The sequence below is a fragment of the Vibrio sp. Vb1574 genome (assembly GCF_033338675.1).
The window spans coordinates 1-55,725 of sequence record NZ_JAWOTC010000030.1; the positions used below are offsets into that span (position 1 = coordinate 1).

The following is a 55,725-nucleotide window of genomic DNA, read 5'->3' on the forward strand; positions in this document are numbered from 1 at the left end:
AATCATCATCGATTCTCAAAACGATTATAGTCAAGTAATCCAAATTCGATCGGTTGTTTTGTACGGTACCAATTGTGTAAACGATCGCTAAATGACCAGAATTTTTCTGAGCTTCTACGAATCGCAAAATTATCCAATAACTTAACGTAATCGGACTCGTTTTGGATGGCACTAAATTGATCGACAAAATCTTTTACTTGGTTTTCGTTGATCGAGAAAAATGCCGCAGGATAGCTTCCCACAACGCCGCGTACAATGGTCATGTCATCGTTAGCAAAGTCACGGTTACTTTCTTCATCAAACAAGCTAGAGATGTTTGTGTGTGCATTGTTGTGAAGTAAGGTGAACAGTTCATCTTCCCCTGATTGACTTCTCACCATAAGCATAGTGATTTGCGGAACGGTTTTTAGGCCTTCACCACGAACGTGGTCAATACGTTTTAGTTGCTTTTCACTACTCGCAGAAAGAGCCGTGTCTTGAATTTCGTAGCGAGGCAGAAGCACATCTGAAACATGTTCGCTCAACAACTCCACCAACTCCGTTTTTGGATCGTCACTCTTATACTGAACGCTGGTTGGTTGGTTAAACGGCTTCACATTTCGTTGTAAAAAGTCACTCAACTGCGGGCTTTGATCTTTATACCAGCTAGATTGAAGTTCATGGCGCATATCGGCGGGTAACAACGAGATAAAGTTACTTTCGCCTTCTAGACGCAAGAAGTCCATAAACATTCGTGTCATGAGCTGATGGCCGAAGTTACCGTAAACGTCAAACCCAGCAACAAGCAAATAGTGGATACGCTCTAGTAGCGCGTAGTCAAGAATCCACACTGTTTTAGGCTGCTCACCAACTAACCCTTGAACAACAGAAGCACTATCAAAATGGCGGAATATCGTTAATGCCGCATTATGGTTGGTGCCATTACCATCCCAAATTACATCGGTGGATAGGTTTTCACCTTCTTTAAACCAGTTATTAGTGAACTCAGATTTAGCCTCTAGGTAGCGAGCTTGTTGACGCGCGTACTTGACCCAGTTGGTAACAGGTAGCGTGTTACTTTCTTGCTCTGCCGGTAGTTTTAGATTATCAGCCTGAGATCGGTAAAACTCATTTACTTCTGGGATGTCTGCTTTATCTGGATCAAGGAAAAACACCCAAAAGCGATCATTGATAACATTCAATGCCAGTTGGCCACGACAAACTGGGCCTTTGATGTATGCCATTATTGTATTTTGTGCATTATCTAGCATGAACTTAAAGCGCGACTTCACTGGAAGGTCGATGAATGATGTCATCGGGTTTGCAGCAACTTCTGGTTCATAACTCGGTAGCTGACTAACCATGTAATCAGCATCAATAAACCAAGTTTTCCAGTTCTCTATGCGTTGCTTGTTTAACGCGAATGGCATGTGAGTTTTATCTACTATGGTCCCTTGCTCTGGAATAATTCGATAAAACACACGTTCAACCCCTGGATCATCGTACGGGCGACGCGTTGAAATACGTTTGACGGGCTGTCCTGGTGGTGTAGCAGAGCGGACGAGCGTGAAGAATCGGGGATCTTCATCGAGTTCCGAAAAGTAGAGATGAGATAAAAACAAATGCTCATATATATACCTAGCCATCAGCTGATTTTTCAAATCAGAGTGGTTAAGTAATGCTTCGTACTTATCTATTTGCGCTTGCTCTTTCTCACTAACAGGTCGGTGAACGTTCATTATTGCGCCGTTTTCCAACCAAGTCATGAGTGTGTGGTATTCACTGTTTGATAGGTTTGGCATACCAAAAGGCATTCCCCAGGTCGGGTTATCCTTTTCGTATTGCTCGTATTCTTCAATCGTTGGACAGGTTTGCTCTCGGTCTATCGAAAAGTCAAAGCCTTCTAACTGGACTTGGTCAGGCAATGGGTGGCGCTCTTTTTGTTGTAGCAAACGTGCGATAAGGCCTGCATCAATGTTGGCTGCCATGCTTTGATCACGTTCGTTGAGAACCGGATGAAAACCCGCATCGCGCCACTCTTGGGTTGTTTCTGCATCTTCGAATAAGCGTGTTGGTGCTGCGGCTGTGAGTCTTGTTCCTTCATATACCAGTGCTTTACTCGCACCACGGTCAATGCCCTCAACAGAAGAGAGCTTAAGTTGACATGGTGCATCGTAGCACGCGTGGCAGACGACACAGCGGTTATCCATAATGGGTTTAACTTCGCTTTGGAAGAAGTTTGCTTGAGGGGTTTCCACGTCAACTGTGCGTTCACGCACGAGCTGTGGACCAAACAGTTGGTCATAGTTAAGACCAGCATAGGTTGCACAGCCGGCAAACAAAGTAGCAATGCAAAGTGTAAAAATTAAGCGCAAATTCATTGAGTTATTTTACGTGATTCGAATTTGCATTAATTAAAGCAAAATAAGCGGTCAATTACCAAAAGTTGGGCCAATTAGCGTTAATTTTTCTGTTGATTGTCTGAGCGCTTGAAAATGTAACCCTGGCGGTGGACTGTCTGAATTCTGTCTGTTGGAACGCCTTCGTGAACTAGACGCTTTCTTATTCTGCTCATGTGCATATCGAGTGCTCGATCATGTTCAGTAAATTCACGTTTTAGTACTGTTTCGTAAAGAAAATGCTTACTAAGTACTTGATCTTGATGGTGAGTGAGAGTTTGCAGCAGCTTAAATTGAATGCTTGTTAACTGAACAGATTTCTTGTTTGGCAAGTAATTGAGTACCACAGAGTGAGTGCGCTTATCTAGTAATAGCTCCTCATCATTATGGTGAACGCCGTTGTGTTGGCATTGGTAAGTTTTTCCATTTGAAACCTTGGAGTCAAGCACGCGGGCACCTTAATTATTAATGGTAGTAAAACGTATTATCATTAATATTTATATAAAAGCAATCAGGTACTTTATGGGCACTGTGATATGCGTAGACAATCTTAATATTTGAGATTAACAGTAGTGATGAATGGTGCGATGGCGCTCTGAACTAAAGTGCTATTGGAGTGCGTATTAGCTACAAATAACGGTGTAATGTTAGGCGAAGATAGAAAGAATTCTCATTTAGTAAATTCGCTTATCCGCTATTTGTGAACTATACATTCTGTTGCAGGAAGCACTTTTCTAATACACACAGAGGTTTATATGACAGCGAAATATGGCGTTAAACGCCGATTAGCGATTCTTGCCGCCGCTTTAATCGGTGCGACAAGTAGCAGTATCGCAGCAGAGAAACCAAATATTCTCGTCATTTGGGGTGATGATATTGGCCAGTCCAATCTCAGTGCTTACACGTTTGGCTTGATGGGGTACAAAACACCAAATATAGACAGTATCGCCAAAGAAGGCATGATGTTCACTGACTATTACGGTGAGCAATCTTGTACAGCGGGCCGTTCTACTTTCATTACGGGCCAAACCGTTCTTAGAACAGGTTTGAGTAAAGTGGGGCTTCCAGGTGCTGATCTTGGCTTGAAGGAAGAGGACGCAACCATTGCCGAAATGCTGAAGCCGATGGGCTATATGACAGGGCAATTTGGTAAAAACCACTTAGGTGATAAAGATGAGCACCTTCCTACTAATCACGGCTTCGATGAATTTTTTGGCAACCTTTATCACTTGAACGCCGAGGAGGAGCCAGAAAACGTCGATTATCCTAAAGATCCTGAGTTTCGTAAAAAGTTCGGTCCGCGCGGCGTTATCCGTTCGTACGCTGATGGCAAAATTGAAGATACAGGACCTCTAACTCGCAAGCGCATGGAAACCGTGGATGAAGAGACGTTAGATGCGGCACTCGACTTTATGGATCGTGCAGTCAAGGCTGAAAAACCTTTCTTTGTCTGGTGGAACGCAACTCGTATGCACTTCCGTACTCATGTGAAAGAAGAGAACTCTGGAAAAACAGGCATCAGCGAGTATGCAGATGGTATGGTCGAGCATGATAATCATGTAGGTCAGCTGCTGAAAAAAGTGGATGATTTGGGTATTAAAGACAACACAATCGTCTTTTACTCCACCGATAATGGCCCACACATGAACTCGTGGCCAGATGCAGGTACAACGCCATTCCGTGGAGAGAAAAATACCAACTGGGAAGGTGCGTACCGAGTTCCTGCGATGGTACGTTGGCCGGGTAAAATTAAAGCTGGCTCTGTTTCGAATGATATCATGCATCACATGGACTGGATGCCAACGTTCGTTGCTGCCGCGGGTGATGACAATATCAAAGAGAAATTGCTCAAAGGTTACAGTGCGAATGGTAAGAAATTCAAAGTTCACCTAGACGGCTATAACTTCCTACCATATTTGACCGGTAAAGAGGATAAGGCCCCACGTGAAGAAATTTTTTACTTCTCAGATGATGGAGACTTAACTGCACTTCGTTATAACAAATGGAAGCTAGTCTTTATGGAGCAACGAGCAAAAGGCACGTTGCGTATTTGGGCTGAACCATTCACCACACTTCGTGTTCCTAAGATCTTCAACTTGCGTATGGATCCTTACGAAGTGGCTGATATCACTTCTAACACTTACTACGATTGGATGCTAGACCGTGCTTACATGCTTGTTCCTGCGCAAGCTTACGTAGGCAGATTCCTTGAAACGTTTAAAGAGTTCCCACCAAGGCAAAAAGCAGCAAGCTTCTCGCTCGATCAAGTGATGGAGAAACTAAAAGAGAACCCAAATAAGTAAGAAAAGCTAAGTGAAGTTCCACATCTAGAAAGAGGCTCATTAACGTGAGCCTCTTTTTTTATCTGTAAAATTCTATCTATTCAGGTTTGTAGAAAGCTTGATGACGAAAACGCCTAACGCTTCAATTGACAAGATTTATAAACAAATTGGTTCGTAGTGGGCTGCCGTTAAGTTGGCTTTGATTTTTTCACGTAGAGCGATGTGGGCTGGGTTGTTTACCTCTCGCTTATGGTAAACGAACTTGTAAGGGATAGAGCGTATCGAAATGGGGCAGGGCAAAATTTGAAGTTTGAGCGCTTTGCTCCACTTGTTTGCAAAAGATTGAGACACGATCCCTAAACTGTCTCTTTGGGCGACATACAGCGCCATGCCCGCTAGCGAAGATGTGATCAAGTCGACTTTTCTTTCTTGAATTGTTTCCTTTGCTAGTTGCTCGAACCCCGACATGTTGTTCCATTTTCCTGAAAATAAACAGTGAGTTTCCTCATAAAATTGCTCTTTTGTGAGCGTGCCGTGTACACGGGGATGGTTCTCACGACAGATAACCACGGCTTCCTCCTCATAGGCATCTTCAATAATAAACGCTGCATCTTTCGTGATCACCGTATCGATTACTAGATCGACTTTTTGTTGTCTTAACAGCTCAAATAATAGGAATTTTTCGGGTGGTGATTCATAAAAAATAGTGTTCTTTATCGGGTCCATAATGTGCAACAAAATTTCCGAACAACACACTTCAAAATGATTTTTATCAGATATCGCATTGTCAATAATATTAACCGCTTGCTGGAATTGCGGCAGTAATTGATAAGCGGTGGAGGTTAGTGCGATCCCTCGTCCTTTTTTAACGAATAATTGCTTATCTACGACTTGCTCTAAACGCTTTATTGCAGCGCTCACAGCAGGTTGTGTAAGCCCTAATTGTTCCGCGGCTTTTGTATAAGATTGAAACTCCGCAACAACAAGAAAAGTTTGGATCAAATTTAAGTCCATAACGCCACTCATAAATTTAATTTATAGGTTAACTAATTTTGACTGCATTTATCGCCTGAAATTAGTGCTTTATCTTATATCAACAATGGTATTGAAAAGCGAATACCATTTTTACGCACTAGCGAACTCTTGGAGATAATATGAAAAATGCGACCAAAACGAGCAGTAAAAAACTCGTACTTAACGCATGTACGTTAGCTTTGGGCGCTGCATCTGCAGTTGCACATGCAGCGGACAAACCCAACATTCTTGTCATCTTTGGTGATGATGTTGGTTACTGGAACCTTAGTACCTATAACCAAGGCATGATGGCGTACAACACGCCAAACATCGATAGCATTGCTAAAGAAGGTGCGAAGTTCACTAACTTCTACGCACAGCAAAGCTCGACAGCAGGCCGTTCTGCATTCATCACTGGTCAAATGCCAAAACGTACAGGTCTATCAAAAGTGGGCTTACCAGGCGCTCCGGAAGGTATCTCGGAAAAAGATCCGACGATTGCAACCGTGCTTAAACAAATGGGTTACGCAACCGGACAATTTGGTAAGAACCATTTAGGTGACCGAGACGAGCATCTTCCTACCAACCACGGTTTTGATGAATTCTTCGGCAACCTATACCACTTGAACGCAGAAGAAGAGCCAGAGAACGTGGATTACCCTAAAGATTCGGAGTTCAAGAAGAAATTTGGCCCTCGTGGCGTTATCCATTCTTACGCTGACGGCAAAATCGAAGATACCGGTCCACTAACGCGTAAGCGTATGGAAAATGTTGATGGTGAGTTTCTTGATGCCGCAGAGAGCTTCATAGAAAAGCAAGTAAAAGCGGACAAGCCGTTCTTTACTTGGTTTAACACCACTCGCATGCACAACTTCACACATGTTCCTGAAGAATACCAAGGTAAAACAGGTGCCGGTTTCTACGCGGATGGTGTTAAGCAGCACGATGACCAAATCGGTCAGCTACTTAACAAGATCAAAGAGTTAGGTGTGGATGACAATACAATCATTGTTTACACCACTGACAACGGCCCTATGGTTGATTTGTGGCCGGATGCTGGGATGACACCGTTCCGCTCAGAGAAAAACACTGGCTGGGAAGGGAGTTTCCGTGTGCCAATGTTGATTAAATGGCCTGGAAAAATTGAGGCAGGTAAAACATTCAACGGCATGATGTCATTAGAGGACTTTTTCCCGACACTAGTTGCTGCGGCAGGTGATACCAAAGTTAAAGACGAACTGCTAAAAGGCAAAAAAGTTGGCGATATGGACTACAAAGTTCACCTAGACGGTTACAACCAACTGCCATATTTAACGGGTAAGTCAGACAAATCCGCACGAAATGAGTTCGTTTACTGGAGCGACGACGGCGATCTTGTGGCATTGCGCCAAGGAAAGTACAAGTTCCACTTTATGATTCAAGAGAATGAAACGGGTATGGATGTATGGCGTAAGCCGTTCACTAAACTTCGTGTGCCACTGATCTTTGACTTGAGCATTGATCCATTTGAACGAGGCGATCAAGGCATGGGTTATTCTCGTTGGATGTACGAGCGTTCATTCTTAATGATGCCAGCAATGGATACAGTGAAAGAGGTGATGGGTACATTCAAAGAATTCCCGCCTCGTATGGAAGCAGGTTCGTTCGTACCTAAGTCTTCTAAGTAAATTAAGATTATATAGCGCTTTTTGGAGCGCTATATACCCAAATAGCTTCACTTTTGCTGTACAGCGCTCACGAGGTTATTTGGGTATATGTAATAGTGAGAAACGTATGAGTAAGATTTCCCCTCGCCATTCTACTACTATGCCTATTGTTCCTCTTAAAACGGCGTCTAAAGCGCCTGTTCTGGGCGCGTATGACCGTCGATTCCATGTGATGGCAAAGCCAGGCGGAGCAAAGTGCAACATCGATTGCCAGTACTGCTTTTATCTGCATAAAGAAAATCTACTGCACCAAGAAAAGCAGCCAAAAATGGACGACGCAACACTGGAAGCGTTCGTGAAAAGCTATATCGAAAGTCAGGATGGCGAAGAAATTGTATTCTCATGGCAGGGCGGGGAGCCGACGCTGCTTGGGTTGGACTATTTCCGCAATGTCGTAGCTTTGCAAAAGAAATATCAGCCGAAAGGCGTTCGCATTGAAAACGACCTTCAGACCAACGGCATTTTGCTAAACGATGAGTGGTGTGCGTTTTTAAAAGAGCACAACTTCCTAGTTGGCTTGTCGATTGATGGACCACGAGAGCTGCACGACAAATATCGCAAAACCCGCAGCGGTAAGCCAACGTTTGATCTCGTGATGAAAGCGGTAGATAAGCTCAAAGCGCATGGCGTGAAATTCAACGCGTTGGTCACGGTGAATCGCCACAATGCGAAATACCCGCTCGAAGTATATCGATTTTTAACCCAAGAATTGGGTGTGACTTATATTCAGTTTGCGCCGGTGGTAGAAGCCAACAACTTCCAAACAACCGCGCCGCAGTTTTGGAACGAACAGATGATCCCAACCAAAGGCAGTGATCTGGCTAAACCGGGGCATCCAATGTCGATTGTAACGGATTGGTCAGTCGATCCTGAAGACTGGGGACGCTTTTTAATGGCGACCTTTGAAGAGTGGGTGAATAACGATCTTGGCCGTGTGCTGGTTAATCTGTTTGAAACCGCGGTGGCGCAAGTAATGGGGAAACCGTCTCAGCTTTGCGTGACGGCGGAGTTTTGTGGCAAAGGGTTGGCGATTGAGCACAATGGCGACGTGTTCAGTTGCGACCACTATGTGTATCCAGAATACAAACTCGCCAACATTCATGAACACTCACTGAATGAAATGGCCTTCTCTACAAGACAATATACTTTTGGCATGGCAAAACGCGATTCATTGCCGACGTATTGTAAGCAATGCCCTTACTTGCCTTATTGTTGGGGTGAGTGCCCAAAAAACCGTTTGATCAAAACGCCGAATGGTGAGAGTGGTCTAAACTATTTGTGTTCGGGAATCAAAATGTTCTTTGATTATGCGTTACCGATGTTGGTTGGTCTTGCACAACTTCTCCAATCTCAAGAACCGCAAAGATAACATAGTGAATATAACCTTAAGTTATTTCATTTGTTCTTATACTTAACTATCGAAAAGACGGCTTAAACCATTGAAAAGGTATCCTATGAACCACGCACAACAAGCGATAAAAGAACTCATCGAACAAACAGAAAAAAGCGTCATTGGACAAAGCCACGTGGTTCGAGCTTTAGTCATCGGGTTATTAACAAATGGGCATATTCTGCTAGAAGGTTTACCGGGAACGGCAAAAACACGTTCCGTAAAATCGTTGGCGAACTTGTTAAACACCAGTTTTGGTCGAATCCAGTTTACGCCGGATCTTTTACCATCTGACGTGACGGGTACTGAGGTTTATCAAGAGCTGGATGGTAAGCCGCAACTCCACTTTCAACCTGGTCCCATTTTTAACAGCATTGTACTTGCTGATGAGGTCAACCGTGCACCTGCCAAAGTACAAGCGGCACTGCTTGAAGCCATGGCCGAAGGCACAATCACAGTAGGCGATAAAACTCACGTATTGCCAGACTTATTTATGGTGCTTGCAACGCAAAACCCAGTAGAGCAAGAGGGCACGTACCCACTGCCAGAAGCGCAAATGGACCGCTTTATCATGAAGGTTACCGTCGATTATCCAGAAGATGACGCAGAACGTGACATCATTCGTTTGGTGCGCAGTGAAGAATTGGGTGCGGAAACCAGCAGCGAAATTATTACGCCAAAACACATCGAGCCAGACGTGGTGCTAGAAGCGCGTCGTCAGTTACCAAACATCGTGGTATCAGACCTAGTGGAAAACTACATCGTTGCGTTAGTGATGGCGACTCGTAAGCCAGAGCGTTATGCCGATTCAAACTTAGCAAAATGGATTGAGATTGGCTCTAGTCCTCGTGCTTCCATCGCACTCGACAAATGCGCTCGTGCGTATGCGTGGATGCAAGGACGTGACCACGTTACTCCTGACGATGTGCGTGCCATGGTTCCGTCTGTATTGGGCCACCGTTTTTCTTTGACCTACGATGCACTGGCAGATGGGGTCGATCATCAACGAGTCGTACAAGAGCTGCTAGATTGTGTAGAAATTGGGTAAGTGGGAGGCATTATGGCTAAGCCAACTCTTGCGCCAAAATCACAGGGGATGGATCCCCGTTTGTACTGCGATTATGCTCGTTTAGTACGTCTGCAAGCACAAGCAGAATCATTCAGTTTACTTCCTCATCTAAAAGCGGGTAGCGTACTCTCTGGCCGACACAATTCGTTGTTTCGCGGTCGTGGATTGAACTTCGAAGAGCTGCGCCATTACCAATTGGGTGACGATATTCGTAACCTTGATTGGAAAGTTACGATGCGTACGGGTAAGCCGCACGTGCGCAGCTATACAGAAGAAAAAGATCGCAACGTAATCGTGTGTGTCGACCAGAGAAGCACAATGTTTTTTGCTTCGACGCAAGTAATGAAATCAGTTGTCGCGGCAGAGATCGCAGCGATGTGTGGGTGGCGAGTATTAAAAGATGGCGACCGAGTCGGTTTTGTCATCGCATCCCCGCAGGCGTTGTTTCACAGCAAGGCACAGCGTTCGCAAAACGATCTTCTGGCGCAACTTAAACGTCTCGCTAAAGCCAATCAATCGCTCAATGTGGACTCCTGCAATTCCGAAAAAGTAACGTTCAGTAAATGGATTGAGCTTATTAAACGCATGAAGCTCAAGCAATCCACTTTGATTTTTATCAGCGACTGGAGCGACTGCGAGGAGCACCACCTTGATCACCTTAAACAGCTACAACAGCACAACGATGTTCTTGCAGTGATGGTCAGTGACCCATTAGAACAAGCGCTACCAGACGATTTGGCAAAATCGAAATGGGTGGTTGGTGACGGGCAGTATCAACTCAATTTAGACAGCAAAGCAAAGGTAGAAGCTGCGAGCGCAAAGCTTGAGGCTCGAACTAGCTTACAGCGTCAATCACTCTCTCAACTTATGGCGATGAAACACCTTCCGCACATCGAACTCGATACGACAGGTGAGCACATTAAACAATTCCAAAAACTGGTAGGAGGGCGTTAAATGAGTGATCTTCCTACACCTCCAAGTACCTACATACTCAGAGAGCTGCATGATGTGGCCGTACCATCTAGCGTGAGTTGGTACCCGCAAACTATTGGCTGGAAAATTTTAGCGGCGGTTGCGTTCATTGCATTGGTATATTTCGCATATCGCTTGGCTCGGCAATGGTGGCATAATCGTTACCGAAAAGAAGCTCTACTGGCGATTTCGCAAATCAACCCGAGCGACAAAGACATGCCAAAAGTATTGTTCTCTGTGCTTAAAATAGTGCTGATTCATATTGATAGCCGCAACGCGAAATTGTTTGATACCGCCTTTCTGCGCAAGCTCGATGCGCTGTATCCGCAAACCAGAGACTCTCAAGCAAACTCGCAAATGGTTTTTAACGATGAGCTTTCAAAGTGCTGGCTACAAAGTATTGTTGACCCAAGCGTTACGCTAACCAACGAAGAGCGAGTAACGCTTATTGCTCGTGCGAAAAACTGGGTGAGTGAGCACCGTTGTGATGCTCAAAAAAGCGCGGCAAATAAATCACCACGATTGAAACGCAAAGCACATCAGGGAGGTCAACATGAATGATCTTCTTGCATCGATAACTGGTTTGTCTGGTTTTGAATTTGCTCACCCAATGTGGTTTCTGGTTTTGCCCTTGCCGTTGGTGGTGTACTACTTGGTGCCTGCATATCGCACTAAGCAAATGGCGATCAAAGTGCCGTTTTTTAGTCAGCTGGTGGAAGCGATTGGCGAGACGCCATCAGAAGGTGCAAGCCAGTTGATCCCGAGTTGGTGGCAACGAGCAACGTTAATTCTCTCATGGCTTTTGGTGGTGTGTGCGATGGCAAAACCCACCGTATTAGGCGAGCCTCAAGTTCGCGAGAGTTTAGGGCGCGATGTGATGGTGGTGGTGGATCTTTCGGGCTCCATGGCCGAGCCAGATTTCACCTCTCGTACAGGCGAAAAAATTTCTCGTCTTGATGCGGCAAAAGAAGTGCTGTCGGAGTTTGTTCAGTCTCGTAAAGGTGACCGATTAGGCTTGGTACTTTTTGGTGATGCCGCTTTTGTGCAAACGCCATTTACCGCAGACCAAAAAGTGTGGCTCGAACTGCTTAACCAAACCGATGTGGCGATGGCAGGGCAGAGTACCCATCTTGGTGATGCGATTGGCCTATCGATTAAAGTTTTTGAGCAAAGCGATAAGTCGCGTGGTGCTTTAGAACAAGACCAAAACCGTGAAAAAGTCGCGATTGTATTAACCGATGGTAACGACACGGGCAGTTTTGTTGAACCGATTGATGCGGCGAAAGTTGCGAAAGCCAAAGGCGTGAGAGTATACGTCATTGCGATGGGCGATCCGGAAACGATAGGTGAAACCGCGTTGGATATGGACACGATTCATCGCATTGCGAAAGAATCCGGCGGTGAAGCGTTTGAAGCACTCAACCGTGATGAACTATCGGCTGCCTACGACGAAATTGGCAAACTGGAACCTCAACTTTACGAAAGCACCACATACCGCCCAAAACAAAGCCTTCATCATTACTTGATGGCGTTAGTGGTCATCATGCATTTGCTCGCGTTCAGCGTCGCAACACTTAAAAGAAGGGCTGTTACACGATCATCATTAGGAGAGAGCGATGTTTGATTCTCTTAGTTGGACGCAATTCTTTACGCAGTTTCATTTTATTCGACCACTGTGGTTACTGGCTTTGGTCCCCATGTTTTTCTTGGTGTGGTTACGCTGGCGAGAAGAAAGCAAGCCAAGCTGGAAGGATATTCTGCCCGAACATTTACGCAATGCTTTGACGATAGGTGATCGAGGTTGGCGTAAGCAACTGCCGCTTAAGCTCTTGATGCTGATTGTGTTCATCGCCATTGTGATTTGTGCAGGCCCAACGTGGCAACGTGAATCTTCCCCCTTTGGCGAAGATAAGACCTCTCTGCTGGTGGTGCTTGATAACAGCGAATCGATGCTGCAAAAAGATCTCCCACCAAGCCGCCTTGAGCGTTCCAAACAGAAAATACGCGATTTGCTAGCCGTGCGAAAAGGCGGAAAAACGGGGTTAGTCGTGTTTGCGGGCAGTGCTCATGTCGCGATGCCTATAACTCAAGACAGCAAAGTATTTGACCCGTTTTTGGCGGCCATTACGCCAGAAATTATGCCCGTGCAAGGTAAGCTTGCCGAAAAAGCCTTGCCGTTAATTGACCAACAATTGCAAGGTCAACCCGGCTCCACCGTTCTGTTGGTGAGCGACGGCGTGAACCCGGCCACGATTGAGCAATACCAAGCGTATTTCTCGGGCAAACCTTATCAACTGTTAATTCTTGCGGCAGGGAACGCTGACATTGTGAGTAACAACCCAATGGATTTGGATTCTCTACAAAAACTGGCCAGCCAGACCAACGGTCGATTGGTGGAAGTGACCGTCGATAACAGTGATATCGAGCAACTGAACCGATACGTTGAGCGCAATATGCAGCTTAATGGCGAATCTTCAATGCCTTGGAAAGACATGGGATATCAACTTCTGTTCCCAATCGCGCTGATCATGATGCTGTGGTTTAGAAAAGGGTGGTTAGTGCAGTGGTGCGTGATTGTAATGGTGAGCGGCACGTTATTGATGCCAACCATTGCAATGGCGGAGAACATTTCTGTTAAAGCCGAGCAGCCACAAGTTGTGCAAAAAGTGACGACCTTCGACAAGGTGGCGCAATGGTGGTGGGATTTGTGGCTGACGCCAGACCAACAAGGACAGCGTTTGTTCAACCAACAAGCGTATTTAGAAGCTGCAAAACACTTTGTCGATCCATTACGCAAAGGCACGGCGTACTACTACGCTAGCGAGTTTGAGCTCGCGCACAGCGCGTTTTTGGAGATGCAAAACGACCCGTCCGAAGAGGTTCGAGATTACGGTCTTTATAATGCGGCGAGTGCATTGGCGCGTCAGCGTGAATATTTGGCTGCACGTGACTTGTTAAAATCCCTAGCCAACAAGCCAACGTTGAGCGAGAGGCTAAGACCGGATGTTGAGCATAACTTGAAAGTGATTGGTGGTATTGTAGAGGACATCAACCGGATGAGTGAGAGTCAGGCAGGAACGGAGCAAGAAGCATCAACCGAGCTAGGCGATAACCCTCAAACCGCAGAAGGGGCGGATGAAAAAACGTCAGCGGAGTTGATGATTAAAGAGACGTTAAGTGCAGACGACATCTTAGGTAGCCAAGAATTAGCCGACAAATGGTTAAAGCGAGTCGAAGCGGATCCTAAATACTTCTTAAATGCGAAGTTTCAGATTCAATTGCGTTCAATAGAAACCGGAGAATCAACCTCTACTGCGAACGAAAATACAGAGGAGGCGGTGCAATGATGAAAAGCCACCGTTTTACGCACTTTGCTTTACCCTTGTGGTTAGTTATCTGTTTCGGTTTCCTCCTGAGCAGTAGTGTGTTGGCTCAAGATATTCGTGACGTTCAACGAAAGCATGGAGTTGAGTTACAAGCGTGGGTTGGTAAACAACCAACGGCTGGAGAGAAGCGTAAAACACCAAGTTTTAGCGTCAATGAGCAAGTTATTTTAACCATCGAAGTGGCAACGCCGCGTTGGTTTACGGGTGGTACGAGAATTGGCAATATTGAAATACCCAATGTTATCGCCAAACAGCGTAATCAACTAGCAACCAACTTTACTGAGCAAAAAGAGGGGCAAACTTGGTCGCGTCAACGCTGGGAAGTGACTTTGTATCCTCAAGCTTCTGGTGATTTTGTGGTTCCACCTGTCGCAGTGGGCGTTCAGGTGTCTGCGCCGGACGGCGAGAAGGTATCAGGCACACTTTACACGCAGCCGATTAAGTTCAAAACCGTCTTGCCATCGGGCCTGCTGAGTGGTGAGACACCTTGGTTTGCTGCAACAGATGTAGAGGTAAAGCAAGAGTGGGATACCTCCACTGAGTCACTCAAAGTTGGGGATGCAATCACGCGTAAAATCACCATTTCGGCTCAAGATTCACTATCTGTGTTGCTACCAGACTTGTTGAAAGGAGAATCAACAACCCTTTACCAAGCGTATCCTCAACCTCACCGCCTGACAGATACGCAAACACGTGGTGATTACCAGTCAACACGCACAGAAGAGAGCGTGTACGTGATTCAACAAGGTGGAGAGTTAACCCTGCCAGATTATGAGTTCCGTTGGTGGAACAGTAAGACTCAGCAAGTGGAAACGGTGATGTTAGAGGGCAAAACTTTTGCCGCGAAGCACACGCTGAAGTCCTTCATCAGAACGTACTTTGCATGGATTGTTTCCACGCTTGTGTTGCTGGGTTTTGTGATTATTTCATTGGTAGCCATTAAACGTTACTACCGCAACAGACCGACACCAGCATGGTTGACGTTCCACCGTTTGTTAAAGGCTAAACGTTGGTCTGAAGCAAGGACCATATTGTACAAACAATTGCGTTTAAATACGGCAGAGCTGGAAATGAACAAAGCCGATACGAGTGAATCGTGGCAAAAAAGTGCGTCGCGAATGCAAAGTGGTGAAAATAGCGCTTATTTAATGAAGTCGATGTGGCGCAAAATCCAGACCAAACAAAAACGCTTTAAATTCCGTATTCCGCGAGCGTTACCAGAACTGGACAAAGTCATTGGAAGAGATGGCAATGAATAAAACGGGGCGCTAATATAGCGCCTCGTTTTTATTAGAGAATAGAGTTCAAATGAGCCAAGAGTTTATGCGCCGCGCATTGGAAGTGTCCAAAAATGCGCTTCCTAAATGTCAACCCAACCCGCCGGTTGGCTGCGTGTTAGTGAGAGACAATCAAATCGTTTCTGAAGGTCATACTCAAGCGATTGGTGGCAATCACGCGGAAGTGGAAGCGCTGAATGCGTATCAAGGCTCGTTAGAATCGGTGACGGCATACGTTACGCTGGAACCCTGTTCGTTTGTTGGTCGCACGCCAGCTTGCGCGGTGACATTAGTCAAATCCGGCATAAGCAAAGTCGTCGTAGCCATATTGGACCCCGACCCGCGCAACAGTGGTCGAGGTATCGAGATTCTAAAACAAGCAGGTATAGAGGTAGAAACGGGTTTGTGCGGCGAGGAAGTCAGCGAGTTTCTTACCCCTTACTTAGGCAAAGCCTAATCCAAGCTTTACGTTGCACTACGGTGCCAGTTTATGTAGTGAATGAAGTGCGTCAAAATTGAGTTAAAACTCATTAAAACAAGCGATACCGCCCATTTATTACACTTGGCTACGTGAAGGATCATGCAGTTAGATTAAAATAGAGAAAGTGACTTTTGAAAAATTTAATAGCATGAAACCGACCGACCTTAATCTTATTCCCATTTTCACTGCCATCTATGAAGAGCGTAACTTGTCTCGGGCGGCGGCGCGTTTAAACATCACCCAGCCTGCGGTTAGTAAAGCGCTAGCAAGGCTACGTGATATCTACGATGATCCATTGTTTCATCGTTGCGTTAAAGGTGTTGAGCCTACCTCGTTTGCGATGGATATTTATCCTGCTCTTCTTGCTTCAGTACAAAATTTCACTTCGACATTATCGGCCTCTAGTGAGTTTGACCCTAAAGTGTCGAATAGAGTGTTTTCTATTGCCTGTGTGTCCGTTGCAAGTTTTGAGTTGCTACCTCAAGTCATGAAACAAATCCGTGTGTCGGCGCCAAATGTTGCATTAGAAGTACATCCGCTTTTTACGGAAGATTTTGAAAGTGATCTGCGGTTACAACGATACGATTTGATCATTGATATCACACCAAGAGCAAGAACGGTGCTAAAACTGGAAACTGTACTTACGGAGCGTTTGGTGGTGGTATGTAGCGAAGCGCATCCACGCCTGAATGACGAGATTACGGCTGAACAATTTTTTGAAGAAGAACACGTAGTGGTTTCGCAGTGGCAGAGTCGTAAGAGCTTGTTAAACGCCGATGACATTGTCGACTTGGATAAGAGAAAGATTAAGTATCGAGCCTCAGGCGTACTAGAAATGCTCCCAATTATTTGTGGTAGTGAATACATTGGTTTAATGCCAGAGTCGATGATCAACTTGTTCAATAACACCTATCATGTTAAATCTTTATCAATGCCATTTGATGAACAAATGTATGAGCTTTGCACAATCTGGCATCCTAGTCGCACAAACGACAGCGCCCATCAGTGGTTGCGTTCACAGATTAAGCAAGCAGGAAAAGTCATCAACCAATAGGAAGTGCAATGAAAAAGACAATACGTGCCATCCTTAACGGAAAAAAAGCTGGGAATTCAGAGTTAAGAGATGCAATCATGAAAATGAGAGGAAAAGGCATCGACGTGCAGGTGCGTGTGACGTGGGAATCTCAAGACATGCCGCGGCTAGTGAAAGAAGCGGTTGATGAAGGCATTGAACGTATTGTTGTCGCTGGTGGCGATGGGACCGTCAATGAGGCGGCTTCTGCGATTATTCAAATTGACAAAGAAAAACGCCCTGAGTTAGCCATTATTCCCCTTGGTACCGCCAATGACTTTGCTACCGCTATTCAAGTACCTAATTCCATTAAGGCGTCTTTATCTCTTGCTGTTGAGGGGCAGTCCGTTTTGGTCGATTGCGTCAAAGCGAACGATCGCTGCTTTATTAACGTGGCAACAGCAGGGTTTGGCGCAGAAGTTACAGCAGAAACGCCTGTTGAACTCAAAAACTTTCTTGGCGGCGGAGCTTACACGCTAACTGGTGTTGTAAAAGCACTTGGCTTTAAACCATATGACGGAACAATAACGATTGAAGGTGGTGCGTATCAGGGAGAAATGTTGCTCGGTGCGTTTTGTAATGGGCGCCTTGCTGGAGGTGGGCAAGAGTTAGCTCCAAAAGCGATGATTAATGATGGGCTGATGGATCTAACATTGGTGCGCCCATTTTTACCTCATGAGCTGCCTAAAGTAATCGACGAGATCAATAACCCGAGTGAGAAAGGAGAGTTTGTGAAGTACACAAGAGCAAGCTGGTTGGAGATAGATTTTCCGAATCCATTGCCTCTTAATTTAGATGGAGAACCTTATCATTCGAGAACCATTAGATTTGATGTTCAGCCTAAGAGTATACGGTTAGTCGTACCGCAAGATTGCCCTTGCTTGACTAGCTAAACGAGCGTTTTCCATGATTATTGCGTAACACAACCACTAAAATGTGGCTGTGTTATTTGTGTTGAGGTATCAGTCAGCTTCTTAACGTTTTTGAATTGTCTCAACGTCTATCTGCGTAGTTGTCCAATCTGAATCAACCTCTCCTCGAATCATTACGGTATCTTTTGGTGTCACTTCTTGACCCATCCAATCTTCGTTGTCGATCTCTACTTCGATCTCACCAGTGTTGTCTTTGAACAAGTAAGTCTCGTTACCAAATGATTGAACAATATGCCCGGTTAGCACTACAGCGCTGTCGTCGGTTGCGTTGCGCGCCTCTTTCACCGTATTGATTGCACTGACTTCTGGACCATTAAACGCGGCGAAAGCCGAGCTTGAAAGTAGAGCAAGCATGGATGTTAACAATACTCTTTTCATTATCATCTCCTTATATTAGAAGTAATAAGTTGTGCCTACGTTAAAGGATGCAGTGTTTGCGTAGCTGTCTAGTTGGTATTTAGCGTTTGCGCCAATGGTGAGCTTTGGCAACACTTGGTATTCCGCGCCCACAGAGAACATTGCGCCTAACTCGTTGCTTTTCTCCGAGCTATGGAAAAGCGTGTTGCTTATTTCCACATCGTCATTCGCGACAAGCTCATATTCTTGATGTTGAGCAACCTTGGCGTCATATTGCGTGTAAGTTAAACCCGCTTTGAATTTTGTTGTCCATTTATCACTTAATGTATAGCTAAACACTGGTGCTAGCGAGACTTGTTTGGCTGTGATAGAGGAATCCCAATCTATTTCATGATGGTAATCTTTGCCATCAATTGTCTTGATACCAAGGTTCTTAGAACGGCCGTCATCAAGGTCAAACTGGCTGTAACCTAGCTCAATTGCCCAATTGTCATTAAACGAGTAACCGATAAATCCTGAGAAAATACCATCCTCAAGTTCTGGGTTAAGTGTTACATTTTCAGATGAAAAGTGAGGTTCCAAGTCATGGTCAGTGGTGCCTAGTCCATATTCCAGACCTACATATGGAGCCGCAGATACCGAAACTGAGCAGGTAACGAGTAACGCAAGAATGGTTTTGTTCATTTTATTTTGCCTCTTCAAATCAACTTAGTGAGTAGAAGCGCATTTTGTGTGAAGAAGCGTGAAGCGATCGTGAAGAAACGAAAAAATGTTTAGAAAAAAGAGCAAGGGGCGATAACCGAGGGGCGGTTTGAGTGAACAAACACCAAGCTCTTTATATAGAGTAAGTTAAGTTGCTGCGACGTAACACACCGCAAACGGGACATTAAGGCGAGTAAACTCTTTAATCCAACGCCATTGGTTGTCTTGGAGTTTATCGCCAGGGCCTTTCACTTCAATCCACTCGAACTCGTTTTCTTTAAAAGCAATGAGATCCGGCATCCCATTACGGTAAAGCTTAAGGTCGCTCAATTGTATTTTGAACAGCGCCATCAGCATATTGGTTGGGATAGTGTTGAGTGCTGTTTCGAGTAGCTCTTTACTTATTAAATTCCAATGTACAAATGGATTACTGATGCCAAACTTCTCATCGTATTTTGTCAATAACATCTGGGTGTTGCCCGCTTCTAGTTCGGCAAAAGCGGTGTCTATCAAAGCTTGGCGCTTGGTAACAAAATCCGAGTGATATAAATCTAAAGGACGGTGTTGATAAGCGTTAATGAATGCCCCTTCAATAGGAGCAAAAATCGCATCCCAAAAAGTGAGACCAAGTAATGCATTAAGCAGTGCATTTTCGGCGTAAAATACAGTCCAGCCTAAGAACTCAAAATACGCTTTGCTGGCGAGTTCGACTCTCTGTTGAGATAAATCCAGTTCAAGGCGGTATTCCGTACAGGTTGGCTTCGTCACTCTTGGCACTTTCTCGCCTTGTTTTCGTTTTAACCGTTGCTCAAGTTTTTGTGCAACTTCGAGCTCAGACACATCGATCGGTGAGTTAAGCATATCTGTGACAATGTCACAAAATAAATCATCATGGTTTAATTTGTCATAGATACGTGCGCGTCGTTCTCGGCTCGGTGTGAGTTGAGTTTGGCCAAATAGAGATAGGGCGGTCTCTAGATCATTAAGCCGTTCGTAATCACGTGCTATGTCATTCAACATGTGCTCGCGTTTACGATCTACGTAACGGTGTTTAACGGGCTGAGGCATTGCCTCAATTAATAAGTCGAGATTGGCTTTGTCTTTTCGGTCAAATTGCCAGTACAGGTTGGCCAACTGGCTCAGTTCAATTAAGCGGTCTATTTGCTCACGTGAATCAAAGAAACGGCGCACTTTACTCAATTGATATTGCTCGAACTGATGCAAACCTAAGTCATCAAGCACAAACTGACTTAAGTCTTGATGGGTGTTGGCAAAAAACAGAGTGAGTAACACGTCGATCATATGAGCAGAATTGAGTTTGACGATCGTAAACTCAAGCCGCTCTATACGATCAAATTCCGTATTACTCAAATGTTCGACAAGGGCGTCTTTCTTGAGTGATTTCGGCAGTTCGGGATAAAGCGCGGAGATTTCTGGTTTGGTCAGTAAATTAGCCGCTAACTCTTGATGAGAAAGGGGTGGGGAAAGGGCTACAAACTCATGCTGACTCAATTCTGCCAGTGCTTCATTGATAGAAGGTATTTCTTGATAACTCAGCTTATCACTTCGAAACCAACATCCCTTTCGGCTGTATAAACGCACCAAAAGGCACTGGGCGTGTTTGCTCAAAGAATCAAACGAGCAAAGCCATGCGTGTTCTTCCTTGGTCAGTAAATCGCTGTACCAAGTTATTGCGTGATGAGTCAGCTTGAAGAAGTTCTCTAGATAGTAGTCTGGTGCAAGTTCGATAGGGCTTTCCATAAACGACCGATAACAAAAAAGGCTTAACCCATAGGTTAAGCCTTTTCGCTATCAAATCAATTCGCAATTATGCGTTTTTTAGCTGTGCTACTTTCGCTTCAGACAATGGCTTAGTGATGAACGCTAGTACGATACATACTGCCATCATTGCTGAAGAAATTGTGTAAGCCAAGGTGTAGCCGTCGCCATTTGTCATCGAGAAACCAACAACCGCTGCGCCGATTGCACCACCGATACCCCATGCTGTGTAAAGCACGCCGTAGTTAGTGCCGTAGTTTTTCAGACCGTAGAACTCAGCCGTTAGAGTAGGGAATACCGCTAGAAGTGTGCCGTAACCTACCGCTGCGATTGCTGTACCGATGATCAGTGTAAACTCAGAGTCGAACGTCGCGAACAGCACCATGTTTACGCCTTGTAGAACGAACGCGAGTAGAAGCGTACGAACACCGCCGATTTTATCTGCAAGCATACCCGCGGCAACACGACCGCCAGAGTTAAATACAGCAAGAATAGACGCTAGGTAAACCGCGTTTGGCAAGTTTGCTTGAACGCTTGCGATTGTCGTGATGTTACCAATGATCATTAGACCAACAGAAGCTGCAAACGCGTACATGATCCATAGAGAGTAGAACTGTGGCGTTTTCAACATTGCTTTCCAAGTTAAGTCATCTGACTTTTTCACCGCTTTAGGTGCTTGGCCTTCTTTTACTTTAGGCTCCGCAGGTGTGTAGTCTGCTGGTGGGTTGTTGATGGTTGCTGCAAGAGGAACCGCAATCGCTAGGATACCAACACCAAGAACCATAAAGCTAGTTTGAATGCCCATGCTGTCTATTAGCGCAGAAGTTACTGGCGCAAGGTAAATAGCCGCTAGACCAAAACCTGCCGCAATAATGCCGTTAACCATACCTTTCTTCGAAGCGTGGAACCACTTCATCGCAGAAGGTGATAGGCATGCGTAACCAAAACCGATACCTGCACCTGTGATCACACCGAAGGTAATGTTCAGCATGAGTGGAGAGTTCACAAAGCCAGAAGCGATCATGCCCAGACCTGTAAGAACAGTACCTAGGATAAGGATCATTCGAGGGCCCATGCGGTCTTGAAGAATACCTGCAATAAGAAGACAGATAGAGAAAGTGATGGTTGCAGTTGCGTAAGGTGCAGAAGCTTCTGCAGCACTCCAGCCTGATTCAGTTACCAGTGCCTTGTTGAATACACTCCAAGCATACAGGATGCCAAGACAAAGGTTGATACAGAACCCTGCTAACAGGATGCGCATAGCTTTATCAATCTTGCTCATTTTTATTCTCAGTTTTTCCTCTTATTGGCAATGCCGCAAAGAAGGTTGGTTTAAAGATGTTTTTTCTCAAAATTAGTTTGCGTTTTTCAACGTTTAACGCAATGAGCGCGGATTATAACCAATAAATATGTGATTGGAATCTCTTTTTACGGTTACTGATAAAATAATTTGCAACATTAAAAGTGGATGTGAATTCATGGTTTTGTATGTAGTAAGAACGTTGTAAAAAAGTGATATTTTTTGTTCTCTAATAACGAATGATGAGTCAAGACAGAGAGGTTTTACGCTGTTGAGTGCACAGTTCACATTTCAAATAAAAAATTTCAAAATGTTTCCATGTTAACCATCTGTAACAAAAATGGCGAATTTATCATCTAACTGTCGTAAGTATCAGATGCAAAGGGTTTCTTAATTTTTAATTGTTAACCTTTTGTAATAATTGAAGCTGATTAGCTTTTATGTTCATTAAGTGAGCAAAAAAGTAACTTGTAATTGCTGATTTTAGGCGCAGAATATAGTGAAAAATGAGTTTTCATTTATGAAGGGATGCTTTTTAGATTTGTTCTGAGGTGACTTATGAAACTGTTCCTATTACTCATGGCTTCGGTATCCGCTGGTATCGCATCAGCAGACCACATCCATTCATTTATGTTGGGCTTATCTATTGCTTCTTTAGCGGTAGGTAGCTGTTATTTCTTCGCATTTCGCAGCTCGCGCTTTCCACAGCTTGCTTTATTCCTACTCATTTGCGGTATGCTTTCTAAGTTGACGATAACCGTAGTCGGTGTGATGTGGGGAATGTCCGCGGAATTAATCACGTCTCCAATCGTATTCGCACTTTCATATTTATTCTTTTCGCTTGCCGTTACCTACTTATGGTTTAGCTACAGAGAGAGCATCACTAAGATTCCTGACCGATTTAAGTCAGCGTAAATCAACACATTAGAATAAAAAAAACGCCAGCACATTTGCTGGCGTTTTTAATTAAACGTAATTTTGTTCGGATATTGCTTTTAGTTTGATCGTGGCAATACCGTTAGGCACTCATTGGAACAAGCACCATAGTACCAATAATCACCGTGATAAGGCCTGCTAGAACTGGAACGGATGTGCGTTTTACAACCTCAAACGGGCTGATGTTTGCCATACCTGATGTCGCAACGATTACGCCAGATACTGGTGAGATAGTACGGCCTAGGTTTGATGCTTGAAGCATCGGGATAATTAGGAAAGCAGGGTTTAATCCCATTTTCGCAGCCAAAGATGGTGCTAACTCCACGAACGCATAAAAAGGCGCGTTACCCGAACCCGTTGCAATTGCTGCTGCAACTGTCAATGCAGTTAGAATAAGCATTAAAGCAACGCCGCCTGCACCAGCATTATCTGCTAGATGAAGTAGGTTATCGATAGCTCCGATAGACATCAGACCTTGTGCAAAAACCCCTGCGGCAACCAAAAGCATCACAACGCCTTTGAACGCGTCAGCCATGCCTGCGTAACAAGAATCTAAATCTTCTAGTGATTTCTTACCATCGAACTTATTTACAACATAATGGATCAGAGCTCCAAGGAAAATCGAACCAACCACAATAGTGTAGATGTCTAGACTAAGTCCTGGAATGGTACGACCGTTGAATAGGAAAACGCCGATGATAGGTAGAAAAGGAAGAGCTGCATAAAACGCTGGTGCGTCAGCTTTGATCTCTGATACATCAATTTTTTCCATTGGTGTATTTTCTTTCTTATCTAAGTATTTGTTCCAGAAGAGCGCTGCCGCTGCCATGACGATGATTGCGCAAATAGAAACAGGCAACACAGTTTGTACCGCAAACACATCAAGCTCTAAACCAGACTTTTCTGCTGCGATAACAACATCACCAGAAGTAGGAGAAAGGATGATTGCCGCTGGAGAGGCACACACTGCAACGGCTGCTGGACGAGAAATGCCCATCGCGACCATCATTGGGAATAATGTCGCCATTAATAGTACGCCAAGGCCTGTTGCAGAACTTACCGCAAGAGACATTAAACACGCCACAATGTAAGCCGCTACCAAAAGGACGTAAGGAGACTTGATGACAGAAAGCGGTTTAGAGAACTGTTTCACTACCACGTTGTTCGCGCCGATATGAGTCATGTATGACGCAAAACCACAAAGCAGCATGATTTGCATACCAAGACCGCCACCGCGATATTGAAGCATGTATTTCACGTATTCAAGCGCATCTGTCACCATGTTACCAGTTGAGGTGATTTTTGACGGCAGCACGTCGTGCCCCAAAACGCCAGTCATAAGAAGTAAAGCAATACCAGCTGTCAGTAACACGCCTGCAGCTTTATAGCCTTTGACAATAAAGTAACCCACCGCAATGGTAACCACTAAGCCAATTAAGAGCTCTAACATAGGGATCTCCGAATGTTATGTAAAAAAGAAAGAAACTGTTTCAGTTTATGACAAGGAATTTACAGAATTCTTAGCTGTGGCACGAGACAAATATGGGGCTTGCATGATCTGAGACAAATAATAATTTAATAAATAATTTCGTTAGATTGTATTGTTGGAATTTGGTTTTCTAAGTGTTACGTGCTGGTTTGAAGCTATTTATAGGAAGGAAAATATGACTAGGAAAGTGAATGAATAAAGAGTGAATTGATTCACAATAGGAAAAAGACTTTACTCAGTAAGCAATTATTGGAAAACACTCTTCACAACAAAAAAGCTTCGCCGAAGCGAAGCTAAGTAATCGTAAGAATGAGGATAAACTATGCGTATCGACGAACCATAAGGTTCCAACTACGTTGCTGCCGTTCGAACTCTCCTTTAATTTGCTGGTACTTCATTTTCGTTACAGAACATTCGTATTTCTTTACCACACTGGCAGTTTTGGCACCGAGTACTTCTTTGCGCATCTCGTAGTATTCCTGCATGTGATGAACTAGAGTATCAAACTCGTGCTGTAGCTGATCGAGGATTGTTTGCGTGTTCGGTTTCGATTCTAGCTTTTCTCTTGCTTTCTTCAAAAGTTGACTCGCACGGGCTTTTTCAATTCTAAATGTAGGCGTTGTGCGCAACTTAGATGTGAGTCCTAACCAAGAACATGACTTTATCAACCACTTCGTTGGGTCGTAATGCCACCAATACACGCCATTGCGATAGTCATTCTCGAAAATATGATGGAAATTATGGTAACCCTCTCCAAATGTGAAAAAGGCGAGTACACCATTATCGCGAGCAGTGTTTTTGTCTGTGAAAGTTTGCTTACCCCAAATATGTGCGAGGGAGTTAATGAAAAAAGTCGTATGGTGACTCATAAAGAGTCGAGCCGCACCAACGACCAATAACATCCCCCAGATATCACCGTAGATCAGTCCGAGCATGACTGGGAAACCAATATTAGTTAGTAGGGCAAGTGGAACATAATACTTATGCTGCCACATGACGATTTTGTCGCGCTTTAGATCACGGCAGTTTGTATATTCGTTTTCCTTTGATTTATTGTAATCACGTAACATCCACCCAATGTGAGAATACCAAAAACCCCGCTTGGCTGAGTACGGATCTTTACCGTTATTGTCGACATGTTTGTGATGCACACGATGATCAGAAGACCAATGTAATGCACTATTTTGCAAAGAAAATGCTCCTCCAATCGCAAAAATGGCGCGCAAAATAGGATGAGCTTCGTATGTTTTGTGGCTCCAGAGACGATGATAGCCTGCTGTAATAGAAAGGTTAGTAAAACTAAATGCAATCACTCCCCAAATTAGATGTTCCCAACCCAGCCCAAAATGATATGCATACCAAGGCATTACAATAAAAGTCAGAACAAAACTGGCAGAAAATATTAATGTATTCAACCAGATAACAGGTGGTTTGTTTTGAGTCACAGGTGTATCCCTAACTTTGAGCTAACAACTGTTCGCCAGAATATCAGCGTACACATGTAAGTCAAATTAAAGTTAGACAAATGTGACTATTCCTTTGGGTGTAGATTAAGGAACTTGATGGGATATTTTGCTTTTAATTGAATAATGAGTAGTATTAAAAAATGAGCTCTGGCTTAAGGTGTATAAAATCTGCCAAGAAACAAGTGTTATAAAGGTGGAATATACCGAGACTCTATAAAGAAGCAAAAATGTAAGAAAATAGGAATACGTAATGGATTTACGATTAGCGGAATATAAGGACTACGAGCGCATTGCGCATCTTCATGCGGATAGCTGGAAGCGTCATTACCGTGGCATTCTTAGTGATAACTATCTTGAGAAAGAAGCGATTGACGACAAACTACTGATTTGGCAAACCCGTTTGACCAACCCACCATTCAATCAGCACATTGTCTTGGCGGAGGAGGGAGGTTTGCTACTTGGCTTTGTTTGTGTGTTCGGCAACCATGATTTCGAGCGTGGAACCTTTATTGACGCATTGCATGTTGATGACAGTTACCGTGGTCGTGGGATTGGTAAGCAGCTATTACTTGCTGTCGCAGAATGGCAACAGCAGTACTTTCAAGACACAGGTCTTTATTTAGAAGTTGTGTCGCAAAACATTTCTGCGATTGAATTCTATCGCCACATTGGTGGACAAGAGGATCAAGAGCGAACTTGGCGCGCACCTGATGGCAAAGAGGTGTTAGAAAAAGTATTCCGTTGGAAGAACGCCCAGTCATTAGTTAGTGGGATTGAGGAAAACGTGATTTACTCCTAACCTAGCGTTCTAAAACATTAGATAAGAGCAGTCTCAACACTGCTCTTTTTTGTTTATGCACCCTAACGTTATGTTTTATTGAAAGCTTTCTAGAAGTTAACCCCCATGGCTTTTAGTTCGAGCTCACATTGCTGAGCATTTTCAAACTGAATAGCAGCCATGCCAACTGCTTGGGCACCTTCAACATTGTAAGGCATGTCATCAAGAAATACTGTCTCTTCGGGGTTAAGCTGATACTTTGAAAGTAGAGTTTGGTAGATCTCCGCTTGTGGTTTTAGTAATTGAACTTCAGAAGAGATGATTGCTCCATCAAACAGTGGCCAAAACTCATAGGTAGTACGAAGATGTTCCACAATTTCGTTGATGTTGTCTGTGAGCGCATATACGCCATATCCGGCTCTTTTTACTCGTTTTAACAGCTCTATACTGCCGTAAAGTAATATTTGAGTGTGTTTTACATAATAAAAGAAGCGGTCCATTTCTTCCGTCGTTACTTGGTGTTCACGTTGATAACGCTGTTTTGCTTCCCTTTCGGAGATCGTCCCTTTATTTAAATCTTTCCAGATTTGTGATGAAAATAGCATCTGAGCCATTTTCTCTGATTCTACGGAATCACCAAATGTTAAGCGAACGATTTCTACTGGAGACCAGCGTACCAACACATTACCTACATCAAAAATGACATTTTTTATCTGGACAGAATTCATAACACACCCCAAGCCAATTGTTCTTCACCACGCTATATGCGGTGAGTGCTGTTTTTGAATCGTTGGAAAGTCGTGCCAAAGGCGCGACTTAAGTTTCTTACACAAAATGAGATTAACATCCAATTGGATACAGAGCGATTATCGCAAAATTGCACTAAACTATATGCAACTTTGTTTATTTGGTTGTAAATCAAGTGTAGCTGTCTTAAAAGATTGAAACTAAAGATAAGTATTGCGAGCTGTTTACGTCATTTCGCGCTGCTTATAAATGATGATTAATATATAATTAGTTAATAATAAAACGATAAAAGTGAATCAAAATCACACTATTGTGCGTCAGGCGGAGTAAGCAAAACAGATTATATGGACTCGATACGTAAGGTTTATCAATATGCAGAACCAAACCTAACTCTCGTTGGCTGGATGGGGTTTCTTGGCTTTCCGCTGTACTACTTTGTCTGGGAGTTTGCCTTTCCACAGGCTTATGAAAATTTATCTCTTAGATTGTTTTGCTCGTTATTGTTTTTCGGCATCATTTTTAGAAACCGCTTATCATCGACTTGGAGAGATTATGTTCCTATTTACTACCAAGTGACGATAACGCTGTGCTTACCGTTTTTCTTTTTTTATATGTTACTGATGAATGACTGGTCCAATGTATGGGTTATGTCGTTTATGTCTGCAATTTTCTTACACATTTTACTGGTTCATGTTACTAGGGTCATGTTTGCTCAAACCTTTGCTGGGATAGGTTTAGCAACATTCTTCGCTTGGGTTGCAAAAGGGTTCCATCTTGACTTGACCATGGATTGGACTCATGTGCCAATCTTTCTGTTTATTTATGTCTTCGGTAATTTGTTCTATTTTCGTAACCAAGTTGAACATGAAGCGAAAGTCTCGCTGGCAAAATCATTCGGGGCAGGGATCGCACATGAAATGCGTAACCCGTTGAGTGGGCTTTGCACTTCAATAGATGTTATCCAGTCGATCTTGCCCAACATGAAAGAGGCAGGAAAAGAGCAGTACGTCATGAGTGTAGAGGATGTCACCTTATTACGTGAAGTGAGTCAGGATGCAATGAACATTATCCAATCGGGTAATGAAACCATCGATTTATTGCTAACTTCGATTGATGAAAATCGAGTTTCTCGTTCTAGCTTCAAAAAATATTCAGTTCACTCGGTCGTTGAACAGGCAATTGAAAGCTTCAGTTATAAACGTGCCACTGATCGATTTGCCATATCGCTGGATGCGAGAAGTGAGTTTGAGTTTCTAGGTAGTGATACGCTGCTTAAATACGTTATGTATAACCTCTTCAAGAATGCCTTCCATCACCGTAAATCTGAAGATTTTCACATACATGTATCCATGATAAGTTCAGAACGCTTTAATCAAATTGTTGTAACCGATAATGGTGCTGGCATTGCTCCTGATGTTCTACGCAATATCTTTCAAGACTTTTACACCACTGGCAAATCAGGAAGTTATGGTTTGGGTCTACCGTTTTGTAAAAAAGTCATGCGTTCATTTGGGGGGAACATTGAGTGTCAATCTCAGTTAGGGGAGTGGTCTCAATTTACGTTAACTTTCCCACTAACGACATCTGATACCGTTACTGAAATCAAAAACGATCTGACTAAACTCAAAACCATTCTAACGGTGACTAGCCAAGATATCTTGGTGTCTAAAGTAACAGATATTAGCCGTTTTATGGGCTTTGACTCGACGATTTTAGATGCCAACCAAGTACTCAAAAAGAAAGAGTACGAGTTCGAATTCGATCTGATTTTTATCGATCTTGAGAGCTTAGATCCAAGAGCAAACCAATTGGATAGATTAGAATCTCTCTTGTCTTTCACTGAAGCACGCATAGTTTATCTTTTTGAGCATCATCCGACTCAGAGAGCACGTAAGGCTGCATATGAACCTATTTGGATCGAAACGCAAGCCTGGTTATTGAATACTAAACCAACTATTGAGCGTCTCTTATATGATTCAAGCTATGTATCGACACCAACGGCCTCGGTGACGTTAGATAATTCAAATAAGCGCACAATTATGGTCGTGGATGATAATGAATCTTTGCGTAAATTCACGGCAATGTTACTTGAAAAGCAAGGCTTTGAAGTGATTCAGAAAGAAGACGGGCAGCAGGCTCTGGATACACTAGAGCAAGAAGATGTTGATCTCATTCTGATGGATATCGAAATGCCAATTATGGATGGTGTAGAAGCGTCTAGGCGAATTCGAAGCTCGGATAAAAACTATGCGTCGGTACCTATTATTGCGCATACAGGGGATAGTTCACCTGTCACGTTGGACAAAATTGGGTCTTCGGGTATGTCTGACTTCATCGTAAAACCGGCGGATAAAAATCGTTTGTTCGATAAAATCGCAAACTGGATCTAATCATTCGCGACTTGTTTTCTTGAGGCGAGTTGCTCACAACGAATAACACGAATAAAGAGCTCAGCAAAACTGTTGAGCTCTTTAGTTTTATCTACACACTAACTTACACAAACTCTAAGTCAGGGTGTGCAAATGCTTGTTGGCAGACAGTGAGTACATGATCAACTTCAGCAGCTGTCATGTCTGCATTGACTGAAAAACGGATGATGTTTTTGTTCCTTCCAGTTGCAGGGCGGCAAAACACTGCGCCGTAAACATTTCGCTCTTCGAGAAAGTCGCGGACTCGCTCAGTGTTTCTCTCGTTGCCGCATTCTAATGCGATAATTTGTGATTCACTGCGAATAGTAAATCCAATGCGTTTTAAACCAACGGCTAAAGACTTGGCTCTTTCAAACAGAATATCTCGCTTATCATCTGATTTTCTTATGACGTCCAGTGTTTTCTCTAGCCGAATGATCTCTTGCGGTAATACGGTAGAACTAAATATTGCAGGGTACGCCACAAATGGAAGCGTCTTCGCCAGTTTTTCTGGGCCTAAAATCGCGCCAGCACGATAAGCAAATGTCTTGGCAAGACTAACGGTAATAAAATCTACCTTATGAGTTAAGCCAAGACCCTGCAGTATCCCCGCACCTTGTGGACCGTGTGTACCTAAAGAGTGTGATTCATCTACAACCAGGCCGCAGTCAAACTCCTGTGCTATTTCGTAGATATCACGTAGAGGAGCGATGGTCCCGATAGTGCTGTAAACCGAATCCACAACAATGATCCCTGAACCGTGACGTGAAATCTGTTTTCTTAGGTGACTGGTGTTGTTATGCATGAACGGATGAATTTGTGCTCCGGCAATACGTGCGCCTTCCCACAAAGACATATGTGCAAAGAAATCAATGTACACAGGTATGTTCGGTGCACAAATAGTCTGCAATAAACCGACATTCGCAGCCCAACCAGATTGAGAAAGTAGACAACTAGGCATACCAACGAAACTGGCTAGTTGCGTTTCAAATGCAGGTTTCGATTCATCATCTTGTAAGAAAATCGCGGACATCACGACGTTGTCATCGTGCTGGGAAATCGCATCACGATGCGCGTTTTGAATCTCCTTGTTATGAGACAGTGCAAGGTAATCATTGCTTTGCAGGACAACGGCATTACACGGTGGGCGTTTACCAAGAACAAGGTGTTTTTTGTTCTCATTCGGTTCGATTAGATCTTGAATATAAAAATCTAGGCGTTCCTCGATAAAGGAGGGAAGTGGTTTGCTTTGTATAGTTTCACTCATAATAAATCTCTTCTTCATATGGAAAAACGCCAGCGCTGACACTTATTCATATTGCGGATTTTGGGGAGAGTGTCACTAACCAGGTTGCATAAGTTTGCAGACCCTTGCAAACTCGACATTTGAGGGTTGGATGGTGGCTGTAACTCTATAGGGGCCCGGGGTCTAAACTAGTTTGTGCTTAAAGTTTATACGGCGATTTTGCGGTGTTTTTTCGTGCTTCATATCTGGGATTTTGGATGAGGAATATAAAGTTTGAAAAGTGAAAAAAATGGGCGCATTAGATAACAAAAAAGGCGCGAAAATCGCGCCTTGAAACATGAGTAGATAAAAGACAAGCTTATCGCTTATTACGTAAATAGCGCTTACGACGCTCTTCTTTACGCTTCGCTTTTTCTTCTTCTTTACGGGCGGTTTCAATCTCGACTTCAATCAGTTCTTGAGTGATCATTTCTGGGCGTTCTAATGTAATTTGGCCCAAAGTGCCTTGGCGAAGTTCGTGCAATAAGATCTCTGATACTTTGTGCAAGTCAACACGTCCACCTGCACGTAGTGCACCGCGGCGACGACCAATTTCTTCCATGATCTCGATATCTGATTCTGGAAGCTCTTCAATTTGATAACGCTCTTTAAGCTTGTCTGCATAATGAGCTGCTAGGTATTCAATGGTATAGAATGCGACTTCGTCATATTCCATCGCTGTATCTTTTACCGCGCCAGTAGCCGCAAGGCGGAAGCCACTGTGTGGATTTTCCACTTTTGGCCATAAAATCCCTGGAGTATCAGATAATACGATGCCATTTTGCAGGTTGATACGTTGTTGACGACGTGTAACCGCGGGTTGGTTACCTGTTACAGCGATTGTTCGGCCTGCGAGGGTGTTAATGATCGTCGACTTTCCAACGTTTGGGATACCCATGATCATGGTGCGAATGTTTTTACCAATTTCTTCTCGGTGTGGGGCAAGTTTGCGGCAAAGCTCCATGATTCGATGCACTTCTTGTGGTTCAGAAGTCGTGATCGCCATTGCTTTTACATGTTGCTCTTGCTCCAAGTGCTCAATCCACAGTTGAGTTAACTCTGGATCGGCCAAATCACGTTTGTTCAAAACTTTAACGACAGGTTTGTCACCACGGATTTGAGAAATCAAAGGGTTTTCACTACTGAAAGGAATACGAGCATCCAGTACTTCGATGATCACATCCACTTGAGGTATTGCTTCTTCGATCTCTTTACGTGCTTTGTGCATGTGGCCAGGAAACCACTGGATTGAGTTATTAACCATTTGAATTTAATACCTTAATTTTTCTAATGCTCCAGCGGTTGTAAAAGTAGCAATGTGAGTCTTGAGTAATACAATACTAGAACGCATTTTCTAAAACTGTGTTTACTTCAAGCTGCTCGAAACCGCGGAGTTGAGCTTTCTTTCATGTTAATACGCCAGTTTATCATGGAATGATGATGAATCATTCAAGATGAAAGTAAAAAGCTATGGCGTGCAAACCTAAAAGCACACATCCCTTATGTATACCGACTCGCAGTGAATATCCGTCTGGGTGAGAGACCGAACGCAAACGCTGTGTAGTCAAAGGTGGATTGTGTTGTCAGATTGTTCTGACGAATTTTGGTTTTTTACTTTTATATCAGAGTGTTATTTTTATTTCACTATTGAGCTAAGTTTGACTTTTATCTGACAAAAACTAGTCTGAGCTTCCATTCAGAGGAAGCAGTCATGCTCAGTATTCTTAGAAGTATTACGGTATCGTCCGTCGCCTTAATTTTTTTAGCGAGTTCTTTTTGCTCAACTGCCAAACAGAGTCCTAAACCGAAGGTCATCGTTGGTGTTATTGCGCAAGACGAAGCTAAAGACTCGTTTGACGGTAGCGTTGGTCCTTCGTACGGAATTAGTCTTGAGTATTTGTCTAACATTACTAAAGCTTTGGATTATGAGTTAGAACTTCGGACTTACAAGCATATTCCGTCTTTACTTGCGGATGTCGAAAGCAAGAAGATTGATGGTGCGGTTGGATTTAGTAAAACAGCAGCAAGAGAAAAGCGTTTCTTGTTTTCGATGCCTTTCTTTTCGAGCACTATCGCTGTTTGGTATCGGAATGCCACTTACCGAGATAGTGATGCGCGTGATCTTAAATGGGTGTGTGTTGAGGGCAGTGTGTATTGTGACAACCTCACTGAACGTGGTATCGATAAGATACATTATGTTAAAACACGTTTAGAGGCGTTTAATGAAGTTAAGCGAGGTAAAGCGAACGCGCTGATTTACACTTATGTTGGTATTACCCAATATTTGGATTTGAATGACATTGTAAAAGGGGTTGTCGATATTCCCAGTTGGTTGAAAAACGAAGAGGTGAGTTTTATCGCTTCGTTGGACAAACAGAGTCTGATCGATGACATCAACAAAATCCTTCAGTGGGAGCAAAATGGAAAAAACATTCGCTCCGTCGCCTCGAAAAATCCTTACCATATCAGTGATAAGTTATTGGTAGATTACCGACGTAATCATCAAAACAAACTAGTGATAACTTACAGCAGCAGTGACGAAGCTTATCCGTTTCTCTACCGAGATTCGCAAACGGGCGAGTTAGATGGCTTCTTTCCAGATTTTGTCGACTTATTGCAGTCTCGTACTGGCTTGAGCTTTAAGTATGTGAAGCCGACGTCGAGCCTTTCAAATGGATTAACGGCATTTGATGCCGATATAGTCCCCATCTCTTATGTGGGTGAGCTACCTAAGTCAGATTGGTTGTTCACTAAACCATTCATGCACAGTAATTACGTGGCTATCCAAGCGGAGCAGAGCAAGCGCGATAAACCTGCACTGAAAGAAGCGGGTATTCTGCTCACTTTGAAAAAGCAAGGGTTAGTTCATTTGGGCACTTGGCAGCAAGGCCAAGTTGATCATTATGATGATTTGAAAAAGCTGCTTACCGATTTGAAATCGGGCGTTTTGGATGTGGCTTACATTCCTGACGACATCGTTCACAACATGATTGCACAAGATCAAGTCAATGGCTTGGTGATCAATGCGGAGGACGTTTTGACGTTCTCTAATGCATTTGCGGTTGCAAACCACAATACACAACTGCAACACATGTTGAACAGCATCATCGAAACCATTGATTCTAACGAGATCGAAAAACTGCTGCGTTCTCACCGAAGCTTCAAACTGACTTATGGCTATGACTCGGAGCAGATCGCTACATTTGTTGTTGCTGGTTCATTCATATTCTGTCTCATGTTAATTGCGGCGTATTTCATCTTATCTCACATGCGACTTAAAGTGAGGTTAGCCGAATTTAATGCTGACAATGAGGAAGCGGAAAAGCAATGGCTGATGGACATCATCAAAGAGATCAATAGCTTGGTTTTTATCCATAGTGAAAATAACCATATGGAGATGAGTAATTGTGCGAACTACAACAGTAAACAGTGCCAACAATGTAGTTTGAAAAGTGATTCTGCGCACGTTCCTCTAGTGAATAATTTTGATGAACTGACCACTGTTATTGCTGGAAAGCGTATTTCAGAAGAGGTTGCCTCGTCGGGCTGTGAACTTGATATTAAACATGTATATCGAGAACGCAAAGTCATCGCTTCTCCTAGCGGTAAGAACAAGTTTGTACTGACTGTGATTCAAGATATTACCCAGCAAAAAGAACGTGAGCAGGCGTTAATCGATGCGCAAAAAGAAGCGCAAACCGCGGTACGTGCGCGCGAAAACTTTTTGGCAACCATGAGTCACGAATTAAGAACGCCATTGTCGGCAGCACACGGCATCCTCGATTTGCTAAATCACCAAGTGACGACAGATTCAAATCGCGAGTTAATTGACCAAGCCATATGCTCGCTCAATCATTTAAATATGCTAGTAGACGAAGTACTGGATTATTCAAAGTTAGAGGCAGGGCACTTAACCGTCGCCCTAGTTAAGACCGACTTGCTTAAAACCTTGTGCGATGTGTTTCGAAGCTTTGAACCACGAGCGCTCGCGAAAGGTTTGGATTACAAAGTGACAATCAAACCATTTTCGAATGCTTTCATTGAAATCGACGCGCTGCGATTGGTGCAAATTACCACCAATCTACTCTCCAATGCGGTGAAATTCACTGCGGAAGGAGAGGTTGGAATCAGTGTCATTCTTCATGAAAAGCAGCTTATTTTGAAAGTGGCGGATTCAGGTATCGGCATGACGGATGACCAACTCGAAGGTATTCTCAATCCTTTTGTTCAAGCGGATGACACTATTACGCGTAAATATGGCGGCACTGGATTGGGACTGAGCATTGTTGACCGATTGATCGACTGCATGGGCGGCGTGCTCTGCATCGATTCACAATTTGGCTTGGGCACGACGATTACCGTCAGACTGCCAATTGAGCATTGCGACTCTGAGCCAGACGTTTGTTTGAACTGGACGTATAGCGAGAGCTTACCACTTAATATTCGCCAGTGGTGTGACGCGTGGAAAATGCGTCCAGCAACGTTAAAAACAATGGTGGCGAACCTTCACCCTATACACGACAGCGATGCCAGTTTTAATGGCCTAATGCTGCGTGACGAACAAAGAGTACTTGGCAGTCTTACGTTAAGAGAGCTTCAGTATCCAGATACATTGTTCAATTTACTCAGCCAAACGCAGCAAGAAACCAAGCTTAATGACGTAAATCAAGAAGTGGTTTCTTGGGTCCTCGGCACGGTACTGGTCGCAGAAGATAATCCCATTAACCAAAGCGTGATAGCAATGCAGCTTCATGAACTTGGAATCGAACCTGTCATTGTGAACAACGGCCGCGAAGCATGGGAATACATCAACCAAGATGAAAACGTTGTGTTGCTGCTGACCGATTTTCATATGCCAGAAATGGATGGCTATGAGCTTGTTAGGTACGTGAAAAGCTCCGAATTTAAAGCAATTCCAATCATCGGTGTGACAGCAGAAGATGCTCGTCTTGCCATTGAACGTACACAGGATATCGGCATTGATGACGTGCTCTACAAGCCCTATGACCTTAATCAATTAAAAACCGTTTTGATTCCATTTATTGGCGAAAAAGAGAGGGGTAGGCTGCCCGGCTGGATTAAACGGTTCAAAGCACAGGACGCAAAAGAGATTGCGCGCGTGTTTAGTCAATCAATGTCTACAGATATAAAAAACTTAAACGCCGCATCAACTGAGCGAGACAAAAAACGGGTCATTCATGGCATCAAAGGAGCGGCTGGGGCGATAGGGGTAAGCATGCTGACTGAGCTTTGCATTGAGGCAGAACGAGTTACTGCTGCGGAGTTTGACAGGCGAACAGCGGAGCTAATTTTACGAATCGAGCAGGAGATCGAAAACATAAACTATTGGGTAGAGACAAATGAATACACAATTTAATGTGATGGTGATTGATGACCATCCGCTACAAACCACAATACTTACGCAAATATTGGATCGCTATTGCGCGCAAGTCATCCCTTTTAACTGTGTGGATGCCGCTATTCAGAGTGTGCAGGAACAATATTTTGACGTGATTTTTTGTGATATCCAAATGCCCGGAAAAGACGGCATCGATATGATGGAAATGCTCGATAAAGTCCAGTACCAGGGGCAAGTTGTACTGGTCAGTGCAATGGAATTGACCATTATTTCTGCGGTAAGAGCCATGTGCGAGGGATTTAGCTTTGAAGTATTAGGGAAGCTGCCCAAGCCATACGATGAAAATGAAGTCGTTGATTTGTTGGGTAAAATAAGAGATGAAAAAGCGAAACAAGTCAGCTTTGCTCAACCGATTGAAGTGGAAGATCAAGAATTCCTGTTTGCTCTGGCTGAAGGGCGCGTGAAAAATTATTACCAGCCTTTAGTCGATGTGCAAAGTGGGGAAGTGCTTGGGTATGAAGCGCTCGCGCGTTGGAATCATCCTATTTATGGTGTGTTACCCCCTCATTATTTTTTGCCAATTGTAGAGCGTTGCCGCCTTTCAGGAGAGTTGTTTCAAGCTGTATTGAGTAATGTTATCTATGACATGAAACACCGCGGATTGACGCAAAACGTATCCATCAATGTAGACCATGAAAATTTAGAAGATACGGCGTTCTCTCATTACTTTTTACAGCAATGTTTAGAGAGCGAGATTGACCCATCACAAATCACCATTGAAATTACAGAGCGAGATACATTTCAGACTAGCGCGTCCCTGTACAAGAATTTACTCAAGTTGAGGATGAACGGTGTCACTGTCTCAATAGATGATTTTGGCACGGGTTCATCAACGTTTGAAAAACTGGCTCAACTGCCATTCAACGAGTTAAAAATCGATCGTTCGTTTGTACAAGGTGTCGAATGCGACATCAAAAAACGCAACATCGTTGTTGCTATTTGCGCGTTAGCGAAAAGTTTGAATATACGACTGGTCGCGGAAGGTATTGAAGACGAAGTCACACTGCAAGCGATACGTGAGTATGGGATTGATCTTTGCCAAGGCTTCTACATTGATAAACCCATGCCACTAGAAGCCATAACCATACTAAATGAAAGATATGAATAAATTGAATTACTTGATCTTTGACGATCATCCTCTCGTTTGTGTTGCAATCAAGTCGTTGTTGGAAGAGTTAGGGAAAACAAATGGGGTATTTACTGCAACATCAGCGAAGATGGCATTACAAATATTGAAAAAGGAAGAAATTCAACTGTTGATCTTAGATGTGAACTTGGCAGATTGCGATGGGTTTGATTTCTACAAACGTATCAAATCCCATGGTTATGAAGGCAAAGTCATTTTCTTCTCCGCTGAAACTAGCCAAATGTACAGCCAAATGGCTTTTCGTTCTGGCGCTGATGGCTATGTGTGTAAATCGGAAAATCACGACATTCTTAAAGACGCGATAGAAGCGGTAGAGAAGGGGTATACCTTCTTCAAATTTAAGCAAGTTGTTAATAGCGTTCGAGAAATGCCACAACTTTCAAGCAGAGAAAACGCAGTAATGAAGTATTTATTACAAGGAAAGTCCAATCGAGAAATCGCTTCAGTGTTATCAATAAGTGATAAAACAGTCAGCACATACAAACGCCGTCTATTGGATAAATTTAACGTAAAGAACATTGTTGAGCTAACAAGAGTGGCGGGGGCGTAAGACCGCATCATGACACTTAAAAGTATCGCGTTGTCTCTTTTCATCGCAACATTACTATTCGTCACTTCTGTCACAATGATTGGTGCGGTGTTAATTTCTTATGAAGTAAAGCAGTTCAACACTTACGCGAATAATTTAGCCAAAATAAAACAAAAAGTAATTCTCATGGGGCTATTGACGGAAGCGCAGCTCGAGCAATACAAAGGCATGAGCGTGAGTGAAGTAGAAGCGCAAACAGAGCTGAGCTTTCAAGATGCGATTTACTCCCTGTCACGTTATGAAAAACTTAATTACGTTGAAGCTGTTGCACGGAAATCGCTTCATCAGGCTGAAGCGTATTTATCAAATGCGTTCAATCGACAAAATGCCGTTATGTATTTTCGTTCTTATACTGGAAACAAACTCATCTTAGAGAGACCGATTGAAGCGCTAGAGGGAGTGAAAGCCACGTTTGATGTTGATTGGTGTAAAAGTAACTATTCTTGTGTGTTAGCCGCGTGGAAAGAGCAACTAACGGACCGGGTATTGTTTTCCCTACCATTTAAAACGACATACTCCGATGACATGGCGATAAGCATCATGAGTCCGGTTTACTTTCAAGGTGAGTTAGTGGGAGAGTTCTCGGAACAATTATACCTCTCGCCGCTTTATAATGATGGGAAAGCGGTGGATGTTCAAATAGCGAATGGGAACAAACAAATGGTGATTTATTTCGCTGGCTACCCCTTTCCATCATTCGCGTACACCCAATCATATGTCGCAGACAACAACAATCTTATCGTTTACATGTACCCATTCAGTAAAATTGTATTGGATTACGTGTTCTTGTTTATCATCTTCTTTTTCGTAACCTTAGCGTATTACAACAAAGCTTATGAATCTAAAGAGAGCAAACTTCGCCTCGCGAAAGCACTGACGAACGTGACGAAAGATGATTTAACGGGATTGTTTAACCGCAGAGTTTTTCAAGATAGCGAGTTCAAACGTCGTTTGGAAACCGCGCCATATTCCGTCATTGCAATAGATGGCGATAGGATCAAGCGAATCAATGACCATTACGGTCACCATGTAGGGGACGAAGTTATTGGAATTATTGCTGATGCCATGTCTAAAGTGTTTCGAAATAGTGATTATCTAGTTCGAACTGGTGGTGATGAGTTTGTTGCGATTCTGCCGGGTTGCAGTATCAGTCAATCTTCAATATTGGCGAAGAAGCTTCGTAGTGTCGTTAAAGATAACCGACTAAAGACCTTGGATATCGAAGTTAGTGTGAGTACTGGTATCGCGGCGAATGAATTACACGAAACGCTTCAGGACGTTATTGTACGTGCAGATGAAGATCTCTATGAGATGAAAAAACACAGACAAAAGTCCCATTAAGCAGCGCTAGTATTGACTCAATGTTAAGTTACGGAACATAACCATGACATAACTGTTTGATTAATTTGACCAAACAGAATGAGTGGTCTTTTATATTAGAGCAGTCAACAAATAGTGATTGCTCTATTTATTCTCGACCTTACATTTGGTGTCGCACGTGAACAAAGATCTCGACTTAAACTTACTTAAAATACTTGTCTTACTGGATAAGCACCGTCAGCTCAAGCCCGTTGCGAAAGCGATGGGGAAGAGCGAAGCGTCAATTAGCAAATACCTTGCCCGATTGCGACTCCAGCTAAACGATGAATTGTTTATTCGGCATCCTCACCACATGGAACCGACGGACTATTTAAAACGTCAATTACCTAAAATTTCCGACGCACTCGAGAAGCTTGAAACTTGTCTAATTAGAGATGAGTTTGAACCGGAAAATTACGAAAAAGACATCACCATTTGTTTGCCGCAAACCGCTCAATACTCATTTGGGCATTTACTTGCAATGGATTTAATGGCGCTGTTTCCCAAGGCGCACATTTCGATAGCAACGATTACAGAGTATACGATAGAAGAGATAATCCTAGGCAAAGTGGATGCGCAGTTACATTACTTCAACGAGGATGTTCCGAAATCTGTTTATCAGAAGTTCATCGGCTATGCGCCTGCTGTGTTAGTTGTCCCTGAAGAGCTGGGAATTACCACCCTAGAAGAAGCAGCCAAACTTCCCTTTATCATGTTAGAGATTATCGGTTGGAAAGAGAAAGAGCAGCTCGTTAAGCGTGCAATGGAAAGCCACGGTATGGTCATCAACCGTATTGCGGCTCTAGACAACGTAAGCAGCGTATTGAAGCTAATTAAGCAAAAAAGCGCCGCAACCGTGCTACTTGAATATCAGGCGCCAATTGATGGATATAAATTTATAAGAGTGCCAGAGCATTTTTACCCAGATGGCTGGCCAAAAGTGGTTGTACAGGTGAAGCAAAGCTTAAGACATGATGCAATGCACCAGCTGTTAATCGGTGCTATTGCAAAATACATGAGCGCTTAGCGGCAAAACTCAATGTTTTCTGACTGAGGAATAGTATGCAGAAGTTCAATCAACGTGTCCGCATGGTACTTTTTCAGAATACGCGTTTTGTAGGTGCTGATTGTTTTAGCGCTGAGTGAAAGTTGTTCAGAAATCTTCTTATTAGAGTAGCCTTGTACAAGATAATGGAACACCATGGCTTCGCGATTTGAAAGTGTTACGTTACCCGACGATGGTGTGTGAGTCGACTTAAACATTGAGTAACCGCGTGAAACACTCACAATTGCGTCGATAATGGTCTCTCTTGTTTCATGCTTGCTTAAGAAGCCGTTTGCGCCCATTTCGTACGCTGCTTTAGAAAGACTCGAGTAGTCGCGTGAAGAAACAAATAACAGTCGGCCACGATATCCCGTCGCTAAAATGTTTTTGGCTAAACGCATACCATCGCGGTCGCCAAGCACTACGTCTAGAATAATCAAATCAATCTTTTGGCCTCGAACAAGATCCATCACTTCCGCACTGTCAGTGGTTTGAATCACTTCAGCTGTGTTGACTACAGATTCAACTAGAGAAGCAAGAGCTTCGCTATACAATGGTTGAGCGTCGATAATAAGAACATTATTCAAAGTTAACCTCACCTAATACATCAACTAGTGTGCTGTCAGGCGACAGCGCAATTGGATGAATAGGATTGTAGGAAAAACCTTGCTAAGAGGAAGGAAAATGACTCTTTCCAAAAGTGAAAATCAGTGTCTTGATTATGGGAATAACGATGTCAGGTATTGAAATACCTAGTGATAGGATGATTGCTTAAAACTTACGCTGACAGAAAACTAACAAACTGAAAGTGTTCTTTCAGTGTTCTATGCCTTCAGATTTTCTTGCGATGCCTCTAGCGCTTCGATTTAAACTCGTGTGTTCACAAGCGCAGTTTTATACCATGCCACTTGAAGAGAGCTTGTTCTACACCAGGCATGAGCACAGTAGCCAACTTTGCACTGATATCTGTTGGATAGGTTTGGCTATTGACGCTGAACATCACTTCAAATTATTTCTAAACTTTTCATTGACTCGGTCGCTAAAAGTGGAGGTGTTAATTCGCACTTTGGCCACTCATAATGTCGTGTTCAAAAATGAGACAATTTTACATGGTTTGGTATGGAAATGTGCGTTAGCCGTCCTTTTGATGGTTTACAAATTTTGTTGTAACGACTAAAAAGGACTTTTGGATTTTTAGCCAGAGAATGGCTTCTCATGGCGTTTGCATCAAACTTTTTCTGATGCGTATTTTTGGTTGGATAATTGGCTTTATGAGTAACGTAACCAGCACCATTTTGACAGAAAGTGGTACCAATGAGCTTGAAATCATCGAGTTTCATTTAGAAAAAACATTGCCAGATGGCAGCACAAAAACTTGTTATTACGGCATTAACGTTGCGAAAGTACGAGAAGTGATTCGCGTGCCAGAAACAACCGATTATCCAAACGCACAACCTCATATGATTGGTGTGTTCTCATCCAGAGATGTACTGACGCCTTTAGTGGATTTAGCTGGTTGGTTAGGTGTGCCAACACGACAAGATCTGGAGCGCAAGTTTGTAATCGTTACGGATTTCAACAAAATGACCAATGGCTTCTTAATTGACAGCATTTCGCGTATTCATCGCATCTCTTGGAATGATGTGGAATCACCAAGTCAGTTTTTGGAAGCGGGCGAACAAGATTGTGTAGTAGCCGTTGTCCGTAAAGAAGGCAACCTGATCATGATTCTCGACTTTGAAAAAATCATCGCAGACATCAACCCAGAATTGAGTATGGAAAAATACGATGTGAAAGGGGACAAGTCGGTGGATCTCAACCAGAGAATGGTCGGTAAGCGTAATGCTAAAACGATCATGGTGGTGGATGACTCAGCATTTATTCGCTCTTTGATCCAAGATACATTAGCTTCTTCAGGCTACAATGTGATCACATGTAAAGACGGTGGTGAGGCGCATGAGAAGTTGATGAGTTTGATCGAGGTTGCGAAAGAAGAAAACTTGCCAGTTAAAGAGCTATTAGATGCGGTGGTTACGGACGTAGAAATGCCTCGAATGGATGGTATGCACTTAGTGAAGAGACTACGCGATACCGAAGCGTTTCATGAAATGCCGATCATTATGTTCTCGTCATTGATGAGTGAGGATAACCGAGCGAAAGCACTATCTCTTGGCGCAAATGATACGATTACCAAGCCAGAGATTGGCCGCATGGTGAATATGATGGATAAATACGTGTTTAACTTTGCGTAAAAAACCGATCAGATGAAACAAATAAGGCTGCCGATTGGCAGCCTTATTTTTATTGAGGGCAGGGAAGAATATCTAAGGTGTAACTCTCGTTTGGAGTCTGCGGTGGCCCATATAAAATTCCGCATTGTGTTAGGCTACTATTTTTATCATCTCTTGCTGAAATGACGACTTTAATGTTGTTAGTCTGAACAATTTTCCAGTCACTATCACCGTGCTGATTCTCAAGTTCCGAGACTAATAGAGCTAAGCTTGTTTCATCTGCATCTGGGTAACCGTACCTAAATGTACAGCTAAGAGAGCCATTTAACTCACAGCTTGAGAAAGGCAGACTTTCTGGGCCCTTACCTGAACCTGCGTCAGTGTGTTTATTTGATATATATGGATAATGTTCCAACCCTGCAATCGCCATTTTCCCATAACCTACGCCTAATGCTGATGCAATAGCGCCTTTCATTCCTTCCAAACGAGCTTCACGTGCATCACTTTGAAGGTTTAAAAAGCGTGGCGCGGCAGTGACAGCAAGAATACCGAGCACGACAATAACTACGACTAACTCTATTAGAGTAAATCCCGTTTGTTTTTTCATATTATTTTCACAGCAAGTTAAAGGTAGAAAAACACTGACCGTACACTTGTTTATTGTGTAAATAAGTACGGTAATGATAAATCGATCAGTAGTATAAGGAGGTGAGTTGTAAAGTGCTATACCGACGCCGCACTAATTGACTGAATCCATTAAATGCTACGGAGAATTCACGGGTCTAATTCGGCTAGATTTTAAGAGGTCATTAATTCCGCTGAAGAAATGCTGCGTGAACAGGCGAGCATGAATCCTCTTCGATGTAAGCAAACATGTACATCAGCGGAATGAAATACAAAATGCAAATAAGGGCGAACCGCACAAATGGATTGTCTTTTTATTCACTTTGATGAATGCTACGCGGAATTCATATCGCAGTATGCCTGAGGTATTCATCATGCGAATGTGCTTTGGTTTTGTGTTTATTTTTCAAATATAAGAATAATCTAAATGGAATTCGATTCGATAAACTTCCTTGCAATAGGTTTGATATTTCTTGGCTCTTATGTCCAGACCGCAATCGGTTTTGGCTTGGCTATTGTTGCCGCACCTTTATTGATTCTTTGGGCGCCAGAATATGTTCCTGCGCCAATCTGTTTAGTCGCGTTATTTATTTCGTTGATGAATGCGATGAAGCACCGCAGTAGTGTTGAAATCGGCGGCTTAAAGATGGCGTTGATTGGGCGAGTGCCGGGATCAATTGCTGGTGGCTTGCTACTCTTTTTTGTATCTACACAAACTCTCACGCTTTGGATTGGTTTGTTGGTGCTGTTTGCAGTCGTGGTGAGTGTTTTACCGTTTCGGGTTGAGCCTACGCCTTCGCGTATGACATGTGCTGGTTTCTTTTCTGGGTTGTTTGGTACCAGTTCTGCGATTGGAGGCCCTCCGATGGCGTTATTGTTGCAGCATCAAGAAGCGAATCAGTTACGCGGTAATTTATCGGCTTTTTTTGTTTTCAGTTCGATTATTTCACTAATAGTACAAATCCCAGTGGGCTTCTTCACATTGCATCATTTGGTCATTACTATTCCTCTATTACCTGCTGCGGCGCTTGGTTACTGGCTAGCAATGAAAACTACCCAGTCGTTACCAAAAGAAAAGATTCGGTTTGGGGCACTTATGTTGTGTTTTGTGAGTGGCTTTACCGCCGTCGTACAAGCGTTGAGCCAATAATGCCATCTGCATCATAAAGTCACTGCGGGATTGCATTCCTTTTTATGTAAGGCGGACTTGTTTACTTACGCCAAATTGGTCGTTTAGATGGGCGATAGTTTTATGAATAACACTCGTTATGGCACTTTTATGGCAGCATTCTCCTTTGTGATCTGGGGATTGCTACCAATTTATTATCGTTATTTACCAAATGCTTCTATGGATGAGTTGCTAGCATGGCGAATCATTGGGTCTGTACCTGTCGGGTTTCTAATTGTACTTGGGATAACCCGTCGAGGGCTGAATTGGAAAGAAATCTGGCTTGATAAAAAATCCTTGTGGTACACGTTTGTGGCGAGCAGTTTGATGTGTATTTCTTGGAGTGCGTTCACTTGGGCTTTGACCCATCATCGGGTCATCGATGCCAGCTTAGGCTTCTTTATTGGGCCATTAGTATCTGTTGCGCTGGGCGTATTTATTCTTGGGGATAAGCTCTCAAAAGGCAAACTTATTGCAATCGTGCTGGCAACAATTGGTGTTATGTACCAAGTGATTCACTATGGTCAGCTGCCCGTTATCGCACTAACGATGGGGTTGTTCTTTGCTTTGTATGGGCTGTACAAGAAGAAGATAAATTATGACTGGAGTACAACCTTGTTTGTTGAGGCGTTGTTACTGACTCCAGTTGCACTCGCCTATTTGCTCTATAAACAATGGGCAACTGGCGAACTGGCTTCGGGCACAGATACCACAACATTGCTTTTGTATTTTGGCAGTGCACCTATCACACTTTTACCACTCGTATTTTATTCTATCGCAATACGTATAACTAATTTATCAACCGTCGGTCTAATGCAATACATCGAGCCAAGCTTGCAGTTTGTGTTGGCAGTTATGTTTTTTGGCGAGTTGTTTGACGAAGTGAAAGCGGTGACCTTTGCATTTATTTGGGTAGGGCTGTTGTTCACAATTTTTGAAAGTATTATCAAAGGGCATCGGCGCAAAAAGCTGGTCAAACACCCCTTATAGTGGTTTCAATATTCTCACATATTAGCTTCTTTATTCTTATGCCCTCCATTCGAGGGCATTTTTAATGTCATGAAGCATTGGCTTTCGTTTTTTGCCCGAATAGAAATCATAACTTGAGATTATTTGACGCATTATCATAATGATACCGCTATAGTTATAGCCAAGTGACACGCTTATATTAGTGAAAACCAGATCAAGAAGGACGACATATGATCACAGCTCTGTATGCCAACATTCTCGCAATACTCATTATTTGGTTGGCTGTTCAAGTAATTAAGCAACGTCGCTTAAATCAAATTGCTTATGCCGATGGTGGGGTAGAGGCTCTACAAATTGCTCGTAGTGCCCAGAGCAATGCGACAGAATATATCCCCATCACCCTAATTTTAATGGCACTTTTAGAATTCAATAGTGCTTACCCAACATGGATACATCTCACCGGTATTATTTTTGTAATTGGTCGAGTTATTCATGCTAAAGGCATATTGAGAAAAGACTTGAAAAAGCGCATTAGAGGGATGCAGGTGACATTTCTGGTGATACTTTCATTGGTTGTGTTAAATATGATTTACCTGCCATACGATAAGTTATGGTAAGTCTGCGACGTTACATTCCACCACCTTGGGTACTCGTTCTGATTGGATTAGTACTGAATATTGGCGCGATCATCGTTACTAGCTTAATCCTTGATAAGTTGGGTAAACAGCACTCGCAGCTCGCAGAGCAAACAGCAGAAAACTTGTATTCCATCCAACTCGCATGGAACAGTGTGGAAACCCTAGAAAGGAAAAGAGAAGCCTTACTGCTGCATGTGCACATAAGTCAGAGCGTAGCGATACCTTTAGAGCTAGAAGAGGTATTAGCAGGGCATTTATCTTCTTGGGTTCATAACGAGTCGGATGAAATAAAAATTGATCAACTTCCTCAACTAATGTCAAAGATAAATCAGGCACAAGCTTCGTATAGAGACCGCATCGATAATTACTACATTGAGAATGTAGAGCTCAATGAGGTAATGGCAAAGCAGGATGAAAAGATCGCTTGGTACAAGAATATCGGACTCTTCTTGCAAGTATTCGGACTTGCGTTAATCCTTGCACGCGACTTAGCTAGGAAGCAATAAAAGCAAGAGCTAAAGATCAGGTTTATTGCGAAATGCCAATGGTGGTTTGCAAATTGCAATTTATTCTGTGAGCAAACAGTAGCTATTGGTTAAGTTTTAATGAAAGTGATTAAATAACAACCTGTTTTTGTGCGCTGAAAAGTTGGCACGCCTCATGCTTTAGTATGAGTGACCCTTTCTAAGCCGAGGGTCACCTAGCCAACTGACGTTGTTAGTGAACCATCTTGTTCACAAATATATACAGCCAATCACGACTCCTTGTGGTTGGCTTTTTTTATGCAGTCTAGAACTGTGCTTTAATCCAGATCATGCGATGGTCGGAAGATACATCCTTACCATCACCATACTTACCGATACGTGCATCGTTAAATAGTTTACGGCCCTCTTCATAAGACGCTGACCAGTACACACCAGAGTCTATTACATTCAAATTTGCTGAAGGCAAGGCATAGTCTACCCCTAAGCCAAACGTTGAAGTGATGCGATTCGGATATGAGTGAGTTGAACTGCGGTCAACAGCGTGTTCAGCTGCACCAAAGCTTGTTGGGTAAAGCTCACCATTCATCACGGTTTGGTTAACCAATGGATCGTTGTGCAGCTCTTGCATTACAGAGCTAATACCGTCACCAGCCACTGGATCAAGGTTTTGATCACCCATCATTACGAATTTAGCGCCGTTCGTTAAGCCACCTGTTTTACCCGCATCGTCGTAAAAGTAGTCTTTGCCTTGAATGTAATGATGCCAAAACTCCACTTCTGCTGCGTTTTGCGCTTTGTTTTTACCGGTGTCAAATACTGGTGGAGTAGGATGAGACATCAACAAGTGTACAACTTCCTCGCCATTGCGAGTTGGAATGATGATTGGTGCGTCAACGTGGTTTTTCGAAGATAGACGCACTTGATCCCATTCTTCCGCTGAGTACCATTCATCACCACACTTCATGCCGTCTGGAATCTTTTGCGAACCATCGCAGATAGTAATGGTTGGAATTTTCGCACCTTCCATATCTTTCCATTTAAATGCTTGGAATGTACGTGTGTTTGCTGTGTCAATTTTATACTTAGACATAAGGGCAAATGCATATTGACCATGGTACATGCCAAAGCCCCATGCATCACCTGGCATTTGACCTGCGGTTCCGTTGTTGTCGAGATCAAACTCACTCAACAACCCTGTATTAGTTGAGTAAGATTCAGCATAAGGGTATTCAATAGGCTCAAGGTTTGCTTCACCGCCCGCGCCATCGATACTTTGCGCGACAGACAAGTAGTTCTTCTGGAATCCTTCAATGGCTGCTTTGTTTTCGCCTGTTCCGTCGTTGTTGTATTCCGCCATCATAAGAACATCAGGACGATTCTTTTGAATGATTGCTGCAACGTTACGAATTTGAATGACTTTTTCCGCAGTGGTTTTGTCTTCGGCTGCGATTGAACCGTCTAAATAAGAGGTGACCAACGCAGCTTGCTGCGTTGGTTCAATTTGCATTTCATCTACCAAAGTTTCGAAGGTAGCGCGGTCAAAAGAGAGGTTGTAAGTCGCTATTTTTACTTCTTTAGGCTGGACATTGACGTATTCAGTATCGTCATTACATCCAGATAGTAGAGCGGCGCCAACAAGGACAGCGATAGAGGTTTTGATTGCTTTCATGGGTACGTCATACCTTATAATTAATTCGGCTGAATATTAAAGTCATCAGTCATTGTTTTAAGCGATATTAGTCACACAAACGTTTTCATATTTACATGTTCAATTAGTTTTTGTGTGATTTGTGCAATAAATGCAACACTTTCAACACCAGAAGGTTATATGTAAATTGTTAAAAAACGGTGTCGTTATTGATGCGAAATAGAGAGTCCGCCACCGTTAAAAAGAAAAGCGTAGAATTTAAGCGTGCATGAGATGTTTGAGTTGTATGCTTATCGACGTGTTTTATTTTTTATGTTTAGATTTCCGTATATAATAAGCAGTCAATCAGAAGTGAGGACGACCTCACCGCTCTATCTTTTCTCGGGGACGACCCCATCTCGTTGGGAAATGTGACATGGCTTGGGGAATTCTCTTCATTGCGGGCTTGTGTGAAATCGCATGGGCTGTCGGTCTTAAATATTCACAAGGGTTTACCAAATTCGGTGCTTCGGCATTCACTATTGTCTTTATGTTATTGAGCTTTTGGTTGCTTGGCATTGCGTTAAGAACCTTGCCTTTAGGCATTGCTTATGGAGTATGGGTAGGGATTGGCGCAATAGGTACGGCAGTCGTGAGTATTTATCTGTTCAATGAGCCAGCAACACTTATCAAAGCCTTAAGCTTGCTAATGATTGTCGCTGGTATCGCAGGGTTAAAAATATCAGCTTTACGTTAGGCTAAACACAAAACAGCCAGAGTCACTCTGGCTGTTTTTCTAAATGTCGTGTTTACGGTTCTGGCGAGGTATATCAAGCGTTGCGCTTAATAAAAGGTAACCGTAAGTGATGACCAAACGCATTAATTAATGCGCCTGTAACAATCAGACCGCCACCGACGTACGTCCAAATGATCGGAACCTCGCCAAAGAAAATGATGCCCAACAACACAGAAAATACGATCTGGATATACGAATAAGCGGAGGCTTTACCCGCTTGTTGAGTTTGCATCGCTTTGGTTAACCCCAATTGTCCAATTTGGGTAAAGACACCAACTAGAACCAACATGAAAGTCAGATATAGATCGGGCATTACAAAATCGTCGCCAATCAGTAAGAGTGAAGAGGGGAGAGCAACCAACGGGAAATAGAAAATGATCACTGAGCTGTCTTCTGTCTGACTCAGTTTTCTGACAATGACGTAGGCAATTGAGCTACCAAATGCGCCTAAGATCGCAATCATGACGCTAAACATTGGTAAAGCGCTATCTGAGCCTTGCCCCGTTTCTGGACTTACCATGATATAGATGCCGAGTAAGCACAACGCAATACAAAGGAAAGTTGACGGCTGGATGCGCTCTTTCAAGAAAAATACGGCGAGTAGTGCAGTAAATACCGGATGAATATATTGGAATATCGTCGCTTCTGCCAAAGGTAAGGTGGTCACTGAATAATATACACACATCAGAGCCATCGTACCCACAGCACCGCGTGCAAATAGTAATGGCTTATTATTGCCCCATACAGAAATTCGTTTTCGCTTTACATCGAAATAACTAATGATAAGTGAAACGAGCGCTCTTGCTGCAACGATTTCAAAAACGGGGATACCGTAGTTGCCGACGTGCTTTACTGTAGCCGACATCAGAGCAAAGCCGAACGCGGAAAGCACCATAAAGCGCACACCGATGGGAATCATAGTGTTGAATGAATTGGACATTTTACTGCTCATTTGTTGCGACAGATCTCACTTTAGCATACTTAGTTAGCGATTAAATCCTCTCAACTCAAACACTTCTGTCGACAAGATGAATAAACAGTAGAATACGTAGCAATTAATCTGCCTCTCTCAGCGTAACAATAAAAACTCGATATTTAAGGAGCTTACATGATCCCGATAAAAGCAACGCATGTTTCAGGCGTTGTCATTTCAAAAATTGATGGCATAGAAAAAATGCTGTTACTCAAACGCGTAAAAGGTGGCTATTGGTGCCATGTTGCAGGTGGTATCGAAGCGGGTGAAGCCGGGTGGCAAACCATTTTAAGAGAGTTAAAAGAAGAGACACTAATTGACCAAGTTGAGTTACATACAGCAGACTTTCTAGAGCAGTTCTACGAAGCAAAAAATAACCGTATCATGGTTATCCCATGTTTTGTGCTACTTTGTCCGCCTAACCAATCAGTTGTTCTTAACGAAGAGCATACAGAGTATCGCTGGTGTACGCTTGAAGAAGCTAAGCAGCTGGCTCCGTTTGCCAATCAGCATCACCTCTATGAACATGTATGGAAACATTATGTAGATGTGGCATCACTAACGCCATTTACGCTGATCGATCAAAAGGGCTAAATGAACGGCAACGGCTTTGATTAGTTTTTATAGAGAGGTTTGTTCTCATAAAATGAAGCGTTAGGATTTGCGCTGAGCGTTCACAATAAAAAGGAATAACATCTATGGATGAAGTCACATGCCAAGAGACGTATCAAGGAAATCACTTACAGAAGCGTTTTTCCGTCTCGCAAAGGGTCTCAATTGAGCCCCTCAACACGAAACACGCGTCCGCTTTACTAGAGGTTGTGAACACTCACCGAGAGAGCCTTGAGGGCTATCTACCTTGGACGGATTCTGTCACGAATCATAGAGAGGCCGTTAACTACATTTCCCAGCGAGTGAACAGTAACGCGCTGGATTCCCACTGGTGTGCAATTTATTTTGATGAGCAGCTTACGGGTGTTATTGGCATTAAAGGTGTGGATTCACATACGCGTGTTACTGAAATTGGCTACTGGCTTGCCAACAATGGGCGAGGCCATCGTGTGATTGATCAAGTGCTCGCAGTATTGATCCCTTTTTTGAAGCAGAAAGGGCACGCACAATTCATTCAGTTCCATTGTATGGAAGATAACATCGCTAGCATCAATATTGCTGAGCGTGCAGGCGCCACATTAAAAGAATACGTTGATCATGAGTTCGATATGCTTGACCGCTCTCAACGACTAGGCATTTATGAACTACGTTTGATGTAGTATCCACCCCAGAGATATTTTAATCAGAGTTCGAACTCTAACTTCACGAGCGCTACAATAGTAACATTGTTGCGCTCGTGTTAACTTGGGGCGTCATTGGTAGAAACTAGGCTAGGAGAAGCATCATGAACGCAATCACAGAGGTTGAAGTAGATAACTTGTTACAGCAAAGCCTCGGACGCTTAAAAGCGGCATATGCAGCCGAGCCTTATCCTAGTTTGGATGAACGTAAACAGCGCCTCGTTTTGTTAAAAAAATCGCTGCTTGAGAACAAACAAGCTTTGGTTGAAGCGTTAAGTGACGATTTTGGCTATCGCTCAGAATTTGATACCGCCATGACCGACGTTTTGCCAACGGTCTCGCATATTAATTATACCCTCAAACGACTAAAAAAATGGTGCAAACCCAGCAAGCGCGAATCCGGCTTATTGCTCGCACCTTCTAAAGTCACCGTTCAGTATCAACCGTTAGGTGTCGTCGGGATCATTTCACCGTGGAACTTTCCTGTGATTTTGAGCCTTGCGCCTTTAGTGACAGCATTGGCTGCTGGCAACCGCGTGATGATGAAGCTCAGCGAATTTACGCCAAAAACCAATAAAGTCATCGTCGATATTTGCCGTGGGTTGTCTGAGTATGTCGAAGTTTTTGAGGGTGAAGCAGACGTCGCACAAGCATTCAGCCAACTGCCATTCGATCACCTTTTGTTCACGGGTTCTACGAGTGTTGGTCGCGCAGTGGCAAAAGCGGCAGCGGAAAACCTTACCCCGGTGACGTTAGAGTTGGGTGGAAAGTCCCCGGTGATCATTGCAAAAGATGCAGACATGAAGAAAGCCGTTGATGCTATCTTGTTTGGTAAATGCATTAATGCAGGCCAGATTTGTGTCGCGCCTGACTACGCATTTGTACCGCAAGAACGTGTCGAAGAGTTCATTTCGCTATTCTTAAAACGTTTTGAAAAGCTCTATTTAAAATCCAACAAGAATCAAAAGCTGACCCATATTGTCAACCAACGACAATATGATCGTTTGACTGCGCTACTTGAGGATGCAAAAGCGCAAGGTGCTAACCTTCACACTGTTGAAGCGTCGCCCCAAGAGGAACGACTTCTGTATCCTCATTTGGTCACGGATGTGTCGCCGAATATGCGAATCATGCAAGAGGAGATCTTCGGGCCATTTCTACCTGTTAAGCCCTACAATGCCGTTGATGAAGCGATTGACTACATTAATCAGCACCAAAGACCACTTGCGCTGTATGTTATGTCGGACGACAAATCGACCATCAAACATATTGTACGCAACACCCACAGTGGTGGCGTCGGCGTTAATGATACGGTTTTACATGTTGGCGCTGAAGATGCGCCTTTTGGTGGCGTTGGTGAATCGGGTATTGGGCATTATCACGGAGAGGAAGGATTCAGAACTTTTAGTCATGCGAAAACCATTCTTCACACACCGAAATGGTTGCCAAGAACGAGCGTATTAATGCGCCGTAGGGCTATGGCGATAAAAGCGATCCAAAAGATCTTTGTTCGATAATAATTATGATTTGATTGATAAAAAACCGCCCGAATAGGCGGTTTTTTGTTTCTATATGCTCTGAAACGCTGGGCACCAAAGTCCGAGAAACTTCCATCGCGTGCTACCAACAAAACAAAGAAAGGCTCTTGTTGAAAGAGCCTTGTTCAGGAAATGTCGAAATATCTTGGCAAGTTTAATGCAGAACTTCACTGCTGAATCTTAGATATCTACAGTCGTTCATCAGTTCTTTAAACGCCTTTCGGTCCAGCTTAATCAGAGTTTCATGATCGCCAGCTTCAAGGTAGACATGTTCCAAGTTTGCTAGTCTTTCATCGCAAACTGTCGACATGTGGTAAGGGCTACCAATCGGTGGAATAGCGCCGTGTTCACAATCGGTGAAGAGTCGGTAAACCATACGCTCTTTCACCAAGTGGAAGGTGGCATTAAATTCGTCGTTTAATCTCGACAAACTGATTTTGTTGTTGGCAGGTAAGACCGCCATCATATGACGCCCTTCATGATCCTCTAGAATCACACCTTTTGCGATATTCATTAAAGGCACACCTGCTGCAACACCACTTTGTAGCGAGCTATGACTGTGGCTGTGATTCACGGTTTGAAAGTGAATGTTATGCTCAGTCAAATATTCATCTAATCGGGTTGCAATAGTCATATAGCCTCCACGTGTATGAGACCCATAAAAAGTATAGGTTAGTCGGGCGACAATCGCGCATTTTACTCGGCGACACTGACGCTCTTTACGCTCCTGTTCTACGCTTATTGCAAGCCAGCGAGAAAGCATGGTTAACAATAATAAATAGGGGGCAACATGAGCAAGCCAATCATCGCTGATAACAAGCCGATCAAAGTAGAGTTGAAAGCTGGGCAAGAATATTACTTCTGCCGATGTGGGCGTTCTAAAAAACAACCTTACTGCGATGGGTCTCATTCGGGAACCGGCTTAAAGCCAATGAGCTTTAGTGCGGAAAAAGACGAAGATGCCTATCTCTGCCAATGTAAGCATACCGCCAATGCTCCTTTTTGTGATGGTACACACAAGCGATTTACCGCAGAGCAAGTCGGTAAAGAGGGACCGGAACAAAAGCCAGAGAAAAGAGACAAACCAACAGCGTCTGCTACTCAAGAAGAACCAACCCTCGAGTTTATCCACCAATTAGCGAGAGAAGGACTCTCTAAACTCGGTCATCATGGTCCGATGGCTGCAATGGGGGTTCCTAGGCATTTGCTACCACATTGGGATGCTATACAAATCATGGTGGCGCAAATGGCGACACAACCGTTGTTGGAAGACGTTCCTGTGTCTACCGAGTTGATTGTGGGACCAAATGCGCGTAAGCCGCTCAGACTCGCTATTCCTTTGTTGGTGTCGGACATGAGTTTTGGCGCACTTTCTGAAGAGGCGAAAATTGCGCTAGCAAAAGGTGCAGAGTTGGCAGGGACTGGGATTTGCTCTGGTGAGGGTGGCATGTTACCGGAAGAGCAAGCCGCTAATTCACGGTATTTCTATGAGCTTGCTAGTGCTCAATTTGGCTACGACGAATCTAAGCTTCTTAATGTTCAGGCGTTTCACTTTAAAGGTGGGCAAGGAGCAAAAACGGGCACGGGTGGTCATCTGCCTGCAAATAAAAATGTAGGTAAGATCTCTCAGGTGAGAGGCATCCCCGAGGGACAACCAGCGATATCACCACCAACGTTCAAAGATCTTCACACTACTCACGATTTCAGAAAGTTTGCTGACAGAGTTCGTGGCATCACAGGCGGCATTCCAATTGGATTTAAACTCAGTGCCAACCATATTGAGCAAGACATTCAGTTTGCGCTTGATGCTGGGGCTGATTACATCATCTTAGATGGTCGCGGTGGTGGCACGGGTGCGGCGCCAACTATGTTCCGTGATCATATTAGTGTGCCCACCATTCCTGCATTAGCTCGTGCACGTAAGTACTTAGATGAAAAAGGTGAAAGTGACCGCGTCACATTAATCATCACCGGTGGGTTGCGAGTTCCTACGGATTTTGTCAAAGCGTTGGCACTTGGAGCAGACGGAGTAGCGATAGCAAACAGTGCGATGCAATCGATCGGTTGTGTCGCCGCTCGCATCTGCAACACCAATAATTGCCCGGCAGGCATTGCGACACAAAATGCCGATTTGAGGCAGCGTCTCGACGTCGAAAAGTCATCCCAGCAACTGAAAAATTTCTTCGAATCCTCGGTAGAGCTCATGAAAGTCATGGCGAGGGCGTGTGGTCATCACGCTCTGAATGAATTTAGTCATCATGATTTAGCGACCTGGGATCACAACATGGCGAGGCTGTCTGGGATTAAGTATTCAGGTATGGACTTAAACTGATCTCTATCCATATTTTCTGCATATAGGTACATGTTTGATAACAATTATTTATTCGCTGAAATGTTTGAAATTTTGACTTGGCGTTAACTAAAAAAACAGTGTATGAACTACGCTGTTTGAGGTGGATATTCGATTTATTGAATAACAAAGAGTGGTTACCACAACCACGACACGAAGGAGCATTATATGAGCAAAGCAAACGGCGGTTCGGTAGGTAAATGTCCAGTTATGCATGGTGGGCAAACATCTACAGATAAGTCGGTGATGGATTGGTGGCCGAATGCCTT

Annotated in this window: 47 protein-coding genes; 30 read left to right on the forward strand and 17 right to left on the reverse strand. The window is 43.5% G+C overall.

Annotation, left to right across the window (positions count from 1 at the left end; all coding sequences use genetic code 11):
• Positions 1 to 5: 5 nt before the first annotated feature.
• Together R7O12_RS16700 and R7O12_RS16705 are read right to left on the reverse strand one after the other, a co-directional pair.
• Entirely contained in the window at positions 6 to 2,360 is a 2,355-nt protein-coding gene (locus R7O12_RS16700) for a fatty acid cis/trans isomerase (RefSeq protein ID WP_017635366.1), read from the reverse strand.
• 80 nt (positions 2,361 to 2,440) lie between these two features.
• Complete coding sequence (locus R7O12_RS16705; RefSeq protein ID WP_318126137.1) at positions 2,441 to 2,827, reverse strand: winged helix-turn-helix domain-containing protein; 387 nt, start codon at positions 2,825 to 2,827, stop codon at positions 2,441 to 2,443.
• 306 nt (positions 2,828 to 3,133) lie between these two features.
• Between R7O12_RS16705 and R7O12_RS16710 the strand changes: the two genes are divergently transcribed.
• Entirely contained in the window at positions 3,134 to 4,681 is a 1,548-nt protein-coding gene (locus R7O12_RS16710; RefSeq protein ID WP_005376560.1) for an arylsulfatase, read from the forward strand.
• A gap of 135 nt (positions 4,682 to 4,816) precedes the next feature.
• Here the strand turns inward: R7O12_RS16710 and R7O12_RS16715 are convergent, their stop codons facing one another.
• The gene (locus R7O12_RS16715; protein WP_025767859.1) at positions 4,817 to 5,674 is read right to left on the reverse strand and encodes a LysR family transcriptional regulator; all 858 of its coding nucleotides are present in this window, start codon (positions 5,672 to 5,674) and stop codon (positions 4,817 to 4,819) included.
• 140 nt (positions 5,675 to 5,814) lie between these two features.
• On the opposite strand from R7O12_RS16715, the gene R7O12_RS16720 reads away from it, so the two are divergent.
• From R7O12_RS16720 to yegS, 11 genes are all read left to right on the forward strand, one after another.
• A complete protein-coding gene (locus R7O12_RS16720) occupies positions 5,815 to 7,341 on the forward strand; it encodes an arylsulfatase (RefSeq protein WP_170896945.1) in 1,527 nt (508 codons plus the stop codon).
• 106 nt (positions 7,342 to 7,447) lie between these two features.
• Positions 7,448 to 8,749 carry an anaerobic sulfatase maturase gene (locus R7O12_RS16725; RefSeq protein ID WP_033906479.1) on the forward strand — a complete coding sequence of 434 codons (1,302 nt, stop codon included), beginning with the start codon at positions 7,448 to 7,450 and terminating at the stop codon, positions 8,747 to 8,749.
• 85 nt (positions 8,750 to 8,834) lie between these two features.
• Complete coding sequence (locus tag R7O12_RS16730) at positions 8,835 to 9,818, forward strand: AAA family ATPase (RefSeq protein ID WP_005376549.1); 984 nt, start codon at positions 8,835 to 8,837, stop codon at positions 9,816 to 9,818.
• Positions 9,819 to 9,830: 12 nt separating this feature from the next.
• Positions 9,831 to 10,793 carry a DUF58 domain-containing protein gene (locus tag R7O12_RS16735; protein WP_053349173.1) on the forward strand — a complete coding sequence of 321 codons (963 nt, stop codon included), beginning with the start codon at positions 9,831 to 9,833 and terminating at the stop codon, positions 10,791 to 10,793.
• On the forward strand, positions 10,794 to 11,372 hold the full coding sequence (locus R7O12_RS16740; RefSeq protein WP_017635361.1) for a DUF4381 domain-containing protein: 579 nt from the start codon (positions 10,794 to 10,796) through the stop codon (positions 11,370 to 11,372).
• Positions 11,365 to 12,435 carry a vWA domain-containing protein gene (locus R7O12_RS16745; RefSeq protein ID WP_169644058.1) on the forward strand — a complete coding sequence of 357 codons (1,071 nt, stop codon included), beginning with the start codon at positions 11,365 to 11,367 and terminating at the stop codon, positions 12,433 to 12,435. Before R7O12_RS16740 ends, R7O12_RS16745 begins: the two co-directional genes overlap by 8 nt.
• Entirely contained in the window at positions 12,428 to 14,158 is a 1,731-nt protein-coding gene (locus R7O12_RS16750) for a vWA domain-containing protein (RefSeq protein WP_318126138.1), read from the forward strand. The genes R7O12_RS16745 and R7O12_RS16750 overlap by 8 nt, the downstream gene beginning before the upstream one ends.
• Complete coding sequence (locus R7O12_RS16755) at positions 14,155 to 15,456, forward strand: BatD family protein (protein ID WP_318126139.1); 1,302 nt, start codon at positions 14,155 to 14,157, stop codon at positions 15,454 to 15,456. Before R7O12_RS16750 ends, R7O12_RS16755 begins: the two co-directional genes overlap by 4 nt.
• Positions 15,457 to 15,505: 49 nt before the next feature.
• Positions 15,506 to 15,931 (forward strand): bifunctional diaminohydroxyphosphoribosylaminopyrimidine deaminase/5-amino-6-(5-phosphoribosylamino)uracil reductase RibD, encoded by a 426-nt coding sequence (locus R7O12_RS16760; protein WP_318126140.1) that lies wholly within the window; start codon positions 15,506 to 15,508, stop codon positions 15,929 to 15,931.
• A gap of 172 nt (positions 15,932 to 16,103) precedes the next feature.
• Positions 16,104 to 17,009: a LysR family transcriptional regulator gene (locus tag R7O12_RS16765; RefSeq protein WP_005376541.1), complete on the forward strand. Its 906-nt coding sequence runs from the start codon at positions 16,104 to 16,106 to the stop codon at positions 17,007 to 17,009.
• 8 nt (positions 17,010 to 17,017) lie between these two features.
• A complete protein-coding gene (gene yegS, locus R7O12_RS16770; protein ID WP_170896949.1) occupies positions 17,018 to 17,920 on the forward strand; it encodes a lipid kinase YegS in 903 nt (300 codons plus the stop codon).
• Between the two features lie 81 nt (positions 17,921 to 18,001).
• Here the strand turns inward: yegS and R7O12_RS16775 are convergent, their stop codons facing one another.
• The 4 genes from R7O12_RS16775 to R7O12_RS16790 form a co-directional block, all read right to left on the reverse strand.
• On the reverse strand, positions 18,002 to 18,337 hold the full coding sequence (locus tag R7O12_RS16775; RefSeq protein WP_017635355.1) for a YgiW/YdeI family stress tolerance OB fold protein: 336 nt from the start codon (positions 18,335 to 18,337) through the stop codon (positions 18,002 to 18,004).
• A 15-nt stretch (positions 18,338 to 18,352) separates the two neighbouring features.
• The gene (locus R7O12_RS16780; protein WP_318126142.1) at positions 18,353 to 19,000 is read right to left on the reverse strand and encodes an AcfA family outer membrane beta-barrel protein; all 648 of its coding nucleotides are present in this window, start codon (positions 18,998 to 19,000) and stop codon (positions 18,353 to 18,355) included.
• A 165-nt stretch (positions 19,001 to 19,165) separates the two neighbouring features.
• Positions 19,166 to 20,779 (reverse strand): VRR-NUC domain-containing protein, encoded by a 1,614-nt coding sequence (locus tag R7O12_RS16785; RefSeq protein ID WP_318126143.1) that lies wholly within the window; start codon positions 20,777 to 20,779, stop codon positions 19,166 to 19,168.
• Between the two features lie 67 nt (positions 20,780 to 20,846).
• Positions 20,847 to 22,079, reverse strand: coding sequence for an OFA family MFS transporter (locus tag R7O12_RS16790; RefSeq protein WP_005388232.1), 1,233 nt, complete (start codon positions 22,077 to 22,079; stop codon positions 20,847 to 20,849).
• A 576-nt stretch (positions 22,080 to 22,655) separates the two neighbouring features.
• Between R7O12_RS16790 and R7O12_RS16795 the strand changes: the two genes are divergently transcribed.
• A complete protein-coding gene (locus R7O12_RS16795; RefSeq protein WP_005376535.1) occupies positions 22,656 to 23,012 on the forward strand; it encodes a hypothetical protein in 357 nt (118 codons plus the stop codon).
• Positions 23,013 to 23,115: 103 nt separating this feature from the next.
• Here R7O12_RS16795 and dcuC read toward each other — a convergent pair whose 3' ends face one another.
• On the reverse strand, positions 23,116 to 24,483 hold the full coding sequence (dcuC, locus tag R7O12_RS16800; RefSeq protein WP_318126145.1) for an anaerobic C4-dicarboxylate transporter DcuC: 1,368 nt from the start codon (positions 24,481 to 24,483) through the stop codon (positions 23,116 to 23,118).
• 359 nt (positions 24,484 to 24,842) lie between these two features.
• The gene (locus tag R7O12_RS16805) at positions 24,843 to 25,967 is read right to left on the reverse strand and encodes an acyl-CoA desaturase (RefSeq protein WP_318126147.1); all 1,125 of its coding nucleotides are present in this window, start codon (positions 25,965 to 25,967) and stop codon (positions 24,843 to 24,845) included.
• A gap of 271 nt (positions 25,968 to 26,238) precedes the next feature.
• Between R7O12_RS16805 and R7O12_RS16810 the strand changes: the two genes are divergently transcribed.
• Positions 26,239 to 26,787 (forward strand): GNAT family N-acetyltransferase, encoded by a 549-nt coding sequence (locus R7O12_RS16810; RefSeq protein WP_104980607.1) that lies wholly within the window; start codon positions 26,239 to 26,241, stop codon positions 26,785 to 26,787.
• Between the two features lie 89 nt (positions 26,788 to 26,876).
• Here R7O12_RS16810 and R7O12_RS16815 read toward each other — a convergent pair whose 3' ends face one another.
• Positions 26,877 to 27,494, reverse strand: a complete 618-nt coding sequence (locus R7O12_RS16815) for an HAD family phosphatase (protein WP_318126149.1) — start codon at positions 27,492 to 27,494, stop codon at positions 26,877 to 26,879.
• A 363-nt stretch (positions 27,495 to 27,857) separates the two neighbouring features.
• Between R7O12_RS16815 and R7O12_RS16820 the strand changes: the two genes are divergently transcribed.
• A complete protein-coding gene (locus R7O12_RS16820) occupies positions 27,858 to 29,903 on the forward strand; it encodes a response regulator (RefSeq protein ID WP_054577833.1) in 2,046 nt (681 codons plus the stop codon).
• Positions 29,904 to 30,006: 103 nt separating this feature from the next.
• Here the strand turns inward: R7O12_RS16820 and cqsA are convergent, their stop codons facing one another.
• Together cqsA and ylqF are read right to left on the reverse strand one after the other, a co-directional pair.
• Positions 30,007 to 31,188, reverse strand: coding sequence for an alpha-hydroxyketone-type quorum-sensing autoinducer synthase (cqsA, locus tag R7O12_RS16825; protein WP_053349163.1), 1,182 nt, complete (start codon positions 31,186 to 31,188; stop codon positions 30,007 to 30,009).
• A gap of 337 nt (positions 31,189 to 31,525) precedes the next feature.
• Positions 31,526 to 32,470 carry a ribosome biogenesis GTPase YlqF gene (gene ylqF / locus R7O12_RS16830; protein WP_005376521.1) on the reverse strand — a complete coding sequence of 315 codons (945 nt, stop codon included), beginning with the start codon at positions 32,468 to 32,470 and terminating at the stop codon, positions 31,526 to 31,528.
• Between the two features lie 447 nt (positions 32,471 to 32,917).
• On the opposite strand from ylqF, the gene R7O12_RS16835 reads away from it, so the two are divergent.
• The 5 genes from R7O12_RS16835 (at position 32,918) to R7O12_RS16855 (ending at position 40,747) form a co-directional block, all read left to right on the forward strand.
• Entirely contained in the window at positions 32,918 to 36,583 is a 3,666-nt protein-coding gene (locus R7O12_RS16835; protein ID WP_258634059.1) for an ATP-binding protein, read from the forward strand.
• Positions 36,567 to 37,733 carry an EAL domain-containing protein gene (locus R7O12_RS16840; RefSeq protein ID WP_170890131.1) on the forward strand — a complete coding sequence of 389 codons (1,167 nt, stop codon included), beginning with the start codon at positions 36,567 to 36,569 and terminating at the stop codon, positions 37,731 to 37,733. The genes R7O12_RS16835 and R7O12_RS16840 overlap by 17 nt, the downstream gene beginning before the upstream one ends.
• Positions 37,726 to 38,322, forward strand: coding sequence for a response regulator transcription factor (locus R7O12_RS16845; RefSeq protein WP_225473040.1), 597 nt, complete (start codon positions 37,726 to 37,728; stop codon positions 38,320 to 38,322). Before R7O12_RS16840 ends, R7O12_RS16845 begins: the two co-directional genes overlap by 8 nt.
• A gap of 9 nt (positions 38,323 to 38,331) precedes the next feature.
• Positions 38,332 to 39,702, forward strand: coding sequence for a GGDEF domain-containing protein (locus R7O12_RS16850; RefSeq protein ID WP_017635346.1), 1,371 nt, complete (start codon positions 38,332 to 38,334; stop codon positions 39,700 to 39,702).
• 157 nt (positions 39,703 to 39,859) lie between these two features.
• Positions 39,860 to 40,747: a LysR family transcriptional regulator gene (locus R7O12_RS16855; protein ID WP_025767842.1), complete on the forward strand. Its 888-nt coding sequence runs from the start codon at positions 39,860 to 39,862 to the stop codon at positions 40,745 to 40,747.
• Here R7O12_RS16855 and R7O12_RS16860 read toward each other — a convergent pair.
• On the reverse strand, positions 40,744 to 41,352 hold the full coding sequence (locus R7O12_RS16860) for a response regulator transcription factor (protein WP_054701768.1): 609 nt from the start codon (positions 41,350 to 41,352) through the stop codon (positions 40,744 to 40,746). The genes R7O12_RS16855 and R7O12_RS16860 overlap by 4 nt on opposite strands.
• Before the next feature lie 684 nt (positions 41,353 to 42,036).
• On the opposite strand from R7O12_RS16860, the gene R7O12_RS16865 reads away from it, so the two are divergent.
• Complete coding sequence (locus R7O12_RS16865) at positions 42,037 to 43,017, forward strand: chemotaxis protein (protein ID WP_025998672.1); 981 nt, start codon at positions 42,037 to 42,039, stop codon at positions 43,015 to 43,017.
• Positions 43,018 to 43,066: 49 nt separating this feature from the next.
• On the opposite strand, the gene R7O12_RS16870 is transcribed toward R7O12_RS16865, so the two are convergent.
• Positions 43,067 to 43,603, reverse strand: a complete 537-nt coding sequence (locus tag R7O12_RS16870) for a conjugal transfer protein (RefSeq protein ID WP_258634064.1) — start codon at positions 43,601 to 43,603, stop codon at positions 43,067 to 43,069.
• Between the two features lie 444 nt (positions 43,604 to 44,047).
• On the opposite strand from R7O12_RS16870, the gene R7O12_RS16875 reads away from it, so the two are divergent.
• The 4 genes from R7O12_RS16875 to R7O12_RS16890 all read left to right on the forward strand — a co-directional run bounded on the left by R7O12_RS16875 (position 44,048) and on the right by R7O12_RS16890 (position 46,901).
• Entirely contained in the window at positions 44,048 to 44,770 is a 723-nt protein-coding gene (locus R7O12_RS16875) for a sulfite exporter TauE/SafE family protein (protein WP_042520743.1), read from the forward strand.
• A gap of 102 nt (positions 44,771 to 44,872) precedes the next feature.
• Positions 44,873 to 45,778 carry an EamA family transporter RarD gene (rarD, locus tag R7O12_RS16880; RefSeq protein ID WP_104976592.1) on the forward strand — a complete coding sequence of 302 codons (906 nt, stop codon included), beginning with the start codon at positions 44,873 to 44,875 and terminating at the stop codon, positions 45,776 to 45,778.
• Between the two features lie 209 nt (positions 45,779 to 45,987).
• Positions 45,988 to 46,374, forward strand: coding sequence for an MAPEG family protein (locus tag R7O12_RS16885; protein WP_206958808.1), 387 nt, complete (start codon positions 45,988 to 45,990; stop codon positions 46,372 to 46,374).
• Complete coding sequence (locus tag R7O12_RS16890) at positions 46,368 to 46,901, forward strand: DNA mismatch repair protein (protein ID WP_318126150.1); 534 nt, start codon at positions 46,368 to 46,370, stop codon at positions 46,899 to 46,901. Before R7O12_RS16885 ends, R7O12_RS16890 begins: the two co-directional genes overlap by 7 nt.
• Positions 46,902 to 47,184: 283 nt before the next feature.
• On the opposite strand, the gene R7O12_RS16895 is transcribed toward R7O12_RS16890, so the two are convergent.
• Complete coding sequence (locus R7O12_RS16895; RefSeq protein WP_206954164.1) at positions 47,185 to 48,549, reverse strand: endonuclease/exonuclease/phosphatase family protein; 1,365 nt, start codon at positions 48,547 to 48,549, stop codon at positions 47,185 to 47,187.
• 394 nt (positions 48,550 to 48,943) lie between these two features.
• Here R7O12_RS16895 and R7O12_RS16900 point away from each other — a divergent pair, with 394 nt between their 5' ends.
• A complete protein-coding gene (locus tag R7O12_RS16900) occupies positions 48,944 to 49,264 on the forward strand; it encodes a multidrug efflux SMR transporter (protein WP_318126151.1) in 321 nt (106 codons plus the stop codon).
• 73 nt (positions 49,265 to 49,337) lie between these two features.
• On the opposite strand, the gene R7O12_RS16905 is transcribed toward R7O12_RS16900, so the two are convergent.
• A complete protein-coding gene (locus R7O12_RS16905; RefSeq protein WP_318126153.1) occupies positions 49,338 to 50,243 on the reverse strand; it encodes a DMT family transporter in 906 nt (301 codons plus the stop codon).
• Between the two features lie 168 nt (positions 50,244 to 50,411).
• Between R7O12_RS16905 and R7O12_RS16910 the strand changes: the two genes are divergently transcribed.
• The 3 genes from R7O12_RS16910 to R7O12_RS16920 all read left to right on the forward strand — a co-directional run bounded on the left by R7O12_RS16910 (position 50,412) and on the right by R7O12_RS16920 (position 53,085).
• Positions 50,412 to 50,870: an NUDIX hydrolase gene (locus R7O12_RS16910; protein ID WP_047101439.1), complete on the forward strand. Its 459-nt coding sequence runs from the start codon at positions 50,412 to 50,414 to the stop codon at positions 50,868 to 50,870.
• A gap of 104 nt (positions 50,871 to 50,974) precedes the next feature.
• Complete coding sequence (locus R7O12_RS16915) at positions 50,975 to 51,547, forward strand: GNAT family N-acetyltransferase (protein ID WP_047101443.1); 573 nt, start codon at positions 50,975 to 50,977, stop codon at positions 51,545 to 51,547.
• Positions 51,548 to 51,672: 125 nt separating this feature from the next.
• Positions 51,673 to 53,085, forward strand: coding sequence for a coniferyl aldehyde dehydrogenase (locus R7O12_RS16920; RefSeq protein WP_132937213.1), 1,413 nt, complete (start codon positions 51,673 to 51,675; stop codon positions 53,083 to 53,085).
• 175 nt (positions 53,086 to 53,260) lie between these two features.
• Here R7O12_RS16920 and R7O12_RS16925 read toward each other — a convergent pair whose 3' ends face one another.
• A complete protein-coding gene (locus tag R7O12_RS16925) occupies positions 53,261 to 53,740 on the reverse strand; it encodes an aminoacyl-tRNA deacylase (RefSeq protein WP_005376501.1) in 480 nt (159 codons plus the stop codon).
• A gap of 156 nt (positions 53,741 to 53,896) precedes the next feature.
• Here R7O12_RS16925 and R7O12_RS16930 point away from each other — a divergent pair, with 156 nt between their 5' ends.
• Entirely contained in the window at positions 53,897 to 55,438 is a 1,542-nt protein-coding gene (locus R7O12_RS16930; RefSeq protein WP_171345650.1) for a glutamate synthase-related protein, read from the forward strand.
• Positions 55,439 to 55,725 lie beyond the last annotated feature (287 nt).

Excerpts from the sequence above, each read along its gene's own strand:
- R7O12_RS16895 (WP_206954164.1), bottom strand. The coding sequence starts at position 48,549 with ATGAAAGCAATCAAAACCTCTATCGCTGTCCTTGTTGGCGCCGCTCTA.
- R7O12_RS16725 (WP_033906479.1), top strand. The coding sequence starts at position 7,448 with ATGAGTAAGATTTCCCCTCGCCATTCTACTACTATGCCTATTGTTCCT.
- cqsA (WP_053349163.1), bottom strand. The coding sequence starts at position 31,188 with ATGAGTGAAACTATACAAAGCAAACCACTTCCCTCCTTTATCGAGGAA.
- R7O12_RS16810 (WP_104980607.1), top strand. The coding sequence starts at position 26,239 with ATGGATTTACGATTAGCGGAATATAAGGACTACGAGCGCATTGCGCAT.
- R7O12_RS16915 (WP_047101443.1), top strand. The coding sequence starts at position 50,975 with ATGGATGAAGTCACATGCCAAGAGACGTATCAAGGAAATCACTTACAG.
- R7O12_RS16930 (WP_171345650.1), top strand. The coding sequence starts at position 53,897 with ATGAGCAAGCCAATCATCGCTGATAACAAGCCGATCAAAGTAGAGTTG.
- R7O12_RS16735 (WP_053349173.1), top strand. The coding sequence starts at position 9,831 with ATGGCTAAGCCAACTCTTGCGCCAAAATCACAGGGGATGGATCCCCGT.
- R7O12_RS16745 (WP_169644058.1), top strand. The coding sequence starts at position 11,365 with ATGAATGATCTTCTTGCATCGATAACTGGTTTGTCTGGTTTTGAATTT.
- R7O12_RS16780 (WP_318126142.1), bottom strand. The coding sequence starts at position 19,000 with ATGAACAAAACCATTCTTGCGTTACTCGTTACCTGCTCAGTTTCGGTA.
- R7O12_RS16900 (WP_318126151.1), top strand. The coding sequence starts at position 48,944 with ATGGCTTGGGGAATTCTCTTCATTGCGGGCTTGTGTGAAATCGCATGG.
- yegS (WP_170896949.1), top strand. The coding sequence starts at position 17,018 with ATGAAAAAGACAATACGTGCCATCCTTAACGGAAAAAAAGCTGGGAAT.
- R7O12_RS16845 (WP_225473040.1), top strand. The coding sequence starts at position 37,726 with ATGAATAAATTGAATTACTTGATCTTTGACGATCATCCTCTCGTTTGT.
- ylqF (WP_005376521.1), bottom strand. The coding sequence starts at position 32,470 with ATGGTTAATAACTCAATCCAGTGGTTTCCTGGCCACATGCACAAAGCA.
- R7O12_RS16835 (WP_258634059.1), top strand. The coding sequence starts at position 32,918 with ATGCTCAGTATTCTTAGAAGTATTACGGTATCGTCCGTCGCCTTAATT.
- R7O12_RS16885 (WP_206958808.1), top strand. The coding sequence starts at position 45,988 with ATGATCACAGCTCTGTATGCCAACATTCTCGCAATACTCATTATTTGG.
- R7O12_RS16760 (WP_318126140.1), top strand. The coding sequence starts at position 15,506 with ATGAGCCAAGAGTTTATGCGCCGCGCATTGGAAGTGTCCAAAAATGCG.
- R7O12_RS16870 (WP_258634064.1), bottom strand. The coding sequence starts at position 43,603 with ATGAAAAAACAAACGGGATTTACTCTAATAGAGTTAGTCGTAGTTATT.
- R7O12_RS16715 (WP_025767859.1), bottom strand. The coding sequence starts at position 5,674 with ATGGACTTAAATTTGATCCAAACTTTTCTTGTTGTTGCGGAGTTTCAA.
- R7O12_RS16795 (WP_005376535.1), top strand. The coding sequence starts at position 22,656 with ATGAAACTGTTCCTATTACTCATGGCTTCGGTATCCGCTGGTATCGCA.
- R7O12_RS16740 (WP_017635361.1), top strand. The coding sequence starts at position 10,794 with ATGAGTGATCTTCCTACACCTCCAAGTACCTACATACTCAGAGAGCTG.
- rarD (WP_104976592.1), top strand. The coding sequence starts at position 44,873 with ATGAATAACACTCGTTATGGCACTTTTATGGCAGCATTCTCCTTTGTG.
- dcuC (WP_318126145.1), bottom strand. The coding sequence starts at position 24,483 with ATGTTAGAGCTCTTAATTGGCTTAGTGGTTACCATTGCGGTGGGTTAC.
- R7O12_RS16700 (WP_017635366.1), bottom strand. The coding sequence starts at position 2,360 with ATGAATTTGCGCTTAATTTTTACACTTTGCATTGCTACTTTGTTTGCC.
- R7O12_RS16750 (WP_318126138.1), top strand. The coding sequence starts at position 12,428 with ATGTTTGATTCTCTTAGTTGGACGCAATTCTTTACGCAGTTTCATTTT.
- R7O12_RS16925 (WP_005376501.1), bottom strand. The coding sequence starts at position 53,740 with ATGACTATTGCAACCCGATTAGATGAATATTTGACTGAGCATAACATT.
- R7O12_RS16720 (WP_170896945.1), top strand. The coding sequence starts at position 5,815 with ATGAAAAATGCGACCAAAACGAGCAGTAAAAAACTCGTACTTAACGCA.
- R7O12_RS16755 (WP_318126139.1), top strand. The coding sequence starts at position 14,155 with ATGATGAAAAGCCACCGTTTTACGCACTTTGCTTTACCCTTGTGGTTA.
- R7O12_RS16775 (WP_017635355.1), bottom strand. The coding sequence starts at position 18,337 with ATGAAAAGAGTATTGTTAACATCCATGCTTGCTCTACTTTCAAGCTCG.
- R7O12_RS16765 (WP_005376541.1), top strand. The coding sequence starts at position 16,104 with ATGAAACCGACCGACCTTAATCTTATTCCCATTTTCACTGCCATCTAT.
- R7O12_RS16905 (WP_318126153.1), bottom strand. The coding sequence starts at position 50,243 with ATGTCCAATTCATTCAACACTATGATTCCCATCGGTGTGCGCTTTATG.
- R7O12_RS16920 (WP_132937213.1), top strand. The coding sequence starts at position 51,673 with ATGAACGCAATCACAGAGGTTGAAGTAGATAACTTGTTACAGCAAAGC.
- R7O12_RS16785 (WP_318126143.1), bottom strand. The coding sequence starts at position 20,779 with ATGGAAAGCCCTATCGAACTTGCACCAGACTACTATCTAGAGAACTTC.
- R7O12_RS16790 (WP_005388232.1), bottom strand. The coding sequence starts at position 22,079 with ATGAGCAAGATTGATAAAGCTATGCGCATCCTGTTAGCAGGGTTCTGT.
- R7O12_RS16865 (WP_025998672.1), top strand. The coding sequence starts at position 42,037 with ATGAGTAACGTAACCAGCACCATTTTGACAGAAAGTGGTACCAATGAG.
- R7O12_RS16820 (WP_054577833.1), top strand. The coding sequence starts at position 27,858 with ATGGACTCGATACGTAAGGTTTATCAATATGCAGAACCAAACCTAACT.
- R7O12_RS16730 (WP_005376549.1), top strand. The coding sequence starts at position 8,835 with ATGAACCACGCACAACAAGCGATAAAAGAACTCATCGAACAAACAGAA.
- R7O12_RS16815 (WP_318126149.1), bottom strand. The coding sequence starts at position 27,494 with ATGAATTCTGTCCAGATAAAAAATGTCATTTTTGATGTAGGTAATGTG.
- R7O12_RS16840 (WP_170890131.1), top strand. The coding sequence starts at position 36,567 with ATGAATACACAATTTAATGTGATGGTGATTGATGACCATCCGCTACAA.
- R7O12_RS16890 (WP_318126150.1), top strand. The coding sequence starts at position 46,368 with ATGGTAAGTCTGCGACGTTACATTCCACCACCTTGGGTACTCGTTCTG.
- R7O12_RS16710 (WP_005376560.1), top strand. The coding sequence starts at position 3,134 with ATGACAGCGAAATATGGCGTTAAACGCCGATTAGCGATTCTTGCCGCC.
- R7O12_RS16875 (WP_042520743.1), top strand. The coding sequence starts at position 44,048 with ATGGAATTCGATTCGATAAACTTCCTTGCAATAGGTTTGATATTTCTT.
- R7O12_RS16910 (WP_047101439.1), top strand. The coding sequence starts at position 50,412 with ATGATCCCGATAAAAGCAACGCATGTTTCAGGCGTTGTCATTTCAAAA.
- R7O12_RS16850 (WP_017635346.1), top strand. The coding sequence starts at position 38,332 with ATGACACTTAAAAGTATCGCGTTGTCTCTTTTCATCGCAACATTACTA.